Below are 47,567 nucleotides of genomic sequence, written 5' to 3'. Positions count from 1 at the left end.
TAGATTACGGCGGTTGCCGTTTATCGATTGCCGTTCCCAACGAATTTAACTACGAAAGTGTTAAATCACTGGAAGGCAAAAAAGTAGCCACTACATACCCTTACCTACTGGAGCGTTTCTTCAAAGAGAGCGGCGTTAATGCCAAAGCGGTAATGCTAACCGGTTCAGTAGAAGTAGCCCCTCGTGCAGGTGTGGCCCACGCAATCTGCGACCTGGTATCAACCGGCGCCACACTGGAAGCCAACGGCCTCAAGGAAGAAGAAGTGATCTTCCGTTCAAAAGCCGTATTAATTCAACGCGCCGACGGTGAAATCAGCGAGGAAAAACAGGCGTTGATCAACCGCTTAGTGCCTCGTATCGACGGTGTGATTCAGGCAAAAGAAAGTAAGTACATCATGTTACACGCTCCCAAAGCTTATCTGGAACAGGTAAAAAGCCTGCTGCCAGGTGCGGAAAACCCAACAGTTCTGCCGCTGGCGGGCTCTGACGATACAGTAGCTATCCACGTGGTAAGCCCAGAGAATCTGTTCTGGGAAACCATGGAAAAATTAAAAGCACTGGGCTGCAGTTCAATTCTGGTAATGCCAATTGAAAAAATGATGGGTTAACTGAGAGGTTATCAATGATTAACTGGTCAACGCTTTCCACTGCCGACAAAACCGCAGCGCTGTAGCGCCCGGCAATGGCAGACAGCGAGTCACTGCGCAATACCGTAGCGGGCATTCTGGCCGACGTAAAAGCGCGCGGCGACGACGCAGTGCTGGATTATACGCGCAAGTTTGATTGCCCTGCGCTGTCAGCGCTACCTTTGTCAGTTGAAGCGCGGGATGCGCTTGCAGCGCAAGTTTCTGCAGAGGTACAAAGTGCCATTCAAACCGCATTCAACAATGTAAAACAGTTCCACCAGGCACAATATCCTGAAGATATTCGCCTCACCACTACCCCTGGCGTGGTTTGCGAACAGCGCTTTACCGGCCTTGAAGCGGTTGGTCTTTACATCCCGGGCGGCAGTGCGCCATTGCCGTCTACGGTAATGATGCTTGGCGTCCCTTCGCTGGTTGCAGGCTGTAAGCGCCGCGTGCTGTGCACACCGCCCAATGCGCAACAGCGCATTGCACCGGAAATTGCCTACGCGGCCAAATTGTGTGGCATCGAAGAAATCTATTTGTGTGGTGGCGCGCAAGCCATTGCAGCAATGGCATTTGGCACTCACACCATAGCAAAGGTCGACAAGATCTTTGGCCCGGGTAACAGTTATGTAACCGAAGCCAAACAACAGGTTAGTCAGCGAGCTGATGGCGCGGCCATCGACATGCCTGCTGGCCCATCTGAAGTACTGGTGCTGGCTGACGCCAATGCAAGTGCGGAATTCGTAGCATCTGATCTGCTTTCACAAGCAGAACACGGTCCGGATTCTCAGGCCATTCTGGTCTCAGAAAGTCAGGCGCTGATAGAGGCAACGAAAGCGGAAGTTACCGCTCAACTTGCGCGTTTGTCGCGTGAAAGTATTGCCAGCAAAGCCATGCAGAATGCCCGTTACATTCTGGCCGACTCAATAGAACAGGCCATTGAAGTCAGTAACGCTTATGCGCCGGAACACCTGATTGTGCAAATAGACAAAGCCCGGGATCATTTGCCAGCAATTAAACACGCCGGTTCTATTTTCTTGGGGCCATGGTCACCAGAAAGCGCTGGTGATTATGCGTCTGGTACTAATCACGTGTTGCCTACCTATGGCTATGCCCGTAATTATTCCAGTTTGGGCCTGCTCGATTTTATGCGCCGCTACACCATTCAGGAGTTATCCGCTGACGGCATGCGCAATCTGGGCCCGGCTATAATGCAACTGGCTGATGCCGAAGGGCTAGACGCGCACCGCGATGCCGTGCGCTATCGCCTGGAAGCCTTGCAACGTAACGATTCGAAGTAGAGATCCGTATATGAGTAAGTTAGTTGATACCCTTATCAACGCCAATTTGGTGCCACTGAAGCCTTATGAATCTGCGCGCCGGTTATTTTCCGGTGGCCAGGACTGGCTCAATGCCAACGAATCGCCGTTTGCAAACCCCTATAGCATTGACGACAGTAACTTTAATCGTTACCCGTCGTGCCAACCATCTGGCGTGATTAAAGGTTACGCCCGTTATGCAGGATTAGAGACATCCCAACTGATGGTTACCCGGGGTGCCGATGAAGGCATAGAATTACTGATTCGCACCTTTTGTACACCGGGTAAAGATCGCATTCTGATTTGTCCGCCTACTTACGGTATGTATGCAATTAGCGCAGAAACCTGTGATGTGGGCATAGAGCGCGTACCACTTAAACCAGATTTCAATCTGGATGTAGATGGCATTTGTGCGGTAGACAACGTCAACCTGGTTTTCATTTGTGCTCCCAACAACCCTACCGGTACACAAGTTAAAGCAGCCGATGTGGAACGCATTCTGGCCCACTTTAAAGATCGTGCACTGGTGGTAATGGACGAAGCCTACATTGAATTTGATATGGCCAATACCTGGGCAACTAAATTCAGTCAGTACGCCAATCTGGTGGTATTGCGAACACTGTCGAAAGCCTTTGCGCTGGCTGGCTTACGATGTGGCTTTACGCTGGCAAACGAAGAGATTATTCAGGCGCTGATGAAAGTGATTGCGCCTTACCCTATTCCGGAGCCGGTGGCACAGATCGTGACCCAGGCACTCAGTGAAGAAAACGTTGCCCGCATGCGCGAACAGGTGAGCTACCTGAACACCGAACGCGATGCCCTTCGCAGCGCCCTCGCCGTGTTGCCGGGCGTGACTATGATGGGCGATGTAAAAGCCAACTACATATTGTTCCGTCACCCGCAAAGCAGTGACATCATGCAATTTTTAGTAAGCGAAGGCATGCTTATTCGCGATCAGTCCAAGCAACTGAATTTACAACACTGTTTGCGCGTTACTGTTGGCAACGCAGAACAAAACCAGCGACTGCTGTCGCTGCTGAATACATTTTTTAATCAGACAGGAGCTAAGTCATGAGTCAGCAAGCCATTTTATTTATCGACCGTGACGGCACACTGGTAGAAGAGCCACCTATCGACAAGCAGTTGGATTCGCTTGAGAAGCTGGCCTTTGAGCCACAAGTGATCCCAGTGTTACTCAAGCTGAAAGCGGCTGGCTATAAGCTGGTTATGGTAACCAACCAGGATGGCCTGGGCACCAATAGCTTCCCGATGGCCAATTTTGAAAAACCACACAATGCCATGATGGCGGTTTTCGAAAGCCAGGGCGTAACCTTTGACGACGTGCTGATTTGCCCGCATTTCGATGCCGACAACTGTACCTGTCGGAAACCCAAACTGGGACTGGTAAAAGACTACCTGCAACAAGGCAAAGTCGACTTTACCCGCTCTGCTGTCATTGGCGATCGCATGACTGACATTCAATTGGCCGAGAACATGGGCATAGTGGGCATTCGCTACGATCGCGACACCCTGAATTGGCCAATGATTGAAAAGCAACTGCTGGCCTCTGCCCGCATTGCAGAAGTAACCCGCACCACGTCTGAAACCGACATTCATGTGCGCGTGGATTTAGACTCTGCGGCCAAGTCCAGTATTCATACTGGTATTGGCTTTTTCGACCACATGCTCGACCAAATTGCCACCCATGGCGGCTTCGAGTTACAGGTAAAAGTTGACGGCGATTTGCACATCGACGATCACCACAGTGTTGAAGACACCGCGCTGGCATTAGGCGAAGCACTGAAAAAAGCCCTTGGCAATAAACGCGGCATTGGACGCTTTGGATTCGCGCTGCCCATGGACGAGTGCCGGGCGGAATGCATCATGGATATATCTAACCGCCCTTACCTCAAATTCGAGGCAGATTTCAGTCGCGATCAGGTAGGCGAAATGGCCACTGAAATGGTAGAGCACTTCTTCTATTCGCTGTCGCAAAGCATGGGACTTTCCCTGCATTTGTCTACCACTGAGGGCAATGCGCATCATCAGGTAGAAAGCTTATTCAAAGTGTTCGGCCGTGCATTGCGCCAGGCAATTACGCGCCAGGGTGATGCCCTGCCAAGCAGTAAAGGAGCCTTGTAATGTCACAACAAACCATTGTGATTGTTAATACCGGCTGTGCAAACATTTCATCGGTAAAATTTGCGCTGGAACGTTTAGGCGTTGCCGTTACCGTGTCAGATGACCCAGCTGTCATCAAAGCGGCCGACAAAGTGTTTCTGCCCGGCGTGGGCAGCGCGGGCGCTGCGATGAAGAGCATTACCGGTAAAGGCCTGATCCCTACGCTTCAACAGCTCACGCAGCCGGTACTAGGCGTGTGTCTTGGTATGCAGTTGATGGTGCAGCAGTCTGATGAAGCCACCAGCGGCACGATTGATTGCCTTAAACTGATGCCCGGTGAAGTTACCCGATTGAAAGCGGGCGAATTGCGATTGCCGCACATGGGCTGGAACACCATTTCGCCAAAAATAGATTCAGCCTTATTTGCAGGTATCGATGCAGGTACGTATTTCTACTTTGTGCACAGTTTTGCGGTGCCTGTGTATGAACATACGCTGGCATCGTGTGAATATGGCCAGTCCTTTTCAGCAGCCATTCAGCACAATAATTTCTTCGGTGTGCAATTCCACCCTGAGCGCTCTGGTGAAGCCGGTGCACAACTGTTAACTAACTTTGTGAACATGTAATGATTATTCCAGCAATTGATTTAATAGACGGCGCAGTCGTTCGCCTTTATCAGGGCGACTACAACCAGAAAACCCAGTACACCTTAGCGCCGGTTGATGTGGTGCATAGCTATGCCGACCAGGGTGCAGAATGGCTTCATATTGTGGATCTGACCGGTGCCAAAGACACCAGTAAGCGTCAGCTTACCCTGATTAAACACATGGTCGACACCAAGCGAATGAAGTTTCAGGCTGGCGGCGGTATTCGCAGTGAGCAGGAAGTCGCTCAGCTGTTAGAGTCCGGCGTAAGCCGCGTTGTCGTTGGCTCACTGGCAGTAAAAGAAACGGCGCTGGTAAAGAGTTGGGTTGAGAAATACGGTCCTGAACACATCGTGCTGGCCCTGGATATCAACATTGACGAACAAGGCAACAAGTTCATTGCCACCCATGGCTGGCAGGAAAACTCGGGCGTGTCACTGGAACACATTCTGGGGGAGTTTGCTGAAGTGGGTGCTAAACACGTACTGTGCACTGATATCAGCCGCGACGGTACCTTGCAAGGCTCAAACGTGGCGCTGTACACCGAAGTGTGTAAACAGTTTCCGGCAGTAAGCTGGCAGGCCTCCGGCGGCATTGGTTCGCTGGACGACATTCGTGCCTTACGCCCTACCGGCGTCGGCGGCGTGATTTTAGGCCGGGCGTTACTGGAAGGTAAATTCAACGTTGAGGAGGCTATCGCATGCTGGCAAAACGGATAATTCCTTGTTTGGATGTACGCGATGGCAAAGTGGTAAAGGGCGTACAATTTCGCAACCACGAAATCATTGGTGACATCGTGCCGTTAGCGGAACAATACGCGAAAGCCGGTGCAGACGAACTGGTGTTTTACGATATTACCGCCAGCTCAGACCAACGCGTGGTAGACAAAAGCTGGGTGAGCCGCATAGCGCAGGTTATTGATATCCCGTTCTGCGTGGCCGGTGGTATCAAATCAGTTGAAGATGCAGGCCGCATCCTTGAAATGGGTGCAGATAAAATATCAATCAACTCACCAGCGCTGACCAATCCGGACCTGATCAACGAGCTACACGATGTGTACGGACAGCAGTGCGTGGTGATTGGTATCGACAGCTTTTACAACAAAGACAACAACCAGTACGAAGTATACAAGTTTACCGGTGACGAAAGCCGCACTCAACAAACTGCCTGGCAAACACTGGACTGGATTAAAGAAGTACAGCAACGCGGTGCTGGCGAAATCGTACTGAATTGTATGAACCAGGACGGCGTGCGTCAGGGTTACGACCTTGCTCAGCTAAAAGCCGTTCGTGATATTTGTAATATTCCGCTGATTGCTTCTGGCGGTGCGGGTGCCATTGCTCACTTCACCGATGTATTTAAGCAAGCCGATGTGGATGGCGCGCTTGCAGCGTCTGTTTTCCACAAAGGCATTATTGACATTGACGAACTAAAAGCCACGCTGGTTAGCGAAGGCATAGCCATGCGCGAACGCTTTCGCCAGGGTTAACCAACAAGGGTGTAAATATGAAAGTGACACAACAAACACTTACGCAGCTGGCGTGGGATAAAATGGACAACCTGCTACCGGCTATTGTGCAGGATGGCGTTACCGGCAAAGTACTGATGCAGGGTTATATGAATCAGGACGCCCTGACGACAACACTGGAAAGTGGCAAAGTCACGTTTTTTAGCCGTTCCAAGCAGCGCTTATGGCAAAAAGGCGAAACATCGGGTAATACGCTTGATCTAGTCAGCATAAGTGCCGACTGTGATGCCGACTCCTTGTTGGTACTGGCTAAGCCAAATGGCCCAACCTGTCACACCGGCGAAGAAAGCTGCTGGTTCCATGGTGAAGTTGCTGATTACACCTTTATTGGCGATCTTGAGCGCATTCTGGCTGAGCGTAAAAACGCCGATCCAGACTCCAGCTACACCGCCAGACTATACAGTAAAGGCGTAAAACGCATCGCCCAGAAAGTAGGTGAAGAAGGGGTAGAAACCGCATTGGCAGCTACTGTTATGGACACCGAAGAGCTGAAAAACGAAGCGGCCGATTTGCTGTATCACTTAACGGTGCTGCTGCATGCCTGCGATATGTCGATGTCTGATGCTATTGGGATCCTTCGCGAGCGCCACAAGGCGTAATTCGCTAATCGTTACGGGAGCGGTTAATTAAATAACTTGCTCCCGTTAGTCGTCTTCCCTACTCACCATCACTGACTTGCATAGCGATATCGGGAAAAACGGTTGAGTTTGTAGTCTTTCTTACCAAGGAGACTTGCAACATTATCACCGCGCTCAATTCTGTAGCAGCTCAATACCCATCCAAATTGAGTAGTACATCTGCTTTCTACTCGCCGCCACCCGCTGATGTGCTTGCTGTAGCAGCAATAATACCAGCGGTAGCCGCTGAAGACTGCTGAGCCTGAATCTGACTGGTTATCAAACTGGCATTTTGGTTTTCACTGGCAATTATACAGGCACCATAGCCAAAGCCATCCAGTTTGTTTTCCCAGAGAATTCTACCGTTTTCTGCATTAACGCAAAACAAATGCCCACCGGAATACGCAAACACCCTGTTGTCTTCAAATAGCAGATTGGTAACGCCAGAGGTCGATTTTAGTTTGGTATCCCAAAGCGTCTTTCCCGTCGCTTTCTCCAGGCACACAACGTGGCCTTTAATGCCTAAAAACAGTTTTTCCATTTCTGTCACTCCATGTTGAGATTCAACGGCTGATTTCTAGCCTAGGGTCGGTAACCAATTTCGTTGGCGGCGCGGCGTAATCGGGCAACAATTGCCGGCGGCATTGTTGAGCTGGCAGCCAAATGGGCAGTAACCGATAACTCAGGGATAAGTTGGTGCATGGTGACGTCGGTAACCTTCAGGCCCACTAATTCAGCTGTATCGGCAACTAACCGGGGATCTTCGATAATAAAATCCACTGTGCCCCGTTTGAGCTCTTCCCATGAACAAACAATATCAGCACAGGCGATCAGATTTTGACCTTCCTTAAAGCCGAGCTCCTTGAGCCATTTTTCAGCTATATCACCCCGTTGCGTGGCAACGGAATACGACGTTAAATCACGCCAGTTGGAAATTGAAATGTCGTTGCGGGCAGAGAGTGCGAGAATACCCAACTCAAACTGAGTTACCGGCGCAATCCACTGATACTGATTTTCCCGCTCTGGTGTTCGGGCAATTGAAAATATAAGCGCCCGATTGTGACGCTGCGTGTTCAATACCGCCCGCGCCCAAGGAAATACTTTGAATTCAGCCGTATACCCTGCCCGCGCTATAATGTTGCGCACTTTGTCTGTTACTTCGCCAATTACTTTGCCATTTTCTACGTAATGATATGGCGGGGAGCTCTCTGTGAAGACCATCAATGATGTATCAGCAAAAACACCATTGCTTAGCATGACCGTCACACTCAAACACACACTTCTGAATAACCTTTTCATGCTGTTTAAAACGTCTGGACACATCCTGCTACCATAGTACCGCGATTCGCCTGTCATGCAACCTTGGGAAATCGCCACAACATTGAGTTATGGCATGGATAGGCGCAGCAAAAACAAAAAAGCCAGTCAATCCGTGACCGGCTCTTTGTGCTATTTCATTTGCGTTGATGTCAATTAAGAACCATCGAATTCACGCTCACAAATAATTTCGGTAATGCTGCTGCCGGTTGGACGATAACGCTTACAGTTATGCTCTGTAGCCTGGGCACCATAGGTTTCAATATGGTGGGCCACATCTGCTTGCCAGGCAGTTTGAATTTCTTCAGGAATAGCGTCAGCTATTTTCTTAAACGAATGGTTCCACTGCGAATTGCGCGCTTCCATTGCCACGTTTAACCACAACCAGCCCTGCTTGTTATCAATTTCTGTTCCCCAGCCATTGAAATAACTCATCGCCAGATAAAACTGCGATTGCTTGTTGCCAAAACGGGCACCTTTCGTCAGCAGACGGTAAGAACTTTCGTAGTTCTTTGCGTGCAGTGCCAGCATCGCTTGTTCAACGGCCAGGCTGTATTCCTGTTGATTACGACTCAGGATTGGACCCTCTCCGCCTTCAACGGTGATCACTTCAACATCCTGTGCAAAGGATAGCGCAGGTAATGCGCTTACCGCTGCTACCAACAACATTTTCTTTAATTTGCTAAAATCCATTTTGTGGCTCCTCTTAACGAATATTATCAGTTAGCAACCATGACTCAGTTAACTACGCTAAACAACTGTACTAAGTATCTGTTGCGTAATTGTGATCATAGAGGATCCTTTGCTGTATACAACCAAACAGGTGTAACAATGCTCGCTAAGCAGTAACCAAATGTGTCGATATGTATCATTTGTAACGTTTGATACCAATTCGCATAGAAGTTTACCAGCCTGAAATGCGTGACCAGACGTCCTGTACATTGCCTTCGGTATCGACCACCTGATAAGTCTCAAATTGTGCGGCGGTTGCACAGGCATGTATAGGCAGAATACGCAGCATCGTGCCATAGCCAAACAATGCGTCATCAGGTTGCTTGCCATCGATATGAGAAATAATGCCGTGCTCCTGATTGGTGCTGCTGACATACCAACCATCCAGAATTTCCCCGTCACTGTTACAGACCAACCCGTATCCGCAGTTTTTGGCATGTGAGGCTGTGCCCTGGTCGCGGGACAGCGCCATCCAGCCCGCATCAACAATCACCCAGTTTTTGTCTTTCTGATGACCAATTACACTGGTTAGCACCGAGAGCGCAATGTCGTTAACAGTACACACACCCAACCCTGCCATTACGCAATCAAATGTAGCGTAAACGCCAGCGCGAAGCTCATTAATCCCTTTATGACGAGTATTTGCCAATGCGGTAGGTGTTGATCCGGCAGACACCAATTCGCATTCAATCTGGTGTTCGGCTAATCGCGCTGCCGCTTTCGCAATTAGCTGGCATTCCTGTTCAGCAATCGCATCCCGCGCTTGCTGGGTAAAACAATCATAACTGCCACCCGCGTGTGTCATTACCCCTCTGAAATGGAGTTGTGGCGTACTTACGATGGCTTTTGCACATGCAACCAGCTCATCAGACACAGGTAACAGTCCGGCGCGGTGGTCATCCACATCCACCTCCAGCATCACCTGTAACGGATGTTCCAGCTGAGTGGCGTAGGCTATCAGTGCATTCACGGCTGCCATGCTGTCCAGTACCACCGTAAATTTATTGGCTCGTGCTGAAAGCGCTGCGACACGACCAAATTTATTAGGCACTAATCCCACTGCATAAAGAATGTCTGTGTAACCCGCGCTGGCAAAACTCTCGGCCTCGGCCAGCGTCGATACCGTTATCGGGCCGCTGGCAGGTGCATAAAACTCTGCCGCAGCCAAAGACTTTAAGGTTTTTACATGTGGACGCAGCACCAGATTATCGCGGGCGGCAACAGTCTGCATACGGCGGATATTGTGCTGAAACTTAGCTGCATCAATTACGCAGGCGGGGGTCATTAAAGACGTAAGCTTACTCACAGAAAGGGCATCCAATAAATCAGCGTTAAGTTAATACAGGCAATAATAAACAACGTGAGCAACGTAAGTACCATACCCACCAATCGCTGCCAGGTTGCGCCAGCGGAATGGCGTAATCCGTACGCATGTAAAACCCGCCCCATCACCAGAGCGCCGCCAAGCAAGTGAATCAATAAGGTGGATTGACTGTTAATTTCTAGCACCGCAAGCAGGATCAAGGTTAACGGTACGTATTCCGCGAAGTTACCGTGTACGCGAATAAGTCGCTGTAACACGTCACTGCCGCCATCGCCCACACCAATGCGATTTTGGCGTCGAAAGCGAATAACCAGCGCTGTAAGATAGAGATAAACCAGGGCAAGAATACTGGCGTAAAAAGCGGTAACCGGGAGTAACAACATGGCACTGTTCCTTCAATTAATTCGGTGCCATTGTGACAGTTTGCCCGCGAGCAGGTAAAGGATTTGTTAGCGATTTTATTTATTTAGCGAGTGCACAAACAAAAAAGCTGCCAACCGGCAGCTTTTCTTAGATGGTCTGATTAACCAAGTAGTGCAGCCAGTTGCTGACTAACCTGATCAACCGGCTGAGTACCGTCTAATTTGTGATAAGCACAATTTCCGGCAGCAGCCTCGGCAGTGTAGTAATCTACTAATGGCCGGGTTTGTTCGTGATAAATGCTTAAACGATTACGTACCGTTTCTTCTTTATCGTCATCACGAATAATCAAATCATCACCCGTTTGATCATCTTTGCCTTCCACTTTAGGCGGATTGTAGACAACATGATAAACGCGGCCCGACGCAGGGTGAACGCGGCGGCCACCCATACGGTCGACAATAACGTCGTCCGGCACATCAAACTCGATGCAATGATCAACGGTAACGCCCGCTTCTTTCATGGCATCTGCCTGAGGAATTGTGCGCGGGAATCCATCCAGTAAAAAGCCGGCTTTACAGTCGTCCTGCGCAATGCGCTCTTTTACCAGACCAATGATGATATCGTCGGATACCAACTTCCCTTCGTCCATTACTTTCTTAGCAGCAAGCCCCATTTCTGTACCTGCCTTGATTGCGCTACGCAGCATGTCACCCGTAGAAATTTGCGGGATACCATATTTGCCCATCAGAAACTGCGCTTGTGTTCCCTTACCGGCACCTGGTGCACCGAGAAGTATTATTCGCATATTTGCGCTCTCCGCTTGTATTAACTTATAACTGTGGGGCACTTTACACACTCCAAACCCGCGTGACAAGTACTGTGCAGGCCAAGCAGGTGCGCTTAAGACTAATAGCGTATGTAAATTGAACGAAAGACCAGTACGACCGCCGTTTAACGCCCCCTCGATAAGCCTGTTTTATGCTAACTATAGTCGTACAGAATTCTGTACTGTGCCGGCCTGCTATAACCACAGACCAGCAACAGGACGATGTGAGAGTACATAACTATGTACTCACTTCTCTCCAATGTGCTTATTCAGAAACGTTAGCATGGCTTCGTAAAGCGCCTGCCTGTTTTCCTCTTTGTAGAAACCATGTCCTTCTTCCGCCCGTGTCATCCACTCGTAGGATTTTCCGGCTTCATCGAGTTTTGATTTTAATAACAGAGCGTGATCGTAGTGTGCTCGCTCGTCTTGTTCACCATGCACAATAAACAGTTCAGCCTTTATTTTGTCGACATGTCTGGCTGGCGAGAACGCATCCAGTTTGTCTTCGTCCTTACTGAGCACTTGCTTTAAGAAATTCTGACCAAAGCGACTGTCTGGAATATCGCCCTTCTCAAACATCATTGCCATGTCGTAAATGCCAACATACCCTACCGCACATTTGTACAGATCCGGCTCTTTTACCACCGACATTAACGACGCATACCCACCATACGAAGCGCCATAAATACAGATGCGATCCGGATCAGCCAGGCCGTCTTTAATCGCCCATTTAACCGCATCGGTCATGTCGTCAATCATCAATCCGCCCCACTCGCCGTAGCCTGCGGATTCATGCGCATTACCATAACCACCGCTGCCGCGGAAATTCACCTTGATAGTTGCAAATCCATTGTCGTTAAGGAACGCGACATCATCGTCGTATGCCCAATAATCGCGAGGACCATGCGGCCCGCCATGAGGAATAATTACCAGCGGCAGGTTTTTCTCTTTACCTACTGGTGTAGAAACATAGGCATAGTTGGTGTAACCATCCCGCGCTTGTATCGCCACCGGGAAACCGCTGCCTATTTGTTTAGGATCAATCCAGGGTTTTACTTTAGCTAACTGTTCCACCCCGCCTTTGGTGGCATCAAACAGATAAAACGAACCAGGATCCCGATCACTGCTTACGAATACCGTTAACTTGGTGAAATCTGCGGTTGCAGAGGTGATCTGCACGCGGGCACCGTTGAACGCTTTAATCAGCGGCGGGTACCATTTTCCGATTGGGTGCGCAGGCTCAACCACTTCAGTGTATGAGTAATCTGGCTCTACCTGCACGGCATACAACACGTTATTGCGGTCTATGTCAAAGTCAGAAATGTCTACACGATCGTGCTGATAAACCATGGTCATTTCTTCGCTGTTCAAATCGTAGCGATAAATACCATCGCGACCATTCTGATGATCAGAGCGTATGTAAATGCCTTTGTTATCAGCAGTAAATCCCAAAGGCTGAAACGACGAGTCATCATCGTTATCAAATTCCTTTTGCAACGACCAGTCAGCGTCATTGTCTTCGCGATAATAAATTTGCAGTACGTTTTTGCCCTCTTTGGCCGTAGCACCCACTGCATAACGCACTTGCTGGTTGTTATCTGACAACATTTGAGCTTGTTTCAAAGGAGAGCGGGTAATCTGGCGCTTTCTGCCATTGTAAATATTCAACCGGTACACGTTGGTTAAATTTGACGAATCATTATTAACTGGAATCCCCTGAATCAGGATGTGTTTATCGTCGTCCCACATCATGTCCAAAACCGATGGAGATTCAAAAACCGGGTTAAACGCGACCCCCTCTTCGCTGCGGTAACCAAAAATATTTCGGCCTTTTGAGCCATCGTAATTAACTGCGTAATATTCGCCGGTACCCATAGGCCTGGCGAAATAGCCCAATGTGATCTGCAAACCTACAACCAGTCTTTCATCGTTTGCCCAAAAGTACGAACCGGCCTGTTCGTTGCCTCTGAAGCGAATCACGTTGAGTAGCTTGGCCGGTGAACGTTGTACCACAGCAATCACCCGTTTGCCTTCTTCCAACGCGGCAAACGCAAGGTATTCTCCGGTTGGTGATATCTTAACTGACTGATACTGAGCGTGCTTTGCGAATGATTCTAATGGGATGGAATCGGCATTGACTGAACCTATGTATGCACATAGCAGCAGGAGTGCTGTTATTATTTTTTTCATGTTAGATCCTTTCTACGCACCATTGCCCTGCCTCTGACAAAGAGACTGCAAGAGTACATAACTTCCTGAGTGTTAGATAAATGAAACGCAACCCATATGACTGTTTATCAAAACAATTAGGGTACGTTTACTTGTTATTTTTAACATATTTTAAGCGCAGGAGTCATCCAACTATAGTGTAATTCCAATTCGCTAGTCTTCCTGTGATATTTACTCTCCGTTTAAACGAAAAAAAGCGCGCAGAGAACACTCTGCACGCCTTTACCCACACGAGGTTACACACTCATTACATTTTGGCTTTTACACCAAGGTAGAACACACGACCAATCACGTTTCCGCCATCAAAGCCGTTTGCGTCATCAAAGTAAGGCGCTTCGGCATCAAACAGGTTGTCGATATTCAGGGTGATGTCCACGTTTTCGAAGCTGCCCATTTCACCCAGCGAGTAGCTGGTAAATACATTCACTGTAGTTAACGAATCCAGAGAGGCATAAGCGTTCTCCCAGCCATCGCTATGCAGCACGCGGATCAGACTGTTGGTTTTTTCAGTCGACAGTCCCACCGATGCCACTACGTTGTATTTACCAAATGTACCGGTTTCTAATTCATCAACATACGCATCACCCGCTACCGCCTGAGCTTCACGTTTCAGCGTGTAAGTACCAGACACACCCGCACTGATCTTACCCAAATCCACCAGCCAGCTTTTCTGAATATCGAAATCCAGACCAGACAAGCGCGTGGCCGTCATGTTGTAACGACGGGCATCCGCTATCAGGTACGCAGAATTTCCATCTGCATACAGCGACTCTACCGGCGCACCGTCTATGCGGAAGCCTTCAGTGGCAGTCAGCGCCTCTTCAAGGGTAGGGTTAATGGTGTAATAAGCTGCGTACCCAGGTGTATTAAAGTAAACGCTCGGTGTATAAAACGGTGCAAGGTTGATTGCACTGGAGTAATCCACGTTGTAGTAAGTAACGCTTACGCTCAGATCGTCGGCAAAATCCGGCGTCCAGTCAAAACCAACACTGTAAGACTCAGATTCTTCTGGCTTCAAGCCATCGCTTCCACCCGCCAGCAAAATAGTGCCGCGGAAGAAGTCAGTACCCGCTGCATCACTGGCCAGCCAAGGGCTAACCGGTAATACAATTGCCCGAGTGTCTACCGCTGCGCCAGTATCCGCTAAACTTGGCGCCTGGAACGAAGTGCCCCACTGCGCACGCAGGCGGGTATTTTCAGTTGGTTTGTAATCAAGACCAATTTTGGGATTAGTAGTGCTGCCTACATCGTTGTAATTGTCGTAACGCAATGACGCGGTAAAGTTAATTTCGCCAGCCGATGAGTCCATCAGAGGCATCATCACTTCACCAAATACCGATTTAACATTACGCGACGCTTCTGCTTCAACCAGATCCAGCGCACCTGCAGCACCGCCACCATACGCAACTTCATAGTCTTGTTTAAAATATTCAGCGCCTACGGCCAGCATGACTTCACCGGCCGGTAATTCAGCAATCGCGCCGTCCAAAGTAGCCCGGATTTGGTGGTGACTTTGTGTTGCATCACCGTAGCTGCCGTAATACCCCAGAATACTATCGAGCACACTCTGATCAGTTGACGCAACGTCATAAGGATTCAGCGCTGAACTGGTATCAGTGCCCGCCAGTGCTGCAGCCAGCGCAGTGGAGTTAATTCCGCGTTCAACACCCTTGGTGTGTGCCAGACCATAACTGTAAGCCGCTTTTAAACGCCAGTAGTTGGGCAATTCGTAAGTAATTTCAGGAATAAAGGCAAACGCATCAAAATCACTGCCGTTTTTCGCACCCAGTCCAACCACGTCGCTGAAGTCGAATGCCACTGAATGGCTGGTTTCAGACCCAATCGGTGAAAAATAAGGGTTGTCAGAGGTAATCGTGCCTGTTGCGCCAATATCAGACAGCGAATTAGTGGCGTCACCGGTAATATCTGCGCTCCACTCACTGTAATAAGTCACCACATCTACATACGCACTGTCGTTAAGATCCTGCTGCAGTGACGCATAGATTGTGGTTTTCTTCTCTTTGGGTACGTATGTAATACCATCTGTTGGATCACAGATATTTGAGCCGGCTTCACGGGTGTCCATTTTATAGTTCACTCCATCAACCGTAATGGTCCCCGGCTTACACAGATTGGAACGATAATCGCCACCGCCGTTGGCTGTGCTATTGCCGGTAATAAAATCGCGATCTTTACCAAACACTTCATCGTTTTGTGCATGGTAAATCGAGATCATGCCTGAACCTGTCGTCCAGTCTTTCCCAGCCGTAATATTGAATGTGCTGGCAGAATAGCTGTCGCCCACACCACCTTCAGCACTGAACTCCACGCCATCAAATCGGTCGCGGGTAATAAAGTTAACCACCCCGGCGATAGCATCGGAACCGTAAATAGATGATCCACCGTCCATCACAATTTCAAGGTTGCTGATTACACCAGGCGGAATAGCAGACACGTTCGGAATAGTCTGAATAATACCAGACCCCGGCATACGCATGCCGTTCAACAACAGCAGTGTAGTGCTACCGCCACCTACACCTATATCACGCAACTTCGGCATTGGCATACCCTGACCAATATCGGTTCCCATCGTTGGGCGGCTGTTAAAGGTGCTGCTCATTTGCGGGATTTGTGCCAGTAGCTCATTGCTGTCTGCCACACTGATCGCTTCAACCTCGGCGGTGTCAAATCCAACCACATTAGTACCAACAGGCGTTGCTCCACGAATAAGTGTTCCTGTTGCCTGTGCTCTTACTTCAATCTTTTCGACATCGTTGTCATTTTCTTGTTGCTTTTCTTGTGAAAATACGTGTCCAGAAAACGCTGTGCTAACAAGCAAAGCTAATAAAGTTGGCTTGAATACGCCGAAGTGTTGTCCTGATTGTGCGTTCATTTCAGTCTCCGAAATGGGGTAAGTCCCCTAAATTTTTTGTGCCCGACGCTAAACAATTCGTTAACATCTGCGTAATAAATTAACTCAACAATCATGTTCGGTCAACAGTAATCAAACGCAAACATTTGAAATCACACAAACCAAATATACTAAAAAAACCATAAATACCATATAATTTCAATAACTTAAATATAAAAACATAGCTATTAAAAAAATCATAAATACTTGCTATCGATAAGATCAATGTGAGCAGCCCGTGTAAATAAATGTACAAATTGCGTAAACACCTCGGTCAACTCCAAATTAGAAACAATCATTTCATTGCAAAATCATTCACTGCAATTATAATCGTTTGCAACGAGTTATTTACAATTACCATTAACTGTTATGCTGGTAACGCCCTCTCGTGACATCGATAACAATGGCAAGCTATTGTCTGATACACGTCTGGCATCCGCTAACATAAACGTCGGAGCATATTGCTTGTGAAAAACGTGTTCTTATACCTGGGAGTGCTGTGCTTCATAACGCACATTACCGCCTGCGCCCCTGCATCGTCACCCAATAGCGAAGATGTGGCTGCACTTTCGCTCTACAAATTAAACACCGACTACACTGACGCACCGTTGGGAATAGATGTTCAACGGCCTCGATTCAGCTGGGCTATGGCTATATCTGAAGAGCAGCGCAATATAAAGCAAATCGCCTATCAGGTAGTTGTTACGGATGAATGGGGAGAGACTGTCTGGGATAGCACCAAAGTAAACAGCGATGTGTCGGTACACGTTCAATATGCAGGTAGTCCGCTTAAACCACGCACTCGTTATGACTGGACCTTAACCGTATGGGATAACCAACAGCGCCAAGTATCCAAAAGCGCCTGGTTTGAAACAGGCCTGCTCAATCCTGACATTAGCGCGTGGAATGGTGCACAGTGGATTGGTGCTGATGACAAGGCAATTACCTTTCACCCCGATTACCTGCCACTGTATGATCTGTCTGTCGGGATAACGATCCCGGTGAACAGCCATGAAGCTGGTTTGGTATTTGCTGCAAACGATCCCCGATTATTGTCCCCGCATCTCAACGTGTATCAGTTGGCCAATAAATACAACGAAAGTTACTTTAAGGTTGTGCTGGACGTGGGTGGACTGTCGAAAAAACCTGCAACGCCAGCAACACTGAATGTTTATCGCGCAGGGTATACGCCAAACGACAATCCTGCCGTGCCGGTTAGCACCTTTACCATTAAGCAGGATGTGATAAACGCTGGCAATGCCCATGCGCGTCACGCCCTGCTCATCCACAATGAATACGGTACCCTTACCTTACAGGTAAACAACCGCAGTGATTTCTTTGTCGGTGCTGAGAATGTCCCCTTTTCGCCGTTTGATATGTTGTTCCCGCCTTTGGTTAAGGGCGCCAAAGTAACGCTAAACCCATTGGGACATAACCACGACAACCTGACCTACGGTATGTTAAATGGAATCGGTTTTTACGTGCCAAAAGGCCAGACTGCTGTATTTGATGCACTGGAAGTGCGCAATATTCACGCACCCAATAACATTGTTTTCGCTGATGACGTATCAGGCGAGCAGAACAGTATCTTCGCAAACACTCCCGAAATTTCAATAAAAGAGGCGCGTTATGTAGTAACCGCACAGGAACAGGATACGCTAATTACCGCTCACCCACCGGCTAACGGTGCACCTGTGCTCAGAACGGCTTTCGATGTATCACAAAAGGCCATAAAAAAAGCCAGATTGTATGTTACCGCCCGGGGCATTTACGATTTCTATATTAATGGCAAACGGGTAAGCGACGACTACTACAATCCGGGTCTTACGCAATACAACAAAACTCACCTGTATCAAACCTATGACGTAACAGACGCACTGGTATCGGGTAGCAATGCCATGGGTGCAGTACTGGGCGAGGGATGGTGGAGTGGCCTGTTGAGCTTTGGTAACACCTGGAACGCATTTGGCGACAGACAATCACTACTGGCGCAACTGGTGGTTACCTACAAAGACGGCTCTGAGCAAGTACTCACAACCAATGAGAACGACTGGCAGTACACACAGCAAGGGCCAGTGCGTTACGGCAGCCTGCAGATGGGCGAAGTATACGACGCCCGTTTGGAGAGCGCGTTTGAAACCTGGCACACAACGGAATTTGACGCATCCGCATGGCAAAACGCTATCGCAGTGCCATTGGATGGATCTGCCACTAAAAATGTTCGCCCGAACATGGCAAGAGATAGCCAAAGTTTGGACTATTCACAAATGCAGCTGGTGGGACAAATTGGTGAAACCGCCAATATATTCACCACGTTGACCGCGCAATCTGTGAAAGAAGTAAAGCCTGGCGTGTTCATTTATGACATGGGCCAAAACATGGTTGGTGTGCCATCGTTGCAATTTGCTGATGGCAAAGCCGGTCAAACCGTTACGTTGCGAGTGGGTGAAATGCTCTACCCTGACTTGCCGGAATCCGGTCCGAATGTAGGCATGCTAATGACCGAAAACTATCGGGCGGCGCTAAGCCAGGATATCTACGTAATGAAAGATGGTGCGCAATCTTACTCTCCACGCTTTACTTCACATGGATACCAATATCTTGAGATCAGCGGTTTGGATACGCCTTTACCACTGGACTCAGTGAAAGGGTTAGTAACCAGTTCCGTGCAGGGCTTAACGGCGTCTTATTCATGTTCAAATGATAATGTGAACCAACTTTGGTCAAACCTGGTATGGTCGAACGTAGATAACTTTTTGTGGGTGCCTACCGATTGTCCTCAACGCAACGAGCGCATGGGTTGGTCTGGCGACATCAACGTTTTTGGCAGAACAGCCACCTTTGTAAGTAATGCATCGCCGTTCCTGCGCCGGCATTTACAAGCCATGCGTGATACCCAGTCACCGGAAGGCCGCTACGCTGATATCGCACCAGTTGGTGGTGGTTTTGGCGGTATTTTATGGGGCTCTGCGGGAATTACTCTCCCCTGGGAAAGCTACCTTCAATATGGCGATGTGGCTATGCTGGAAGAGCACTATGACTCTATGCAGCGCTACATGAGCTATTTGGAAGGCACAATTAATCCGGTTACCGGATTAATCATGGACGCGGGATTAGGCGATTGGCTTGGCCCGCAAAACAATCAGTTGGGTTCTGCCTATCTGGCCAGTGCCTACTACGTTTTTACCCTGGACATTATGGCTGATGTGGCAAACGTGTTGGGACACAGTGACGATTCAGCGTTTTACGCAAAAACTGCCAATCAACGACGCGCCCACTTTGCCAGTACATTCCTGAACGACGAGCAGAAAACTCTGGGTAAGATCAGTAATGCCTCTATGTTTGATGCCATGGCGGGTGAACTAAAAACCGTAGTAGCTGATACTCAAACTTCCTATGCGGTTGGCCTGGCAATGGGTGCATTCCAGGACGATGAGAAAGACACCATGGCCGCGAATCTTGCGCGCACAGTGGCGCAAAGCAATGTAGACGATACTGGCACAGAACGCCCGCCCTATTCACTGATGACCGGATTCATCGGCACCGCCTGGATCAGCCAGTCACTCAGCGAACACGGCTACTCTGAAGAAGCGTACAAGTTATTGTTAAACGACCAGTACCCATCTTGGCTCTACCCGGTAAAACAAGGCGCAACAACCATTTGGGAGCGTTTGAATGGGTATACGGTTGAAAATGGATTTGGCGGTAACAACAACATGAATTCATTTAATCACTACTCATTTGGCGCAGTAGGCCAATGGTTGATGCAAAACAGTGGTGGCATACAGCGCGGTGAGCCTGGCTTTAAATCATTCAAGCTGGCACCAGAGATTGATCCTACGGGCAGCATTACCTGGGTAGATGCCAGCTATGAATCGTTATACGGCACCATTGTGAGCCAATGGAAACAAGAAGACGGTACCCTGGAGTACAAAGCAACGGTACCTGCAAATACCGAAGCCACTCTGATTCTTCCTGCAACATCGGTCTCTAACATAACTGAAAATGGTGTAGCGCTTGAAAACGTGTCGGGACTTCGCATAGTTGAAGCAACCGGCCAACAAGTGATCATGACGTTAGGCTCAGGCCAATATAACTTTGCTATTAAACGATAGTTAGTAACGATGCGTTTAGCACGCAGGCTAAAAAAGCCGGGGGCATGAAAAAATGCCACCCGGCTTTTTTTATATCGTCTAATAAGCGTTACTAATTAAAATCGCCAATTACGCCTGTGTTTTATACCATTTAAAGTACGAAAATCCGTAAAAGGCAATATACACATAACACAGCAATGGCACGATGAATGCCAGTTGAATGCCTGCAACATCGGCGATGATGCCCTGTATCAGCGGCACAATGGCACCGCCCACAATGGCCAGGCACAACAAACCCGATCCACGACTGGCATCGTTGCCCATCCCCTGAATAGCCAGACTAAAAATGGTTGGAAACATAATTGAATTACATAGCCCTACAGCCAGTATTGCCAACATAGCTAACTTGCCACTGGACACCATGGCCAACGCAACCAGTAATACCGAGCCAATGGCATGAATCCCAAGCACGGAAGAGGGCGAAAAGCGTGTCATGACTGCCGCGCCAATAAACCGGCCAACCATGGCTCCGCCCCAATAATAGGCTACATAGTTAGCCGCTTCATGTTCAGCCAGTCCCATTACCGTTGGCTCACCAATAAAATTAACTAAAAAGCTGCCAATCGCCACTTCGCCGCCTACATACACAAAGATCCCTACTGCACCCAGTATTAAATGCGGGTAGGCTGTTAGCGGTGTTTTACTGCTGGCTTGCCCGACAGTATCGTCGTGAATAACAGGCAAATTCAACCACGCGAAAACCAATGCCAAACCAAACAGCGCGGCGGCCAACATAAGATAAGGAAATTGCACACTGGCGACTTTCTCAACATCCGTAGTGGCGCTCGTCACTGCTGCCAAAATAAGCGCGCCACCAATTAACGGGGCAATAGTGGTTCCCAGCGAATTGAACCCCTGGGTAAGCGTTAATCTGGAAGGTGCAGTTTTCGCTGGACCTAATGCTGCGACATAAGGATTAGCAGCAACCTGAAGTAATGTAATACCGCTGGCCAGCACAAATAACGCAAGTAAGAAGAACGGGTACCAATGCATTTGGGCTGCCGGGTAAAACAGCAAGCATCCAGTACCGGCAATAGTAAGGCCTGCCACCAGCCCTTTTTGGTGACCAATGCGATGCACCAATGCACCAGAAGGCACTGACATCACAAAATACGCAGCGAAAAAGCAAAACTGGATCAACATTGCCTCGGTATAGCTCAGGGCAAATTGCGCCTTTAAGTACGGGATTAAAATGTCGTTAAGGCAGGTAATAAATCCCCACATAAAGAACAAACTGGTAAGCGCACCCAGTGCAAAACGGTAGTTTCCCTGTTCAAAGTTAGACTGAGACGAGCCGGGTATTGAGACGGCCATGTAAAGATCTCCTGAATAGTTAATACAACAAAGCTTCCGGGCAGATCATGCCCGGAAGCTTTGAATATAATGAGCAGTTAAGTACATGCCCACTGGTTTACTGATTATGGTTATTGCCGGTTACTTGGGCGAGATTTCGGCAACTGAAACAGGTGGAACGAGCTCTGCCAACACCTTACTCACCACAATGGATTGGGGAATAGATACCGTAACCTGTTTAATGATGTCTTGTGACGAGTGGCCTACATGAAACGTGTAATCTCCGGCTTCTACCACCCAGGCCCGTTGCGTCTCACTGAAGGACGCCAGGCGTTTGGCATTTACATGTAATGTAAGATCCTCTGTTGAAGCTGGCGATATGTCGCCAGTTTTAGCAAAGGCTACCAGGATTTTGTTGGCTTTTGGGATATCCCCTGTTGGCGCAGAAGCGTAAACCTGAATTACGTCCTTGCCGGTAACATCGCCGGTATTACTTACCGACAAGGTAATGGTAAATTCAGCCGGTGATCCGGCAGATGAAACACTGACGCCTTCGATATCAAAGCCGGTATACGACAACCCGTAACCAAAATCATAGGCCACAGGAACGTTAAAGGTGTCGTAATAGCGGTAGCCTACATAAATACCGTCGACATAATCAAGCTGGGTACGCTTACCCACAAATAATCCAATATAGGGATCGGTAACGGTTTCATCTGAAGTGGGCTTGCCCGGAAACACGTCGGAAGTAGGATTGTTAGCATAAGTCAGCGGGAATGTGGTTGCCAGACGACCCGATGGATTTACCTTACCGGTTAACACATCAACCAGGGCGTTGCCAGCTTCCTGCCCCCCCTGCCACGGTAATACAATAGCATCAACCTGGTCGCGCCAACTGGCCACTTCTATAACGCCGCCGGTATTGAGCACTGCAACCACTTTTTTACCGGCCTTGTGATAAGCATCGCTCACTTTAGCAATCATAGTTAACTCGGCAGCGGTTAGGTTGAAATCGTCATCCAGTTGACGGTCCTGAAACTCACCGGCATTCCTGCCAATGGTGATCAACCCCACGTCTGTATTGGCTACGGTTTCATTTAGCAGTGCATCTGGCAGACTAAATTCTGGTAGTGGCGCTTGTAACTCAAAGAAGTGTTTTTTCGGCGGACGCTTCGCGGCTTCCTCTGCCATGAAAGCCGTGTAAGCCTGTTGCAGTGGGCTAAATACAGGAATGTTGGCGTTATTCAGGCCATCCACCAGCGACACTGTATAGGCTTCATTTACATCACCACTGCCGGTGCCACCCGCAATGAAGTCGTAACTGGTATTTCCAAAAGCAGCAATACGGGTATCTGCGTTTACTGGCAGTGCATTTTTGTTCTTCAATAACACAACCCCTTCGGCAGCAGCCTGACGTGCCACGTTAGCATGGGCCTGCAGGTCAGGCTTATTGCTATAAGCATAGCCATTGTAAGATGGCGACTTTAATATCGTTTCAACGATACGCTGTAAATTGCGGTCTAACACTGATTCGTTCAACGAGCCACTTTTAACCGCATCAGTAATTGCCTGACGCTGATCTGGCATACCTGGCATAATTAAATCGTTGCCTGCCTGCATTTGCGCTACTGCGCTGTCGCCAGCAAACCAGTCGGTCATTACCAGTCCTTCATAGCCAAACTCCTGGCGCAATACCGCTTCAAGTAGCACTTCATCCTGTGAGGTATACACGCCATTCACTTTGTTGTAAGAGGTCATAATGGCCCAGGGCTGAGAAGCTTCAATAGCAATCTCAAACCCGCGCAAGTAGATTTCGCGATAGGCCTGCTCATTAATGTGGGCATCCAGCCACATACGGCTGGTTTCTGCGTTATTCGCCACAAAGTGTTTAATAGTGGTACCCACCCCATGCGCTTCTACACCATTTACAATTGAGGCAGCCATAGAACCGCTGATCAGTGGATCTTCTGAATAGTATTCAAAGTTCCGCCCCGCCAATGGGTTAGCATGAATATTCATGCCTGGCGCAAGGAATAAATCCACGCCGTACTCTTTCACCTCTTCGCCCATAGCATCACCCACCTGGGTAACCAATTGCGTATTCCAGGTAGAGGCCAACGCCGTAGCAATGGGAAAGGCAGTAGCAAAATAGCTGGCTGGGTCATTCTCCCGGGTAGGGGAAATGCGCAATCCCGCAGGCCCATCAGCCAGCACCATAGCTGGGATACCTAATTCAGGAATAGCAAAGGTCGAGCCTGCCGCCCCGGGCACTTTCTCTGAGCCACCAACATTGTTTAACTGAAAGCCAGTGCCCGTGAGCAAATTTACTTTCTGCGCCAGCGACAATCTTGTAATCAGATCCGTGGCACGCAGGCTGACATCAAGCGCCGGATTTTCAAAATCATCCATTACGCCATTGTTGTTTCTGTCTGTATAGCTAACAGCGGCATTAGCGATCTCTGAGGTTGGCGCATTGCCGCCACAAGCGGTTAATCCGGCAAAGGCACAAGCCAAAATGGAATGTTTAAAATTTGAAATCATAGAACCACCAAAAATAGACAACGTTATCAAATAGGAACATTAAATAAATGAAATTAACGGTGTCCAATGTTAAAAATATGTAGACATCCTGCATTTTTATGACATCGATGTCAATTATTGATTTAACCGTGAGAATGGTTCAAAACGTTCAACCCGCCCGCTACATCTTGCCGAATGACTAAAAGCGCAGATTAATGTTTTATTTGAACCGAATTGCGTTAAATACGTTTCGATATTCTCAAAAGTGTGTAAAGTCGATACTATATAAATAACAATAAATGACAGACAGTGCGTTTTTGCGCACAAACTGTGCAATAACAGTTCCCTACACAATAAAACAAAGGGTTTACACATGGGTAAGGCGACAATCGGCGATGTTGCGAAAGCAGCCGGCGTGTCTGTAAAAACAGTATCCCGGGTCATTAATAACGAAAGCGGTGTAAAAGACGCCACGCGTCAACGCGTTGCCGAGATTGTAAAGCAACTGGACTTTCGGCCAAACCTCAATGCTCGTAGCCTCAGAACCCGCCAGTCGTACATTATAGGTGTGCTATTTGTAGATTACAGCGGTAACTTTTATTCTCATAGTATTCTTACCGGTGCTATTGAAGCCTGTGATCAGGCAGGTTACAACCTGCTTATACGCCCGTTAAAAATCAATGATATTGGCTTTGAGCCCATTATCCGACAAATGCATGAACTGTCGAAGCCCGATGGCTACCTTGTTTGCCCGCCGTTGTGTGATGATCCCAATGTGATTGCGTTACTGGATGAGCTTGGTGTGCCCTACGTAAGAATTGCACCGCTGAACGCACAAGGCTCACCATTTATTCGTTGTCAGGAAGAAGCAGCCAGTCAAAAGGCGGTTGAACATCTCATCAATCTGGGACATCAGCACATTGCTATGCTGAGTTACCTGAAAGGTCATGGTGCGGGAGCCTGGCGTTTAGCTGGCTATAAGGCCGCATTAAATAAGCACAACATTCCTGTTGTACCTGAATACATTGAAGAGTACGGCTACGACGAAGAACCCAATATCCTGGACTCTGTGATACGCCGCCTGCTTACTAAAACCCAGGTAAGGCCTACTGCTATATTCTGTGTGAACGACACACTGGCAGCGTCGGTTTACCGCATTGCCAGCCAGATGGGCTTAAAAATCCCCTATGATCTGTCGATAATAGGCTTTGACGACGACCCAATGGTAGAAAACCTGTGGCCGCCATTAACCACTATTCGCCAGCCCATTTCCACAATGGGGAATTATGCTGCCAAAATGCTGATCAAATCACTGGGTAATAAACCTACCGCTTTTGAAACGCCTGCGTTAAATTGCGATTTGGTATTGCGCAACTCAACTGGTCCATATCTTCCCAGTTAATACAGGGAAGTATGGTCAGAGTCACTATTGTTATTTTCGAAGGGGTGCGGACGAGAGAACAAGTACCCCTGACTGTAATTAATACCAAGTTCTTCAACACACTGCTGAATAGTCGGAGAATTAACAAACTCTGCCACCGACAAAATACCGCTGTTACGACAGAAAAAGACAATAGCCTTCACGATTTCATAACTCTTGGTATCTACATCAATACATTTGATGTACTTGGCGTCGATTTTCAGAATATCGATTTCTAAATCAAGGATCCGTTCAAAATTTGAATATTCTGCACCGAAATCATCAATTGCCAGTTTAAAACCTGACTGCTTCAGCGACTTCAACTGTTCGATATGCGTGTTCTTACGCGAACTACTAATACTTTCCAGTACTTCAAGTACAACACGCTCAGGTTTGATGCGATACTGAGTACACAGCCCCAGTAAAAATGCCTGCAGATATTGTGCATTTAAGTCGTACTCAGTGATATTAATTGAAAAGGTATAAGTATGATTTGCCATTACATCAAATGCCCGGCTTATTACCGCCCGGGATAATGCAGGTAATAAACCGGACACCTGCGCCGCTTCCAAAAAACCCACTGGCCGGATAATTACGCCATTGTCGTTGATACGCGCAAGTACTTCAAAATGTGTGATCTCACCTGTTTTATTGTTACGGATCCCCTGAAAATAGGGCTCCACCGCATGCTGATTTAGCGCTCGGTGCAACAGGTTGTTTGCTTCCGCGTATTTATGCTGCCTGGTGACTTTTTGCGACTCTTCTGAATCGGAATAAATAACGCAACTCGGCTTGCCTAACTCGCGGCTTTCCCGCAGAGCAGCAGACGCCAGCCTCAACAAATCTGTCGTTCCATAGCTTCCCGAGAACGACAAGGAGACATAAATACTGATGTCGTCTGTAGTAACCTGATTTACCGCAAAAAAACTTCTTAATTTGCTGGCTACCGAGTTCAGTTGTACTTCATCTTCAAACAGTATCGCGTATTTTCCTGGCCCTACCCCAGCGCACAAATCCGCGTGCACCAATAATTGAATTAAGCTGCCAGTTGCCCGAATAAGCTGATCACACACTTCAAAACCGTAGGCCTCATTGAGGTAACGCAATCCATCGATGGCCACCATAAGTAACCACTTGGTTTGGCTCGACTGCATCCGTTCAGTAAGTGCAGCTTTACTGGCCAGTTTACTGAGTGGATCAGTATTCAACAGGTACAGATTGCGCTCTTCTACTGTTTTTAATCGGGTTAAATCCATATAGAGCGCGGTGTATCGACAAACCTCGGAATGACCCACTTTGATTTGATTAACCGACACCCATTGCTTGAGGAGCCTGCCATTGGCATGTCGGTTGGTAATTTCGCCCTGCCACTGACCGGTTTGCTGAATTTTCGCCCAAAAAGTAGCGTAAAACTCCCGGTTGTGTAAGCCCGAGGAAAACACCCTAGGGTTTTTGCCAACGATGTCATTTCTGGACAAGCCAAACATGTCACAAAAGGAATCATTTACCTCAATAATTTCCAACTCTTTATTAGCAACCAGGATGGCTTCTGCTGAGCTTGTAAACATGGACGAAAATAGATGCAGGGTTTCTTCCTTTTTACGACGCTCAATTTCCGCGGAAATACGGTGACTGGCAATTTCAAACAGGATTTTTAATTCTTCGTTGTTGGTGTTGGTTGAAAAATTCAGCGCAACAAGAATGCCGAACACTCTGGATTGAGAGTCGTGCAGCGGCATACCGAAATAGGATTCAATGCCCATGTCCACCAGCATTGTATCTTTGGGAAACTTGGCGCAAACATCGGAAGTATGAAAGCAGATATTGTCTTTCGACACGTCTTCACATGGCGTATTGGCCAGCGAGTAAGTGAAATTTTCGGCTAACTTGCCGTTAGCCGCCAGAGACAACGTTTCGGCATAAGTATGATGCTTATCTAATTTACCAATAAATACAAAGTTACAATCAAGTATGTCCGACAACGCGAGCACAACCAGATCAAAATAGTTCTGCCCACTGGTTTTGCCAACCAGGTCAGAAAAGCGGCGCAATTTATCCAGAATATTAACCATCGCACACCTAACAGGAAGCCCAATTGCCGTAATTATGTTCAACAATACAACAACAACCCTATCACAGTTTAACTGTGTAGAGCGTCAGTTCATCGCACGTGTTTAATAACTGAACCAGTACTAAGTATTTTGCACTATAGCACAATTACACTTTAGTATAACTATATGATTTATTAACATTTTTTAAACAACATTACATAATTAAAGTCACTGACTTAACATGTAAATTACAACGCGGTGGGTACTGCACAAAACACAGTAGGGTATAAATAACGGGTATAAAAAAGCCTTCCACTCCGGGAAGGCTTTTTGTTCGGTATTTGCCTGGCAGCTATTTAGCTAAGCTTGCCAACAATCCATTCAGGTTCTTCACAAAAGAAGCCGGATCTTTCAGGCTCCCCTGTTCTGAGAGCGCAGCCTGATCAAACAACACTTCGGCCCAGTTCTTAAACAGGGTTTCGTCTTGCACATCCGCCAGGATTTTCACCAGTTGATGTTCAGGGTTCAGTTCAAAGTGATATTTCACTGCTGGTACTGGCTGACCTGCCGCTTCCATCAGTTTCATCATTTGCGTGGTCATGCCGTGCTCATCTGCAACAATACACGCAGGCGATTCTGTGAGACGGTGAGTAAACTTCACGTCCAGTACTTTGTCACCTAATGCCGCTTTAGCGCGCTCCAGTACACCTTCAATTTGTTTACTGGCTTCTTCCTGGGCCTTTTTGGTTTCTTCGTCGTCGAGATCACCTAAATCCAGGTCGCCGCGAGCAATTGAACGCAGTTGCTTGCCTTCAAATTCGCTCAAGTGTTGCATTAACCACTCGTCAATGCGCTCACCCATTAGCAGCACTTCAATGCCTTTCTTCTTAAAGATTTCCAGGTGAGGGCTGTTTTTCGCAGCCTGGTAACTATCGGCAGTCACATAGTAGATCTTTTCCTGACCTTCTTTCATGCGAGAGATGTAATCAGCCAGTGACACATTTTGCGTACTGTTGTCATTGTGCGTTGACGCAAAGCGCAACAAGCCCGCGATTTTTTCTTTATTAGAAAAATCTTCAGCCGGGCCTTCTTTCAGTACATTACCGAATTCATTCCAGAACAACTGATACTTCTCAGCATCATTTTTGGCCATGCGCTCCAGCATTTGCAGTACGCGTTTAGTGCAGCCCTGACGCATGTTCTGAGTAACCTTGTTGTCTTGCAGAATTTCGCGCGACACGTTCAACGGCAAGTCGTTAGAGTCGAGCAAGCCTTTTACAAAGCGCAGATAGGTAGGCATAAACTGTTCGGCGTCGTCCATAATAAACACGCGCTGCACATACAGTTTCAGGCCGTGGCTCTGATCGCGGTTCCACAAATCAAACGGCGCTTTGCTTGGGATATACAACAGGCTGGTATATTCGGTTTTACCCTCAACTTTGTTGTGCGCCCAGCTCATTGGATCGGCAAAGTCGTGCGAAATATGCTTGTAGAACTCAGTATATTCTTCATCGGTGATTTCAGACTTATCGCGAGTCCACAACGCCGTTGCTTTGTTCACCGTTTCCCACTCGCCATCCTGACCTGGGATCTTCTCGCCATCAGGGCCTTCGCTTTCTGCTACCGGCTCTTTCCACATTCTTACCGGAATGCTGATGTGATCGGAATATTTGCTAATGATTGAACGCAAACGCCAGTCATCGGCAAATTCTTTTTCGTCGTCGCGCAGGAATAGGGTAATTTCGGTACCGCGAGTAGCTTTCTCGATATTGCCAACGGTGAAGTCACCTTCCCCGGCAGAAGTCCACTCCACGCCCTGATCAGCAGGCTGACCTGCTGCACGGGTACGCACAACCACTTTATCGGCCACGATAAACGCGGAATAGAAACCTACCCCGAACTGACCGATCAATTGTGAATCTTTTGCCGCATCACCCGACAGTTTACTGAAGAAATCTTTGGTACCCGATTTTGCAATGGTGCCCAGGTTTTCAATTACTTCGTCGCGAGTCATACCAATGCCGTTGTCGGCAATGGTTAGCGTGCCAGCGTCTTTATCGACACTCAGTTTTACGCACAGATCACCATCATTTTCGTACAAGCTGTCGTTTTCTAATGCTTTAAAGCGCAGTTTGTCGGCCGCATCAGCAGCGTTAGAGACAAGCTCACGTAAAAAGATTTCCTTGTTCGAATAGAGTGAATGGATCATCAAATGCAGAAGTTGTTTTACTTCCGTTTGAAATCCATGAGTTTCTTGATGGGCCACGTCAGCCATAAACCAGATTCTCCTAGACAGATAGAATAATTCAGTTAGGAAGGTGTGGACTCATACCGGCAAATTCAACACCACGACAAGAAAAAACCGGCAAAAAAGTAAGGGATTGAATAAAGACTGAACAAATAGCGTGCGACGAAGCGGATGTCGCACGCAGAATACGTAAATCAGAGCGTACGGCGACCGGAAAATGCGTGAGTAAGTGTGTTACCGTCAATAAACTCCAGTTCGCCACCAATTGGCACACCATGGGCAATGCGACTGGCTGTAACCGTGTGCTTTTGGCAAAGCTGGGCAATATAATGGGCTGTAGCCTCACCTTCCACGGTGGGATTGGTTGCCAGAATGACTTCTTTCAGGGTGCCATCAGCAATGCGGGTTTCCAGTTCATCCAGGCCGATTTCTCCCGGCCCTATGCCGTCGATGGGTGAAAGGTGGCCCATCAGCACAAAATAGGTGCCTTTGAACGACATAGTTTGTTCAATGGCCATTACATCTTGCGGACTTTCCACCACACATAGTTGCCCGCTGTCCTGGCGCTGAGGATGGTTACAGATATCGCAGACACTTTGCTCGGTGAAGTTGCGGCACTGCTGACAGTGACCAATATGCTCCATGGCGTTGTGAAGTGCAGCGCTTAACGTACGGGCACCATCGCGATTGCGCTCCAGCAAATGAAACGCCATCCGCTGCGCGCTCTTGTTCCCTACTCCCGGTAAACAGGTAAACGCGCTGATCAATTCCGCCAGCATTGGACTGTACTTCATAACATGCGTGCCTTTTGTTAACTAATGCGTTTATTGAAGCAGATGCGTCACACTTCAATGCAGATTGGGTAATGGACGTGAATTATAAAGAAATTCTGACGGAATGTTAGCTGTAAAAAGCGGGATTAACCGCATCAGGCTACCACCACGTTTCCTTTAATCTGGCTTAAGCCAATGTGCGCAACCGTTCCGGCATTAAATTCAATACAATCGGATTCTATGCCATCTGAAAAAATAACGCCGTTCTCAGCCATTTTAGACGTAAGGGTTAATTGTTCATGCATTGTAATTTTGCCGAATGTTAATTCGCAGTGCGTTACATGAGAGGGAAACGGCTCTCTTACACTGTAATACAAAAAGTGACTGTTCCAGGCAAATCCTTTGTCCAGTCCAGTGCGAACCGGCTGCCCGGCAATACCGCTGGCACCAGCCAATACACTTTTAAACCAACCGGTAGAGCCCATACCCGTAGACACAATCACCCCTGAAGAACTTTGTTCTTCAGCATGCCCACCAATGGCCAGTTTGTAACGTGCCGACGTATGAGATTTGGGCCCGATAAACAAATCATTAACTGCCAGTAAGCGTTGCCCCAAATTCGTATTCACTTCAGCTATGCTAACCGACGAGGTTTTTATGCTCCCCTGAACCAGTTGACTCACCACAGCAACGGCATCTTCCGGTAAAAACGGTAATAACACCCCGTCGAACAAATCCGGCAATGGATTGATCCCAATGATAGGCTGGCCATTTAAGTACTTCATTACATTTGCCACCAGCCCATCCTGCCCCAGCACCACAATTATATCGTCTTTCGCAAATTGGAAACTGGGCAAAAAGCTGCGCTCGAGTACCAGTACTCTGGCCAGCTTTACGAGATGACTTTGTATGTTGTCCAGGGTGTGCTGAAAACGGTTGTGTTCGTCCTGGTATCCTTCAAAGGACTCCCCTAAATGCTCAAGGTAAAATTTTGCCTGCCCCAATGTGCAGTATTTTTCCTTTAATTCCTGCAAACGCGTTTTTCTTACCACGATAACCACTTTGCGATCAGTACTCATTGCCTATGCCCCCTTAACGAATCAGTGACTGTAGCAGTTCGGGGGAGAAATTAAGGCTGCCCACTTTATTCTCGCCTTTAGTCAGGTTTTCAATGGCTTGTGCGATTAGCTGCTCCGGGCGTGCAGCATTCATATTCATTACTTTTAAGCGTTCCAAATCAATGTCATTGAACGCCGCCAACTGGGCTTTAAGATCATAGGCCTTGGCATCGGCCCGGGCTTTCGAATTGGCGTTTTCCAATTCCACCAGTTCCGCGCGTTTGCGCTCGTTGTCGGTTCTGGCCAGTAGCTTTTCCTGATCCATATTGAACTGCTGCTGTAGCTTTTCGCGCTCAGCTTCCAGCGCTTGTTTTTCCAAATCCTGTTGCTTGCGGGCAATGGCTTTTTCGGTTTCCAGCTCTTCTTCACGCACCTGTTTTTCTTTCTCAATACTCGACAAACGGCGGGCGTAAATGGCATTGTCTGCGTCGCGCAATAACGCTTCCCGCACTTCGGCTTCCAGCGCTTTGGCTGTTTCCGGTGCCGGAGAAATTGCCGTTAATGACACCTCGGTAATTTCGATACCTAAACGCTGAAGATTGCTTTGCACCGGCAATTGTTCCTGTAGTGCGCCGGTGAGCACCTTTGCACTGCTCAGCGCTTGTTGCAGATTCATAGACTCCATGGCATTGCGCACTACTACCTGCACGCTGCGCATAATGCGTTCATCCAATCCTTCCGGCTCATCCGATAAATACATGCCTTTTGCATTTATGGAAAAATTGATCATTTGTGCTGCTGCTTCAGGACGGTCAATACGAAACGTTATCTGGCCTTGCACCGTGATTTCCTGAAAGTCCTTGGTTTTCATTCGAAACACAAAGGGCAACTCCTTACTGCTCAATGGCACCGCCACAATAGACGCATTAGGTGCATAGTAATAAAAGCTGGTGCCTCGTCCCTGCAGCTTCACTTCACCATTTTTAAACAGCATTACGTGAGTAGATGGGTCAGCTTTATAAAAGTTAATTCCAAACATGATGTATTCCTCTTTTCATTAAATGTCTCATCGACACTTTTAATATATGTCCATGAGACACTTCTGTAAATACACAAATTTCATGATTTTTTTATATTTGCAATAAGGTCTTGAATTGACGACAATTAATGTCACAAAGACACATAATGAGAAATCATCATGATCACCAGTCCGTTACTTACTATCGACAACGTATTGTTCACTGTGCACGATGGCATCCTTAAAGTGCTGATGGTGAAGCGTTCTATCGAGCCCTATTCAGGGCTGTGGTCGTTACCTGGCGGTATTGTAGATCCGGCTACCGACACATCAACAGAAGACACCGCATTGCGAAAGTTACGGGAAAAAGCAGGTGTGAAGCCGAATTACCTTGAACAACTGGAAGTCTTCTCCGGGCATGATAGGGATCCGCGCGGATTTACCGTTACCATTGTGTATTATGCGCTGATTGGTTATCAGCAGGCCGAGGTACACATTCATACCGTAGACGACGCGGAGTGGGTTTCCCTACCCCAGATAGCACAATTGAATCTGGCATTTGATCACAAAAAGATCATTAACGTGGCATTGGAACGACTGCGCCAGAAAACCCTGTATTCCATGGTGCCGGTATTCTGTTTACCCAGCTTATTCACTATTTCAGATTTAAAACAAGTAATTGAAACAATTATAGAAAAGCCCATTCAACGAAAATCACTCATGCGCAGGGTTGAAGCCAGTGGCATGTTTGAAGAAGTGGACGAGAAAGCTGCTACGGGCAAGCGTATGGCACAACTATATAAACTCAAAGACAACTTTAACATTGTTAACTTCGAACGGAATTTGAGTTTTTAGGAATGGCTCAGTTTTGTATTTGAAATGCTCATCTTCACAAGCACTATTATTCTGTTTACAAAAAAGCTCCGGTAAACACCAGAGCTTTTCATTCATTAAACTGCCCGGGCGTGATGCCCTAAGCAAAGTAGTAACGTTTTTAAAAATTAAAACGGCATTTTGAAGCCAGGAGGTAATGGCATTCCGCCCGTTACCGCAGCCATTTTCTCTTTGGACGTTTCTGCCACACGACGGGCAGCATCGTTAAATGCGGCAGCGATCAGATCTTCCAGCATGTCCTTGTCGTCTTCCATTAGAGAGTCGTCCACATCTACGCGACGCACATTGTGGTTACAGGTCATGGTTACTTTTACCAGGCCAGCGCCAGATTCGCCTACCACTTCTAACTTTGCCAAGTCTTCCTGGGTTTTCTGCATGCGCTCCTGCATTTGCTGCGCTTGCTTCATGATGTTGCCCATTCCACCTTTAAACATACTCTTTTCTCACTGTTGTATAGTCTAAAACACTATGACGTTAAAATATTAACGAGGCTGGATGCTGTCTTGCACAACCTCTGCATTAAATGCACTTACCATTGCCAGAATGGTTTCATCCTGCTGTATTACCTGTCTGGCATACCGCTGGCGCATTTGATTAATTTGTTGCTGTATCTGATACGGCGTTTTTGTTACTTCACCACAGGTTAGGGTTAAGTTAACCGGTTTCGACAATACGCTATTCAGCGCTTCGGTTAATTGCGGTACCGTGCCGTCGTTTACCAAGTGCTCCTGACTGGGATCCAACGTCATGGTGACATTGTCACCGTCTTTCGAAAACCGTGAATTCAGCGCGATTTGCTTTAACAGCCCGGCTATTGGCATAGCTTCTACCAATGCGCTCCATTTATCAACCTGACTGGCTTGCAATAACTTATCACCATTTTCCAGATATGGGGGCAGGTCACTGTCAATTTCAATAGTGCTCTCTTTCGTAACGGACACTTCTGCAGGTTGTGAGTCTGGTGCCGACAGTTCGTTCCGAGTGTCCAATGGCGCAGTGTCGATAGCTGTACTTTCTGATGCGCTTTCTTCTTCATAAGGAATCGCTTGAGCAGAGGCCGCTTCAGCAAAACCAGATTCAGCGCCTTCTGTTACCCAAGGTGGTGGCTCATCGGCATCTGAATTCGCAACATTATCCACCATGGGATCTGATGTGTATTGAGTATTAACCCCCATACCGGGATTAACTGGCGCAGCCTGTGGTGTTGGCGCGGGTGCTTGCACAGCCGCAGGCTTAACCGGTTCAGGGCGCTGAAGGGTACGCTCCTGGCTGGGTGGCTTTTTTGCGGCCGAGGCTTTGTCCTCCATGGCCTGTTGTTTCAAGCGCTGACGCAAGGCCAGCATAGCCTCAGTTGAAGCAACAGCAGGTTGTTGAGGCTCATTGTATTCTGGCGATGGCGAATCATATTCAGACACAGGCTCATAGTGATCGTCCGCCATAGCGTAGCCGCCATCTTCCGGTGGATAATCGTAATGATCATCGGGTGGCCCAGCCTGACTCTGACGACGAAAATCGTCGGCTTCATCCATTAACTGAGCAGCCTGTGCGTCCAAAGCCGGTTCGTCGCTGCAGTCTAGTTGGGCCGGCTGTACTGGTTGTACCGGTTGTGCCGGTTGTACCGTAGCGTTTGACGTTGACTGAACGGAATCAACGCCTTGTGAATCTACCAGCGATGACTTTACCGGTTCAGCTCGTTCCACTGCGCGCGTCGCGACGGTTTGAGTTTGAGGCTGGGGCTGAGAGTCTGGTAATGCAGTCGTCTCAGCGGCCTGAACTGATTCACTTTGCGCAGTTGCAGGTGAAGCGCTCGCGCCTGTGGGTTGTGCTAACCCGCCACCTGACACAGGTGGGTTGGTGATCAGTGTTTCAGCATCATCAACCGGGGTAACTGGCGTGAACGTCATCATGCGCAAAATAGTCATTTCAAACGCGCTGCGCCCATCACCAGCGTAAGGTAAATCTTTGCGACCCTGCAACGCCAGTTGATACAGTAATTGTACTTGCTCGGCCGGCAATCCTTTTGCCAACTGATAAATGGCTTTAGCCGATGTTGTTTCCAATTTACAGGCTTCAGGGACCCATTGTGTTAAGGCTACCTGATGCAAAATACTGGCAACTTCTGCCAACACCTGACTGAAATCCGGTGCCATCATGGCAATTTCGTCGATCTGCGACATTACCGCGCTGGCATCGCGTTTTACCATGGCAAACAATAATTTAAGCACTTGCTGGCGATCCATTAATCCCAGCATGTCGGTTACAACCGAAGCCGTAACCTGATTGTTGCCCTGAGCGATAGCCTGGTCGGTTAAGCTTAATGCATCGCGCATACTGCCTTGGGCTGCGCGCGCTAATAACCCCAGTGCTGGCGCTTCAAATCCCACACTTTCTTGTTCCAGAATATGTTGCAGTTGCTGCGTGATCTGTTCGCGGGACAGTGCCTTTAAGTTAAATTGCAGGCAGCGCGACAAAATGGTAATCGGCAATTTTTGCGGATCGGTTGTGGCCAGCAAAAATTTTACATGTGGGGGTGGCTCTTCCAGCGTTTTAAGCAGTGCATTGAAACTGTGCTTGGAGAGCATGTGTACTTCGTCTATGAGGTACACTTTAAACTTGCCACGAGTGGGTTTGTATTGCACGTTATCGAGCAATTCCCGGGTATCTTCTACCTTGGTACGCGACGCTGCATCGATCTCGAGCAAATCAACATAGTTGCCCTGCTCGATTTCTTTACAGGTGCCACATTGCCCGCAGGGGTTTGCGCTTTGCCCTTGCTCGCAATTAAGGCTTTTGGAAAAGATCCGCGCGATAGTAGTTTTACCCACACCGCGAGTACCGGTAAACAGGTAAGCATGGTGCAACCGATCGTTTTGTAATGCATTGGAAATAGCGGAAACAACGTGTTCCTGCCCTACCAACTCACTAAAGCGTCCGGGACGCCACTTTCTTGCCAGTACCTGATAAGCCAAATGCGTTTCCTTACTCGCCTTCAAATTCGCAAATGCAGTAAGGTTTTACACCCAAATCGGTTAAGCGCTTATAACCATTGAGTTCGGGTAAACCAATTACAAACCCTGCATGCTCTACTATACCACCCAAATTGCGGATAAGCTTCGCGGTTGCGGAAATAGTTCCACCGGTTGCCAACAAATCGTCGATTAACAATACTTTATCGCCGGGCGAAATCGCATCTCTGTGGATTTCCAACGTATCTTTACCGTATTCCAGTTCATAACTTTCGCTAAGCACATCACGGGGTAATTTATTGGGTTTACGCACAGGAATAAAACCCACTCCCAGTTCCAATGCCAGTGGTGCACCAAACAAAAATCCGCGCGCTTCCGTGCCAGCTACTTTGGTAAAACCATAAGGACGATACTGTTCTAACAACATCGCAATGCACTGACTAAATGCAGGGTAGTCTTCCAGCACGCTGGTGACATCGCGAAACTGAATGCCTGGCTTAGGGTAGTCAGGCACCGTTTTTACTACTGATTTTATATATTCTGAACTCATGCCGAATCCTTTAGTTATTCCGGCAAGGCATTAAGAAAAATAGAATGTGTACCAACCAGCTAACGTTGGTAATAACGGGAAGGCTAGCAGTGCAACGACTGCACCCAGAAAATACCACCAGTTAAATACTTCTTTAAAATCTTCGTTACCAGCCATGAGAAATTCCAGTTAAATTAAGCCTAAAAAAAGGGTGTAAATAGTAATCGAAACGCAACCTAATTGACAGTGCCAATGCGTTAAGCAGTCAAAATCTGACCATTCATGGATTCTATTGATGTTAAGGAATAACCAAAGGTGGGAAAGGCGATGTGTTAAGTATCAGGCTTCGATCACTGCGCCGCAGCTTAACCACTGAGAAACCAGTTGCCAGACGCCTTGTTGAACCATATTCATTGGCAGCCCGCCAGCCTGATTATGTACCTGATCACACAAACGCTCCAACGTGGTGGGTTGTTGATTTAGCAGTTCGAAGGTTAATGCCGCCAACGGATTCAGGTGTTGAAATTCAATACTCTGATTGCTATCGCGATACAGCAGATAGTAATGCATTTCACCGGGTTCACTGGGCAGAAAGTCTGGACCAATAAGGTGCACAGCATACGGATACCCCACAAGTTCTGTTACCGGTGAGCCGCGAAAATACTCAGGTATTCCTTCCCCCTGCCAGAAAGTCACCGCACTGTCGGTTTTTCTCACTGACAGCGCCAGCTCCAGCCATTCATAATGCGCCAGTTCTTTTAAAAATACCGGGTCGGTGCTTTTGAGTTCATAAGCATTACTCAGAAATTCTACAAACTCTTTGCTGATCTCTACAAAATAAGGTGAGCGACAGGCATGTTGCTGAAAGAAAGTTTTTACCAATTCATGCCAGTGTTCTTTGCTGAACAGCGAGTGCAGTACAGGAAATCCATTACGGATAAAGCCTTCCACATTGTTGTAAAACAGAGACTGGTATATCGCCAGCCTGCGCTGCGTATCTGCATCATGATCCCCTGCTTGCTCCGGGACGCGAATAGCTGTTGCCAGCGAAAGTAATTGCTCGTGTAAACTCACCTAGGCAACTCCAACCTGCTCAGCCGTAACGTGTTGCTGAATAGACTTAATACGCCTTACTTCCTCAAGTAGCGTTGGTAGCGGTGGAATATTGAAATCTCGCTCTAACAGCGTGGGGAATACATGGTGGCGCTGATAAGCATAAGTAAGCAGTTCCCATACGTCTTCTATTACATCGGCACCATGGGTATCCACCCTCAGATCTTCAGCTTCTTCGTAGTGACCTGCAATGTGTCCGTACACGATTTTGCCAGAGGGTAACCCGTCGATAAATGCCTTGGGGTCATAACGGTGGTTTATGCTGTTTACGTAAACATTATTTACGTCAAGCAACATCAAGCAACCTGATTCATCCAGTACTGCATTGATGAATTCCAGCTCGCTCATCCGGTCGTTGATAGTTAAATAATAGGAGACATTCTCAAGTACTAGAGGGCGCTCAAGTACATCCTGTACAGTCCTGATACGTTCAGATACATGCTTAACGGCCTCTTCCGTAAACGGAATAGGCATGAGGTCGTACATATGTCCTTGTGCGCCACAATAACTGAGGTGTTCACTGTACAGGGGAATATTATAGCGGTTTAGAAACCGCTTCACGGCGAGTAAAAATCGATGATCAAGCGGATCGGGCCCGCCAATAGACAGCGACAGACCATGAGTTGTAAACGCGGCCTGAGAGGTGCACCGCTCAAAATCCTGGCTGAACTTTCCGCCCAGCGGGATCCAATTTTCAGGCGCGACTTCCCAGAAATCCACCTCAGCAGGTAACACAGGGAGCAACTCATCGAGCATTTCCCTGCGCAACCCTAATCCGGCACCGCTTATTGCTTTCATTACCATCAATAATCGTATTCAGGCAACCGCAGCGTTATGCTGCACCACCGCATTTACCTTCGCCACACTTGCCTTCTTTATCGGCTTTGTCGCCACCGCATTTGCCTTCGCCACATTTGCCTTCTTTGTCGGCTTTGCCTTCACCGCATTTGCCTTCGCCGCACTTGCCTTCTTTCTTGGCCTTGCCTTCACCGCATTTGCCTTCGCCGCACTTACCTTCTTTATTGGCTTTGCCTTCACCGCATTTGCCTTCGCCGCACTTACCTTCAGCAGCAAATTGCATATAACCAGATTCTAACTGCTGAGCGCCAAACGGGTTAGCGGTATCAGCAAAGGACATTGCAGACATTGAACTTAAAACCACTGCGCCAATAGCGCTAGCAACGGATGTTTTATTAACTGATTTCATGGGTACACTCCAAAATATTGATTCACGTTGTGGTCATACTTGGTGTTATGAGCATCGCGTTATCGCTTAGCATTTACACCCAGTTATTACACTTAAAATACAAGACCGACAGTTATCCGATCATCTTTCAAATAAATTAAAAATTTGTTTGGACGGTTTCGAAAAATCATACCACAGCGGGTTATTTTTTCCCGCTGTAGTCGAAAGAATGCAGAAAAATGACTTACACTTCAGACGTTACTTGCATTGAAGCCACTCAGGCTGATGCCTGATATCCAATGCGGAATCCACCCCAATGCCTGTTGTTAACGTAGATAGGCGCAGACAAATCGTGCATTACCTCACCGGTGTCACGCTTATAGGTTTGCAGCAAAAAGGTTTCCGTACTTTTGCCACAGCGTGAACCGGTATAATCATTAAAAATGCGTTTTGTGCGGCTTTTGGCCAGGTCTACTTCATAATTACCGGTCATAGGATGACTGAATTTTTTGTTATGGGTAGGAAAATAGCCATTAATATCTACCGCCCCAGCATAAATAATAAAATCATTATTACTGAGAATGGGTTCCTGAATAGCGGGAAGCTGCTGATCCGTGAACGCATCGAAACGCGAAGTATATTTTTGCGGCTTTGTATTGGGTACCGGCTTATAGTTGAAATCAAACAGATCGCGTTCTGAAATCTTGCCCGCTGCGATAGCCTGTTCAAACAATTCACCTATTTTCTTCGCGGCATCTTTGGCAATTCGTTGTACCTGGGCATTGCGATTGTGAAGTTCAAAAATCTGTAATTGCCTGAAGATATCTTCTGTTTGGTGACTCAGTGATAACACTTTTTCAGATACATCACTTAATTCAGACTCCAAGTGAATCGTATTTTCACGCAACTGTAGGGCGTTAACACTAATGCCCTGATTCGCTTCGCCATATTCATTCACCGTGTCTTTCATCATAGACATAGTGTTTGCCGCTAATGTAGACGCTTCACTGGCAGCCTCAACCAAGGAAGATGACTCGTTGATGATATGCGACATTTCTTCTCCGGCAGCGGCAACGCGTTCTATTGCCTTAACGGAGTTCTGACTGTTTTTATTTATCTCATTGAGTACGTTATCGATCCCCTGAGTTGCGTCGGTGGTTTTCTTGGCCAAATCACGCACTTCGTCGGCTACAACCGCGAACCCCCGGCCCTGATCTCCCGCCCGTGCTGCTTCAATTGCGGCATTTAATGCAAGCATGTTGGTTTGATCGGCCAGTTGATTAATCGTGGTCGTGATACTACCGATTGACTCGGCGCTGGTTCTCAGGCTCATCAGCATTTCTTTAGAATCATTAATTTGCTGACTCAATGTCACTTGTTGAGATAATAATTGCGCGAGCAACGCCCGGCTCTTTTGCGTTTTTTCATCAGACACCTGAATCGTTTGCTCCGCCTGGCCTGCATAGTCAATCAATTCCCGGTTACCGCTCTCAATGCGTTCAATTCTGGACGCGATTTCCTGCACACTGGCAACCTGCTGTTTAAACATAGCAGAGAGTTTATCCAGAAAATGAGAAACCGTAGCACCGCCAATTGCTATTCTACTGGCCGAATTACTGATCAATTCGCCAGTTCTTGTCATGCGGTTATCTTCCTGTTGCACCACTGCTTGTTCTGGTGTGTCTGCGGCCTGGAGAAAATAACTGCTCATTCCACTTGCTATTGCAGCCACAATGGCAACAACCCACCAAGGCGTGGCCAAAACACCTAAAACTATCAGGATGAATGCCACCACAAATAACTGAATAATTGAATTTTTCACGGCTTTTGACTTCTTCTGAAAGATTATATTGTTATCACGCTAACTATAGACCATGTTCTAATAGTTATCGTAATTCTATTACTAAATGTTAAATATTTGTTTAGTTCTTTCGTGCGAAGTTTCTAAGACTTAGCGATAATCTTGCGGATAGACGAGCTGAGAGTACCCGCGCTGAGTACTCTCATTTAGATGAGTTAATCTTGAGATTGTGCTATCAGAGAATCAAGCCGATTTCGAAATGCTGGCAGCGGCTTACCAATTCCATTGATAACTTCAATAGCAGCTTGCTTATCGCCGGTTTTTAAAAGCCCTTCTGCATAGTCCATTGCGTAAATAACGTTCTCTTTCGACAGTTCGAACGCTTGCTTCAGGCGTTTCACAGCAAGTCGGTCCTCGTCTGTATTCAACAAGGCTTTTCCACTCAGGTTCAGGTACTTTGAATTATCCTTATTCAGTGCCAGTAATTGAGCGGCATAGTTAGTCGCTTTGTCATATTGACCGTGCTCCAGCGCCAGGCTTGCAAGTGAATACAATACCACTTCATTGTCGGCAGAATAGGTTAACGAAGCTTCGAATAAATCAATCGCGGCCTGGGGATCAATTTCGTACAAATCATTGGCTAATAATATCCGAATAACATTGTGGTCAGGATTTTCACTCAAATGCTTACTAAGCAGCGATCGCGCGTCTTCTTTTCTATTCAATTTAAAAAGCAGTGCCCGCATCAGCGTTGCATACTGAATGGTGGGCTTATCGGCATAAAACTGAGCGACCTTGGGCAACGCAGCATCATATCGGCCCGCAAAATAATCCAGTTTGCCTTCCAGGCCCAGTTTCGCAGTTGCAAAGATGTCGGTTACTTCCATGCCAGCTAAGGTTAGTCGCGCCTCGTTTAATTGTCGGGTTTCAATTTGCCAGTCTGCATATTGCAACTGGATTGCGGTGTCTTCCGGCGCCATATTCAAAGCCTTATCAATTAAGGTCTTAGCCTTGTCGAAGTCTCTGGCTGCCAGGAAGAATTCAGCTAAGCGATAGAGAGGAGCAATATCGTCAGGGTAAGCCTCTCCCCACTGACGTAAGGCATCCAGATATGCATCAATGGATTTAACCTGCTTTGTAACTTCAGCATTGAGTTGCCAGTACCGCTTCGACAGTGTTTTCAGGTTGGCGTACATCGCATCCAATGCTGTCATTGCACTTGCTGCATTTCCCTGGCGATAAAGGGTTTCTGCGTACATAAGTTGCAACGTTTCATTGTCTGGCTGGCTAGTTCGCGCTTTCTGTAGAAATGGTAAAACCTTGTCTGTTTCGCCCATTTGCTGTAATGCTACTACACCAAATAATACCGCCTGCTGGTTAGCGGGGTTATCGGACAGAATCTTTTCTACAAATGGCATTGCCGCCTGCCCATCATTACTTTTTAGCGCTTCAAAAGCGAAAAACAGATTGGCTTCTACATTGGCAGGAAATCTGGTTAACATATTTTTATAAGCAGTCGCGACTTGATCTGGCGTACCAGTAGCCCTGGCTATTTTAGCGTTTAACTGCCAGGCAACCTGCGTAGTCTGGTCAGTAGCAAATTCAGCATTCTCAACGGCCGCAAGATATTGTTCTGCTTCTTCAAATTGTCCTTCAGAGATTAGCACTGAGGCTATCGACAATTTGGCAAATAAATCATTTGGATTTGCAGTTACCAGATTTTTTAAGATCTGCAGGCCGTCTTCGTCACCAGTAAGTAATTTGGCAATACCCTGGTAATAGCCATCAGAGGCCAATTCATTGAGTGACCGGCTTTTTTCCAAAAGTTGCTGGCCTCTATTAGCATCGCCACTCACAATCAACTGAAGTCCGGTTCTATCCAGCAACACACTCGTGTGCTCGTCCTGCATGTCTTCACTTGAAAGAAATTTAAATGCTTTATCAGTTTTCTGAAGTTTTACCAGGGTTGCCAGGTAAACACGTTTGGCCACATGCCCTTCAGATAACAATGATTCAATAGGATCAAGATAGTAAAAGGCAGATTCAATATCACCTGTAAAATATGCTGACAATCCAGCTATTAACTGACTTTGCGCATTGTTGCCTGAAATTTGAATAGTTTTCGTGGCGTACTCAAAAGCCTTGTCGTACTTTTTAGTTTGAAACGCCAGGGTTGCAGCCAGTAAGTTTGTTACGGGTTCATCTGGATTGGCAGCCAACAACACGTCAACCTTTTGACCAGCACCTTCTACATTACCCGATTGCATAAGTGCCTTGGCGAGCAAAAAGGCAGCAGGCAAAAATTGTGGACGTTGCTGTTCAAATCGGGAGAGTGCTTGTACAGACATCGCGTAATCTGCTTGAATGTAACTCACTTTACCAACCAGCCACAGCGCATCAGCAAACACAGAATCTACACTGATTATCCGCTCACCCAGTTTTTCCAACGTCTCCTTCTCATCATTTACCAGCGCAAAAATGTACTCGGTAGCCAGCGAGTATTCCGAATCAGGCAATGCTGGAGCGCGTTGAATCAGACGCTTCGCCGCTTCTAACTTGCCAAGTTCAAGATATGAGAAAGCCTGATAGAAGAGAAATTCAGATTGTTGAGCTTCACGGGTGGCAGGCATGAGTTCATCAACGTAATCAATTAACGACTGAAATTCTTGTGCCATAAACAGCGCCTCCACCATGAGCCCAGCTATGATAGGTTCTTTAGCTCCCAGGGAAGATGAACGTTTAAGTTCTTTTACAGCACTCAGCCCATCACCGTTTGACAGATATATTTTCGCCAACAGCAGTCGGGCTTCAAGTTGACGTGAATCCTCAACAATCGCATTTTTCAACGTGATAATGGCTTGCTTATCCTGCCCCTGAGATAACTGCAACTTCGCTTCAGCAAGTAATTCTTCTGGCGACGGCTTACTGCATCCACTTACCAATAGTCCCGATACAGTGAGTGCGGTAATAATGTTCAAATACTTCATGATGTCCTTTCTTCGCCGTTGGTGGTGTTATTTTTATTTTGAATTAGATTAACCAAGTTTTAACGTTGTTGCACCTGTTGTAAACCGACTCGCTAACGACTTAGTTGCTCCTTTTAAACCTTTCGTATATGTCAAATAATTTTACACATGATTACAAACATTAAGCTAAACCATTGATTTAATTGAAAGGCACGCTTTTTGCTTAGTTATAACAGAACACTAGAAAATCACACACCGTGTGGCAAATCTGAGAGTTCTTGGTTTTGTAAAGTAGTTAACAATATAAGTTAACAATCACCAAGGGAATTTGATTAATGAAGAAATACAATAACACTCTAGCGACTTTGGCATTAGCGGCCATGGCTGCAACAGCTCCAGCTATCGCTGATGACACTCTCATCAGTGCTACGGGTGCTACGCCAACACCTTACATTTCTGCCGGCAACAGCGCAGGTTCGCTTGATTGGGCAGCCATACTGGCTTCCAGAACAGATGCAAACGTGTCAAGCTCGCGCTTTACAGGTGTAGTAGCAATTAACCCGGTGATCAATGGCGACAGCTATGTATGTACCGGTACAGCAATCTCTCCACGCCACATTCTTACTGCTGCGCACTGTGTTGACGCCGATGGTCAGGGCAACGTTATGGATCTAAACGATCCATCAAATGGAATTGCTATCGCGTTTAACAATGATGGTGCTTACTGGCAATCAGGAAACATTGGTTTTGCGTCAGACGTAGTGATTCACCCGGATTACGATGGTTTTAACATTTGTAGCGATGGTACATCGGGCTGTGTGGGCGATGACGTTGCGATAATTACGCTTACCGAAGACATCCCAGCTGGTGTTGAAATTTACGACCTTTATGCTAACTCTGTAATGGCGACGGATAATGGTGTAGATGGTGATACATTCACCATGGTTGGATATGGTACTCGTGGTGATGGTTACTATGGATATTACAACCAGTACGACGATCCAGCCGTATCTGGTGACATCGGTGAATTAGGTTATGCTACTTTCGATGAAAAATTAACTGGCCAGAACATTGTTGACCTTATCGACGGCGACGACGAAGCAAACTTTACTGGTACTGGTGAAGTTTGGTATGCCGACTTTGACGGTTATGATTCGTTCTTCGATGAAAATGTAGACTGGCTATGTGATAACGGTTACGCATGTAGCTCAACTCTTGATGAAAGTCTTGAAGCGAATATCGGCGGCGGTGATTCAGGCGGCCCATCATTTATTTATGACGCTCTGAACGACAAATACTGGTTAGCAGCAATCAACACCTTCGGTATTAACTTCGGTTGGGCACCTGGTGCTTTTGGTGATGTATTCGGTGGTATTCTACTTGAGTCTTACTTAGGTTGGATTAACAGCTACATTACGCCTTCAGTAGCAGCGTCTGCTCCACCTGCGCTGGCTCTTATGATGTTAGCGTTTGCTGGTATGGTTGCTCGTCGCAAAATGACCAAAGCATAAGTTTACTTAATAAAACTTTTGAAAAAGCGGAATGTGCAAACATTCCGCTTTTTTTTGCGCCAAACAAAGCTCAGTTACGTTGCAAAGCCTACCTAAAGGGTGTGATACCGGTTAATCAGATTCATATCTGCCTTTTCCTATATACATGAGTCTATAAACAATCAACATCCCACCTCATTGCCTGGAAACCATTCAAACAGGTTGCTAGGACTCAATATGAGGTTTAGTTGAGGTCCCGGACAAGTACTGCGCACTTTGCGCGAAGACGGGTGAGTTTACTGATACATCTGACATTCCGGCCCGCACATCTGTCATCCGGTCTTGCTCATCTGACATCCCGCCCGCACATCTGTCATCCCGGCCTCGAGTCGGGATCTACTCAAACATGTTGTTTGGCTTCAACATGTGGATTGGCTGAGGTCCCGGACAAGTGCTGCGCACTTTCCGGGAAGACGGGTGTGAGGTTTTGCACTTTGCGCGAAGACGATTCTTTTGCTCTGCGCTTTTCGGGAAGCCCGTTAATTTGGAGAAACAAAAAAGGCCCACTCAATCGAGTGGGCCTTTCTTTTAATTGGGAGCCTGGCGGTGTTCTACTCTCACATGGGGGCGGAGGTTGACCGAATGTCCTGCGGACATTCGCAGCGACCAGAGCGGCGCGCATGGATGCGCGACTGGACATTGCACCAGGGAGGGGTTGTTACTCATCTTTTGTGCAGCGCCTTGAAATTAAAAAGCCCCGATGGGTTAGGCTCTTCATGTGAGTGGCACGCAGTGCCTTTCTAAGATAAAGGGCTATCCAGATAATGCTGATAATGTGAATTACGTATCTCTGAACGCCAAATGCAAAAAAGGGCTACCCTAATGGATAGCCCTTTTTCTTAGAATGGGAGCCTGGCGGTGTTCTACTCTCACATGGGGAGAGCCCACAGTGCCATCGACGCTAGCGTGTTTCACTTCTGAGTTCGGAATGGATTCAGGTGGGACCACGTCGCTATTGCCGCCAGGCAAAAACTTTTTATAACAATTTCAGAAAGCTTGATACGTTCTTCAATCAGAGTAACTTCACTACTCTAACTTCAATTAATTAGTCAGTCTTACCAACAACACTTAAGGTCAATTCATTCACACACTTTAGCGAGTAGTAAAATGGTCAGGAAGGTTTCCTTCCGTTTAAGCCATTTTACACGACAGCGCGCTAGCGCGTTTATAAAAAGCTACTTAGGCGTTGTATGGTTAAGCCTTTCGGGCAATTAGTACAGGTTAGCTTAACGCCTTGCAACGCTTCCACATCCTGCCTATCAACGTCGTCGTCTTCAACGACCCTTCCAGACCTTAAAGGTCAGGGATGACTCATCTTGGGGCTCGCTTCCCGCTTAGATGCTTTCAGCGGTTATCGATTCCGAACTTGGCTACCGGGCAATGCCTTTGGCAAAACAACCCGAACACCAGCGGTTCGTTCACTCCGGTCCTCTCGTACTAGGAGCAACTCCCCTCAATCATCCAACG

At 47.4% G+C, this 47,567-nt stretch carries 36 protein-coding genes and 2 rRNA genes; 12 read left to right on the top strand and 26 right to left on the bottom strand.

Annotation, left to right across the window (positions count from 1 at the left end):
* From hisG to hisIE, 8 genes are all read left to right on the top strand, one after another.
* On the top strand, positions 1-608 hold a 608-nt coding region (hisG, locus tag ACLR2L_RS06390; protein ID WP_413366666.1), incomplete at its 5' end, for an ATP phosphoribosyltransferase.
* 74 nt (positions 609-682) lie between these two features.
* Positions 683-1,930, top strand: a complete 1,248-nt coding sequence (gene hisD, locus ACLR2L_RS06385; protein WP_413366664.1) for a histidinol dehydrogenase — start codon at positions 683-685, stop codon at positions 1,928-1,930.
* 10 nt (positions 1,931-1,940) lie between these two features.
* Positions 1,941-3,023 carry a histidinol-phosphate transaminase gene (gene hisC / locus ACLR2L_RS06380; RefSeq protein WP_413366662.1) on the top strand — a complete coding sequence of 361 codons (1,083 nt, stop codon included), beginning with the start codon at positions 1,941-1,943 and terminating at the stop codon, positions 3,021-3,023.
* Positions 3,020-4,090: a bifunctional histidinol-phosphatase/imidazoleglycerol-phosphate dehydratase HisB gene (gene hisB, locus ACLR2L_RS06375; protein ID WP_140961350.1), complete on the top strand. Its 1,071-nt coding sequence runs from the start codon at positions 3,020-3,022 to the stop codon at positions 4,088-4,090. Before hisC ends, hisB begins: the two co-directional genes overlap by 4 nt.
* Positions 4,090-4,695 (top strand): imidazole glycerol phosphate synthase subunit HisH, encoded by a 606-nt coding sequence (gene hisH / locus ACLR2L_RS06370; RefSeq protein ID WP_413366659.1) that lies wholly within the window; start codon positions 4,090-4,092, stop codon positions 4,693-4,695. Before hisB ends, hisH begins: the two co-directional genes overlap by 1 nt.
* Positions 4,695-5,432 carry a 1-(5-phosphoribosyl)-5-[(5-phosphoribosylamino)methylideneamino]imidazole-4-carboxamide isomerase gene (gene hisA / locus ACLR2L_RS06365; RefSeq protein WP_413366657.1) on the top strand — a complete coding sequence of 246 codons (738 nt, stop codon included), beginning with the start codon at positions 4,695-4,697 and terminating at the stop codon, positions 5,430-5,432. Before hisH ends, hisA begins: the two co-directional genes overlap by 1 nt.
* Entirely contained in the window at positions 5,414-6,202 is a 789-nt protein-coding gene (gene hisF, locus ACLR2L_RS06360) for an imidazole glycerol phosphate synthase subunit HisF (protein ID WP_140961356.1), read from the top strand. The genes hisA and hisF overlap by 19 nt, the downstream gene beginning before the upstream one ends.
* Positions 6,203-6,219: 17 nt before the next feature.
* A complete protein-coding gene (hisIE, locus tag ACLR2L_RS06355; protein ID WP_413366655.1) occupies positions 6,220-6,840 on the top strand; it encodes a bifunctional phosphoribosyl-AMP cyclohydrolase/phosphoribosyl-ATP diphosphatase HisIE in 621 nt (206 codons plus the stop codon).
* 205 nt (positions 6,841-7,045) lie between these two features.
* Here hisIE and ACLR2L_RS06350 read toward each other — a convergent pair whose 3' ends face one another.
* The 8 genes from ACLR2L_RS06350 to ACLR2L_RS06315 all read right to left on the bottom strand — a co-directional run bounded on the left by ACLR2L_RS06350 (position 7,046) and on the right by ACLR2L_RS06315 (position 16,542).
* Positions 7,046-7,399, bottom strand: coding sequence for a PQQ-binding-like beta-propeller repeat protein (locus ACLR2L_RS06350; protein WP_140961360.1), 354 nt, complete (start codon positions 7,397-7,399; stop codon positions 7,046-7,048).
* A gap of 41 nt (positions 7,400-7,440) precedes the next feature.
* Positions 7,441-8,124, bottom strand: coding sequence for a substrate-binding periplasmic protein (locus ACLR2L_RS06345; RefSeq protein WP_413366668.1), 684 nt, complete (start codon positions 8,122-8,124; stop codon positions 7,441-7,443).
* 207 nt (positions 8,125-8,331) lie between these two features.
* Entirely contained in the window at positions 8,332-8,868 is a 537-nt protein-coding gene (locus ACLR2L_RS06340; protein ID WP_140961364.1) for a sel1 repeat family protein, read from the bottom strand.
* Between the two features lie 211 nt (positions 8,869-9,079).
* Positions 9,080-10,213 (bottom strand): alanine racemase, encoded by a 1,134-nt coding sequence (locus ACLR2L_RS06335; RefSeq protein ID WP_413366652.1) that lies wholly within the window; start codon positions 10,211-10,213, stop codon positions 9,080-9,082.
* Positions 10,210-10,614, bottom strand: coding sequence for an MAPEG family protein (locus ACLR2L_RS06330; RefSeq protein ID WP_370298076.1), 405 nt, complete (start codon positions 10,612-10,614; stop codon positions 10,210-10,212). The genes ACLR2L_RS06335 and ACLR2L_RS06330 overlap by 4 nt, the downstream gene beginning before the upstream one ends.
* A 140-nt stretch (positions 10,615-10,754) precedes the next feature.
* The gene (adk, locus tag ACLR2L_RS06325; RefSeq protein ID WP_140961366.1) at positions 10,755-11,399 is read right to left on the bottom strand and encodes an adenylate kinase; all 645 of its coding nucleotides are present in this window, start codon (positions 11,397-11,399) and stop codon (positions 10,755-10,757) included.
* Between the two features lie 267 nt (positions 11,400-11,666).
* A complete protein-coding gene (locus tag ACLR2L_RS06320; protein WP_413366645.1) occupies positions 11,667-13,610 on the bottom strand; it encodes an alpha/beta hydrolase family protein in 1,944 nt (647 codons plus the stop codon).
* 286 nt (positions 13,611-13,896) lie between these two features.
* Entirely contained in the window at positions 13,897-16,542 is a 2,646-nt protein-coding gene (locus ACLR2L_RS06315; RefSeq protein ID WP_413366642.1) for a TonB-dependent receptor domain-containing protein, read from the bottom strand.
* 485 nt (positions 16,543-17,027) lie between these two features.
* Between ACLR2L_RS06315 and ACLR2L_RS06310 the strand changes: the two genes are divergently transcribed.
* Positions 17,028-20,675 (top strand): family 78 glycoside hydrolase catalytic domain, encoded by a 3,648-nt coding sequence (locus ACLR2L_RS06310; protein WP_413366640.1) that lies wholly within the window; start codon positions 17,028-17,030, stop codon positions 20,673-20,675.
* A 108-nt stretch (positions 20,676-20,783) separates the two neighbouring features.
* Here ACLR2L_RS06310 and ACLR2L_RS06305 read toward each other — a convergent pair whose 3' ends face one another.
* Both ACLR2L_RS06305 and ACLR2L_RS06300 read right to left on the bottom strand, forming a co-directional pair.
* Entirely contained in the window at positions 20,784-22,028 is a 1,245-nt protein-coding gene (locus ACLR2L_RS06305) for a sugar MFS transporter (RefSeq protein ID WP_413366638.1), read from the bottom strand.
* A gap of 120 nt (positions 22,029-22,148) precedes the next feature.
* Positions 22,149-24,548, bottom strand: coding sequence for a beta-glucosidase (locus ACLR2L_RS06300; protein WP_413366636.1), 2,400 nt, complete (start codon positions 24,546-24,548; stop codon positions 22,149-22,151).
* Positions 24,549-24,900: 352 nt separating this feature from the next.
* Between ACLR2L_RS06300 and ACLR2L_RS06295 the strand changes: the two genes are divergently transcribed.
* On the top strand, positions 24,901-25,929 hold the full coding sequence (locus ACLR2L_RS06295; protein ID WP_413366634.1) for a LacI family DNA-binding transcriptional regulator: 1,029 nt from the start codon (positions 24,901-24,903) through the stop codon (positions 25,927-25,929).
* Here ACLR2L_RS06295 and ACLR2L_RS06290 read toward each other — a convergent pair.
* The 5 genes from ACLR2L_RS06290 to ACLR2L_RS06270 form a co-directional block, all read right to left on the bottom strand.
* Entirely contained in the window at positions 25,926-28,019 is a 2,094-nt protein-coding gene (locus tag ACLR2L_RS06290; protein ID WP_413366633.1) for an EAL domain-containing protein, read from the bottom strand. The two genes, ACLR2L_RS06295 and ACLR2L_RS06290, sit on opposite strands and share 4 nt — an antisense overlap.
* A gap of 331 nt (positions 28,020-28,350) precedes the next feature.
* Positions 28,351-30,273 carry a molecular chaperone HtpG gene (gene htpG / locus ACLR2L_RS06285; RefSeq protein ID WP_413366632.1) on the bottom strand — a complete coding sequence of 641 codons (1,923 nt, stop codon included), beginning with the start codon at positions 30,271-30,273 and terminating at the stop codon, positions 28,351-28,353.
* Between the two features lie 167 nt (positions 30,274-30,440).
* Complete coding sequence (gene recR / locus ACLR2L_RS06280; RefSeq protein ID WP_140961384.1) at positions 30,441-31,040, bottom strand: recombination mediator RecR; 600 nt, start codon at positions 31,038-31,040, stop codon at positions 30,441-30,443.
* A gap of 134 nt (positions 31,041-31,174) precedes the next feature.
* Positions 31,175-32,098 (bottom strand): hypothetical protein, encoded by a 924-nt coding sequence (locus ACLR2L_RS06275; RefSeq protein WP_413366630.1) that lies wholly within the window; start codon positions 32,096-32,098, stop codon positions 31,175-31,177.
* Between the two features lie 13 nt (positions 32,099-32,111).
* Positions 32,112-33,116, bottom strand: coding sequence for an SPFH domain-containing protein (locus ACLR2L_RS06270; RefSeq protein ID WP_413366629.1), 1,005 nt, complete (start codon positions 33,114-33,116; stop codon positions 32,112-32,114).
* A 159-nt stretch (positions 33,117-33,275) separates the two neighbouring features.
* Here ACLR2L_RS06270 and ACLR2L_RS06265 point away from each other — a divergent pair, with 159 nt between their 5' ends.
* Positions 33,276-33,950, top strand: a complete 675-nt coding sequence (locus ACLR2L_RS06265; RefSeq protein ID WP_255439349.1) for an NUDIX hydrolase — start codon at positions 33,276-33,278, stop codon at positions 33,948-33,950.
* 146 nt (positions 33,951-34,096) lie between these two features.
* Here ACLR2L_RS06265 and ACLR2L_RS06260 read toward each other — a convergent pair whose 3' ends face one another.
* The 9 genes from ACLR2L_RS06260 to prsT form a co-directional block, all read right to left on the bottom strand.
* Positions 34,097-34,423, bottom strand: a complete 327-nt coding sequence (locus ACLR2L_RS06260; protein ID WP_140961390.1) for a YbaB/EbfC family nucleoid-associated protein — start codon at positions 34,421-34,423, stop codon at positions 34,097-34,099.
* Positions 34,424-34,471: 48 nt separating this feature from the next.
* Positions 34,472-36,958, bottom strand: a complete 2,487-nt coding sequence (gene dnaX / locus ACLR2L_RS06255; RefSeq protein WP_413366627.1) for a DNA polymerase III subunit gamma/tau — start codon at positions 36,956-36,958, stop codon at positions 34,472-34,474.
* A gap of 10 nt (positions 36,959-36,968) precedes the next feature.
* Positions 36,969-37,505 carry an adenine phosphoribosyltransferase gene (gene apt, locus ACLR2L_RS06250; RefSeq protein ID WP_140961394.1) on the bottom strand — a complete coding sequence of 179 codons (537 nt, stop codon included), beginning with the start codon at positions 37,503-37,505 and terminating at the stop codon, positions 36,969-36,971.
* Between the two features lie 30 nt (positions 37,506-37,535).
* Positions 37,536-37,661, bottom strand: coding sequence for a hypothetical protein (locus tag ACLR2L_RS06245; protein WP_255439350.1), 126 nt, complete (start codon positions 37,659-37,661; stop codon positions 37,536-37,538).
* A 162-nt stretch (positions 37,662-37,823) separates the two neighbouring features.
* The gene (locus tag ACLR2L_RS06240) at positions 37,824-38,558 is read right to left on the bottom strand and encodes a DUF2063 domain-containing protein (protein WP_413366624.1); all 735 of its coding nucleotides are present in this window, start codon (positions 38,556-38,558) and stop codon (positions 37,824-37,826) included.
* Positions 38,559-39,401 (bottom strand): DUF692 domain-containing protein, encoded by an 843-nt coding sequence (locus tag ACLR2L_RS06235; protein WP_413366622.1) that lies wholly within the window; start codon positions 39,399-39,401, stop codon positions 38,559-38,561.
* 28 nt (positions 39,402-39,429) lie between these two features.
* Positions 39,430-39,804 (bottom strand): hypothetical protein, encoded by a 375-nt coding sequence (locus ACLR2L_RS06230; RefSeq protein WP_413366620.1) that lies wholly within the window; start codon positions 39,802-39,804, stop codon positions 39,430-39,432.
* Positions 39,805-40,060: 256 nt separating this feature from the next.
* Positions 40,061-41,605, bottom strand: coding sequence for a methyl-accepting chemotaxis protein (locus ACLR2L_RS06225; protein ID WP_140961401.1), 1,545 nt, complete (start codon positions 41,603-41,605; stop codon positions 40,061-40,063).
* Between the two features lie 194 nt (positions 41,606-41,799).
* Positions 41,800-44,571: an XrtA/PEP-CTERM system TPR-repeat protein PrsT gene (gene prsT, locus ACLR2L_RS06220; protein ID WP_413366618.1), complete on the bottom strand. Its 2,772-nt coding sequence runs from the start codon at positions 44,569-44,571 to the stop codon at positions 41,800-41,802.
* A gap of 314 nt (positions 44,572-44,885) precedes the next feature.
* Here prsT and ACLR2L_RS06215 point away from each other — a divergent pair, with 314 nt between their 5' ends.
* Complete coding sequence (locus ACLR2L_RS06215) at positions 44,886-46,061, top strand: trypsin-like serine protease (RefSeq protein WP_413366616.1); 1,176 nt, start codon at positions 44,886-44,888, stop codon at positions 46,059-46,061.
* Positions 46,062-46,950: 889 nt separating this feature from the next.
* Here ACLR2L_RS06215 and rrf read toward each other — a convergent pair.
* Both rrf and ACLR2L_RS06205 read right to left on the bottom strand, forming a co-directional pair.
* Positions 46,951-47,066, bottom strand: a 5S ribosomal RNA gene (gene rrf, locus ACLR2L_RS06210).
* Positions 47,067-47,290: 224 nt separating this feature from the next.
* Positions 47,291-47,567 (bottom strand): 23S ribosomal RNA (locus ACLR2L_RS06205); the annotation flags it as partial.

It is taken from the genome of Alteromonas sp. AMM-1, from assembly GCF_047290655.1.
GTDB classification, from domain to species: Bacteria; Pseudomonadota; Gammaproteobacteria; order Enterobacterales; family Alteromonadaceae; genus Alteromonas; species Alteromonas mangrovi.
The sequence above is the reverse complement of the archived record's forward strand: the minus strand, read 5'-3'. Positions and strand labels throughout refer to the sequence as shown.

Excerpts from the sequence above, each read along its gene's own strand:
- hisD (WP_413366664.1), top strand. The coding sequence starts at position 683 with ATGGCAGACAGCGAGTCACTGCGCAATACCGTAGCGGGCATTCTGGCC.
- hisC (WP_413366662.1), top strand. The coding sequence starts at position 1,941 with ATGAGTAAGTTAGTTGATACCCTTATCAACGCCAATTTGGTGCCACTG.
- hisB (WP_140961350.1), top strand. The coding sequence starts at position 3,020 with ATGAGTCAGCAAGCCATTTTATTTATCGACCGTGACGGCACACTGGTA.
- hisH (WP_413366659.1), top strand. The coding sequence starts at position 4,090 with ATGTCACAACAAACCATTGTGATTGTTAATACCGGCTGTGCAAACATT.
- hisA (WP_413366657.1), top strand. The coding sequence starts at position 4,695 with ATGATTATTCCAGCAATTGATTTAATAGACGGCGCAGTCGTTCGCCTT.
- hisF (WP_140961356.1), top strand. The coding sequence starts at position 5,414 with ATGCTGGCAAAACGGATAATTCCTTGTTTGGATGTACGCGATGGCAAA.
- hisIE (WP_413366655.1), top strand. The coding sequence starts at position 6,220 with ATGAAAGTGACACAACAAACACTTACGCAGCTGGCGTGGGATAAAATG.
- ACLR2L_RS06350 (WP_140961360.1), bottom strand. The coding sequence starts at position 7,399 with ATGGAAAAACTGTTTTTAGGCATTAAAGGCCACGTTGTGTGCCTGGAG.
- ACLR2L_RS06340 (WP_140961364.1), bottom strand. The coding sequence starts at position 8,868 with ATGGATTTTAGCAAATTAAAGAAAATGTTGTTGGTAGCAGCGGTAAGC.
- ACLR2L_RS06330 (WP_370298076.1), bottom strand. The coding sequence starts at position 10,614 with ATGTTGTTACTCCCGGTTACCGCTTTTTACGCCAGTATTCTTGCCCTG.
- adk (WP_140961366.1), bottom strand. The coding sequence starts at position 11,399 with ATGCGAATAATACTTCTCGGTGCACCAGGTGCCGGTAAGGGAACACAA.
- ACLR2L_RS06320 (WP_413366645.1), bottom strand. The coding sequence starts at position 13,610 with ATGAAAAAAATAATAACAGCACTCCTGCTGCTATGTGCATACATAGGT.
- ACLR2L_RS06315 (WP_413366642.1), bottom strand. The coding sequence starts at position 16,542 with ATGAACGCACAATCAGGACAACACTTCGGCGTATTCAAGCCAACTTTA.
- ACLR2L_RS06305 (WP_413366638.1), bottom strand. The coding sequence starts at position 22,028 with ATGGCCGTCTCAATACCCGGCTCGTCTCAGTCTAACTTTGAACAGGGA.
- ACLR2L_RS06300 (WP_413366636.1), bottom strand. The coding sequence starts at position 24,548 with ATGATTTCAAATTTTAAACATTCCATTTTGGCTTGTGCCTTTGCCGGA.
- ACLR2L_RS06295 (WP_413366634.1), top strand. The coding sequence starts at position 24,901 with ATGGGTAAGGCGACAATCGGCGATGTTGCGAAAGCAGCCGGCGTGTCT.
- ACLR2L_RS06290 (WP_413366633.1), bottom strand. The coding sequence starts at position 28,019 with ATGGTTAATATTCTGGATAAATTGCGCCGCTTTTCTGACCTGGTTGGC.
- htpG (WP_413366632.1), bottom strand. The coding sequence starts at position 30,273 with ATGGCTGACGTGGCCCATCAAGAAACTCATGGATTTCAAACGGAAGTA.
- recR (WP_140961384.1), bottom strand. The coding sequence starts at position 31,040 with ATGAAGTACAGTCCAATGCTGGCGGAATTGATCAGCGCGTTTACCTGT.
- ACLR2L_RS06275 (WP_413366630.1), bottom strand. The coding sequence starts at position 32,098 with ATGAGTACTGATCGCAAAGTGGTTATCGTGGTAAGAAAAACGCGTTTG.
- ACLR2L_RS06270 (WP_413366629.1), bottom strand. The coding sequence starts at position 33,116 with ATGTTTGGAATTAACTTTTATAAAGCTGACCCATCTACTCACGTAATG.
- ACLR2L_RS06265 (WP_255439349.1), top strand. The coding sequence starts at position 33,276 with ATGATCACCAGTCCGTTACTTACTATCGACAACGTATTGTTCACTGTG.
- ACLR2L_RS06260 (WP_140961390.1), bottom strand. The coding sequence starts at position 34,423 with ATGTTTAAAGGTGGAATGGGCAACATCATGAAGCAAGCGCAGCAAATG.
- apt (WP_140961394.1), bottom strand. The coding sequence starts at position 37,505 with ATGAGTTCAGAATATATAAAATCAGTAGTAAAAACGGTGCCTGACTAC.
- ACLR2L_RS06245 (WP_255439350.1), bottom strand. The coding sequence starts at position 37,661 with ATGGCTGGTAACGAAGATTTTAAAGAAGTATTTAACTGGTGGTATTTT.
- ACLR2L_RS06235 (WP_413366622.1), bottom strand. The coding sequence starts at position 39,401 with ATGGTAATGAAAGCAATAAGCGGTGCCGGATTAGGGTTGCGCAGGGAA.
- ACLR2L_RS06230 (WP_413366620.1), bottom strand. The coding sequence starts at position 39,804 with ATGAAATCAGTTAATAAAACATCCGTTGCTAGCGCTATTGGCGCAGTG.
- prsT (WP_413366618.1), bottom strand. The coding sequence starts at position 44,571 with ATGAAGTATTTGAACATTATTACCGCACTCACTGTATCGGGACTATTG.
- ACLR2L_RS06215 (WP_413366616.1), top strand. The coding sequence starts at position 44,886 with ATGAAGAAATACAATAACACTCTAGCGACTTTGGCATTAGCGGCCATG.